At 63.4% G+C, this 53,984-nt stretch carries 54 protein-coding genes (1 of these 54 cut by a window edge); 28 read left to right on the forward strand and 26 right to left on the reverse strand.

Features of this window, described 5'->3' with window-relative positions:
- A protein-coding gene (locus AC1RRE_RS01385) for an SDR family oxidoreductase (protein WP_492979255.1) crosses the window boundary here: on the reverse strand, nt 1-565 show its 5' portion. The gene continues 311 nt to the left of window position 1, outside the view; only the first 565 of its 876 coding nucleotides appear in the window; its start codon is at nt 563-565; its stop codon lies beyond the left edge, outside the window.
- A gap of 180 nt (nt 566-745) precedes the next feature.
- Between AC1RRE_RS01385 and AC1RRE_RS01390 the strand changes: the two genes are divergently transcribed.
- Entirely contained in the window at nt 746-1,036 is a 291-nt protein-coding gene (locus tag AC1RRE_RS01390) for an SCP2 sterol-binding domain-containing protein (RefSeq protein WP_492979256.1), read from the forward strand.
- Between the two features lie 43 nt (nt 1,037-1,079).
- Here the strand turns inward: AC1RRE_RS01390 and AC1RRE_RS01395 are convergent, their stop codons facing one another.
- The gene (locus AC1RRE_RS01395) at nt 1,080-1,871 is read right to left on the reverse strand and encodes an FTR1 family iron permease (RefSeq protein WP_492979257.1); all 792 of its coding nucleotides are present in this window, start codon (nt 1,869-1,871) and stop codon (nt 1,080-1,082) included.
- A gap of 273 nt (nt 1,872-2,144) precedes the next feature.
- Between AC1RRE_RS01395 and fabI the strand changes: the two genes are divergently transcribed.
- Together fabI and aroC are read left to right on the forward strand one after the other, a co-directional pair.
- A complete protein-coding gene (fabI, locus tag AC1RRE_RS01400) occupies nt 2,145-2,984 on the forward strand; it encodes an enoyl-ACP reductase FabI (protein WP_492979258.1) in 840 nt (279 codons plus the stop codon).
- Nucleotides 2,985-2,993: 9 nt separating this feature from the next.
- The gene (gene aroC / locus AC1RRE_RS01405; protein WP_492979259.1) at nt 2,994-4,103 is read left to right on the forward strand and encodes a chorismate synthase; all 1,110 of its coding nucleotides are present in this window, start codon (nt 2,994-2,996) and stop codon (nt 4,101-4,103) included.
- Here the strand turns inward: aroC and AC1RRE_RS01410 are convergent, their stop codons facing one another.
- Nucleotides 4,104-4,523: a four-helix bundle copper-binding protein gene (locus tag AC1RRE_RS01410; RefSeq protein WP_492979260.1), complete on the reverse strand. Its 420-nt coding sequence runs from the start codon at nt 4,521-4,523 to the stop codon at nt 4,104-4,106.
- A 102-nt stretch (nt 4,524-4,625) separates the two neighbouring features.
- Between AC1RRE_RS01410 and AC1RRE_RS01415 the strand changes: the two genes are divergently transcribed.
- The 3 genes from AC1RRE_RS01415 to AC1RRE_RS01425 are packed head-to-tail and all read left to right on the forward strand — an operon-like array spanning nt 4,626 to nt 7,321.
- Nucleotides 4,626-5,237: a peroxidase-related enzyme gene (locus AC1RRE_RS01415; RefSeq protein WP_492979261.1), complete on the forward strand. Its 612-nt coding sequence runs from the start codon at nt 4,626-4,628 to the stop codon at nt 5,235-5,237.
- A gap of 51 nt (nt 5,238-5,288) precedes the next feature.
- Nucleotides 5,289-6,032: a phosphatase PAP2 family protein gene (locus AC1RRE_RS01420; RefSeq protein WP_492979262.1), complete on the forward strand. Its 744-nt coding sequence runs from the start codon at nt 5,289-5,291 to the stop codon at nt 6,030-6,032.
- 50 nt (nt 6,033-6,082) lie between these two features.
- A complete protein-coding gene (locus AC1RRE_RS01425) occupies nt 6,083-7,321 on the forward strand; it encodes an EAL domain-containing response regulator (RefSeq protein ID WP_492979264.1) in 1,239 nt (412 codons plus the stop codon).
- Between the two features lie 512 nt (nt 7,322-7,833).
- Here the strand turns inward: AC1RRE_RS01425 and AC1RRE_RS01430 are convergent.
- The 5 genes from AC1RRE_RS01430 to AC1RRE_RS01450 form a co-directional block, all read right to left on the reverse strand.
- Nucleotides 7,834-9,171 carry a hemolysin family protein gene (locus AC1RRE_RS01430; RefSeq protein WP_492979265.1) on the reverse strand — a complete coding sequence of 446 codons (1,338 nt, stop codon included), beginning with the start codon at nt 9,169-9,171 and terminating at the stop codon, nt 7,834-7,836.
- Between the two features lie 185 nt (nt 9,172-9,356).
- A complete protein-coding gene (locus tag AC1RRE_RS01435; RefSeq protein WP_492979266.1) occupies nt 9,357-9,683 on the reverse strand; it encodes a hypothetical protein in 327 nt (108 codons plus the stop codon).
- 249 nt (nt 9,684-9,932) lie between these two features.
- Entirely contained in the window at nt 9,933-11,012 is a 1,080-nt protein-coding gene (locus AC1RRE_RS01440; protein ID WP_492979267.1) for a metal-dependent hydrolase, read from the reverse strand.
- 12 nt (nt 11,013-11,024) lie between these two features.
- The gene (locus AC1RRE_RS01445; protein ID WP_492979268.1) at nt 11,025-11,678 is read right to left on the reverse strand and encodes a DUF938 domain-containing protein; all 654 of its coding nucleotides are present in this window, start codon (nt 11,676-11,678) and stop codon (nt 11,025-11,027) included.
- A 90-nt stretch (nt 11,679-11,768) separates the two neighbouring features.
- On the reverse strand, nt 11,769-12,065 hold the full coding sequence (locus AC1RRE_RS01450) for a hypothetical protein (protein ID WP_492979269.1): 297 nt from the start codon (nt 12,063-12,065) through the stop codon (nt 11,769-11,771).
- Between the two features lie 374 nt (nt 12,066-12,439).
- Here AC1RRE_RS01450 and AC1RRE_RS01455 point away from each other — a divergent pair, with 374 nt between their 5' ends.
- A complete protein-coding gene (locus AC1RRE_RS01455) occupies nt 12,440-12,721 on the forward strand; it encodes a hypothetical protein (RefSeq protein WP_492979270.1) in 282 nt (93 codons plus the stop codon).
- A gap of 2 nt (nt 12,722-12,723) precedes the next feature.
- On the opposite strand, the gene AC1RRE_RS01460 is transcribed toward AC1RRE_RS01455, so the two are convergent.
- The 4 genes from AC1RRE_RS01460 to AC1RRE_RS01475 all read right to left on the reverse strand — a co-directional run bounded on the left by AC1RRE_RS01460 (nt 12,724) and on the right by AC1RRE_RS01475 (nt 14,131).
- Entirely contained in the window at nt 12,724-13,014 is a 291-nt protein-coding gene (locus tag AC1RRE_RS01460) for a hypothetical protein (protein ID WP_492979271.1), read from the reverse strand.
- 184 nt (nt 13,015-13,198) lie between these two features.
- A complete protein-coding gene (locus AC1RRE_RS01465; protein WP_492979272.1) occupies nt 13,199-13,555 on the reverse strand; it encodes a hypothetical protein in 357 nt (118 codons plus the stop codon).
- Between the two features lie 104 nt (nt 13,556-13,659).
- On the reverse strand, nt 13,660-13,902 hold the full coding sequence (locus tag AC1RRE_RS01470) for a hypothetical protein (protein ID WP_492979273.1): 243 nt from the start codon (nt 13,900-13,902) through the stop codon (nt 13,660-13,662).
- Between the two features lies 1 nt (nt 13,903).
- Nucleotides 13,904-14,131, reverse strand: coding sequence for a hypothetical protein (locus AC1RRE_RS01475; RefSeq protein WP_492979274.1), 228 nt, complete (start codon nt 14,129-14,131; stop codon nt 13,904-13,906).
- 585 nt (nt 14,132-14,716) lie between these two features.
- On the opposite strand from AC1RRE_RS01475, the gene AC1RRE_RS01480 reads away from it, so the two are divergent.
- The 7 genes from AC1RRE_RS01480 to AC1RRE_RS01510 all read left to right on the forward strand — a co-directional run bounded on the left by AC1RRE_RS01480 (nt 14,717) and on the right by AC1RRE_RS01510 (nt 21,235).
- Entirely contained in the window at nt 14,717-15,556 is an 840-nt protein-coding gene (locus AC1RRE_RS01480; RefSeq protein WP_492979275.1) for an ABC transporter ATP-binding protein, read from the forward strand.
- A complete protein-coding gene (locus tag AC1RRE_RS01485; protein WP_492979276.1) occupies nt 15,553-16,350 on the forward strand; it encodes an ABC transporter permease in 798 nt (265 codons plus the stop codon). Before AC1RRE_RS01480 ends, AC1RRE_RS01485 begins: the two co-directional genes overlap by 4 nt.
- A 16-nt stretch (nt 16,351-16,366) precedes the next feature.
- Nucleotides 16,367-17,386, forward strand: a complete 1,020-nt coding sequence (locus AC1RRE_RS01490) for an ABC transporter substrate-binding protein (RefSeq protein ID WP_492979277.1) — start codon at nt 16,367-16,369, stop codon at nt 17,384-17,386.
- Nucleotides 17,387-17,498: 112 nt separating this feature from the next.
- Entirely contained in the window at nt 17,499-18,077 is a 579-nt protein-coding gene (locus AC1RRE_RS01495; protein WP_492979278.1) for a PAS domain-containing protein, read from the forward strand.
- Nucleotides 18,078-18,095: 18 nt separating this feature from the next.
- Nucleotides 18,096-18,695, forward strand: a complete 600-nt coding sequence (locus AC1RRE_RS01500) for a PAS domain-containing protein (protein ID WP_492979279.1) — start codon at nt 18,096-18,098, stop codon at nt 18,693-18,695.
- Nucleotides 18,695-19,114: a hypothetical protein gene (locus tag AC1RRE_RS01505; RefSeq protein WP_492979280.1), complete on the forward strand. Its 420-nt coding sequence runs from the start codon at nt 18,695-18,697 to the stop codon at nt 19,112-19,114. Before AC1RRE_RS01500 ends, AC1RRE_RS01505 begins: the two co-directional genes overlap by 1 nt.
- 264 nt (nt 19,115-19,378) lie before the next feature.
- Nucleotides 19,379-21,235, forward strand: coding sequence for a glycosyltransferase family 39 protein (locus AC1RRE_RS01510; RefSeq protein ID WP_492979281.1), 1,857 nt, complete (start codon nt 19,379-19,381; stop codon nt 21,233-21,235).
- Here the strand turns inward: AC1RRE_RS01510 and AC1RRE_RS01515 are convergent.
- Complete coding sequence (locus AC1RRE_RS01515) at nt 21,232-23,037, reverse strand: ABC-F family ATP-binding cassette domain-containing protein (protein WP_492979282.1); 1,806 nt, start codon at nt 23,035-23,037, stop codon at nt 21,232-21,234. The two genes, AC1RRE_RS01510 and AC1RRE_RS01515, sit on opposite strands and share 4 nt — an antisense overlap.
- Before the next feature lie 111 nt (nt 23,038-23,148).
- Between AC1RRE_RS01515 and AC1RRE_RS01520 the strand changes: the two genes are divergently transcribed.
- Both AC1RRE_RS01520 and AC1RRE_RS01525 read left to right on the forward strand, forming a co-directional pair.
- The gene (locus tag AC1RRE_RS01520; protein ID WP_492979283.1) at nt 23,149-23,748 is read left to right on the forward strand and encodes a TetR/AcrR family transcriptional regulator; all 600 of its coding nucleotides are present in this window, start codon (nt 23,149-23,151) and stop codon (nt 23,746-23,748) included.
- Nucleotides 23,749-23,771: 23 nt separating this feature from the next.
- A complete protein-coding gene (locus AC1RRE_RS01525; protein ID WP_492979284.1) occupies nt 23,772-24,173 on the forward strand; it encodes an MAPEG family protein in 402 nt (133 codons plus the stop codon).
- A gap of 12 nt (nt 24,174-24,185) precedes the next feature.
- On the opposite strand, the gene AC1RRE_RS01530 is transcribed toward AC1RRE_RS01525, so the two are convergent.
- Entirely contained in the window at nt 24,186-24,497 is a 312-nt protein-coding gene (locus AC1RRE_RS01530) for a hypothetical protein (RefSeq protein ID WP_492979285.1), read from the reverse strand.
- A 68-nt stretch (nt 24,498-24,565) separates the two neighbouring features.
- Here AC1RRE_RS01530 and AC1RRE_RS01535 point away from each other — a divergent pair, with 68 nt between their 5' ends.
- Nucleotides 24,566-25,504, forward strand: coding sequence for a PLP-dependent cysteine synthase family protein (locus tag AC1RRE_RS01535; RefSeq protein WP_492979286.1), 939 nt, complete (start codon nt 24,566-24,568; stop codon nt 25,502-25,504).
- A gap of 112 nt (nt 25,505-25,616) precedes the next feature.
- Here AC1RRE_RS01535 and gltB read toward each other — a convergent pair whose 3' ends face one another.
- The 3 genes from gltB to AC1RRE_RS01550 all read right to left on the reverse strand — a co-directional run bounded on the left by gltB (nt 25,617) and on the right by AC1RRE_RS01550 (nt 33,075).
- Nucleotides 25,617-30,155: a glutamate synthase large subunit gene (gltB, locus tag AC1RRE_RS01540; RefSeq protein WP_492979287.1), complete on the reverse strand. Its 4,539-nt coding sequence runs from the start codon at nt 30,153-30,155 to the stop codon at nt 25,617-25,619.
- Between the two features lie 12 nt (nt 30,156-30,167).
- Complete coding sequence (locus AC1RRE_RS01545) at nt 30,168-31,613, reverse strand: NAD(P)-dependent oxidoreductase (protein WP_492979288.1); 1,446 nt, start codon at nt 31,611-31,613, stop codon at nt 30,168-30,170.
- Nucleotides 31,614-31,920: 307 nt separating this feature from the next.
- Nucleotides 31,921-33,075 (reverse strand): acyltransferase family protein, encoded by a 1,155-nt coding sequence (locus AC1RRE_RS01550; RefSeq protein ID WP_492979289.1) that lies wholly within the window; start codon nt 33,073-33,075, stop codon nt 31,921-31,923.
- Nucleotides 33,076-33,163: 88 nt separating this feature from the next.
- Between AC1RRE_RS01550 and AC1RRE_RS01555 the strand changes: the two genes are divergently transcribed.
- A complete protein-coding gene (locus AC1RRE_RS01555; RefSeq protein ID WP_492979290.1) occupies nt 33,164-34,006 on the forward strand; it encodes a LytTR family DNA-binding domain-containing protein in 843 nt (280 codons plus the stop codon).
- Here AC1RRE_RS01555 and AC1RRE_RS01560 read toward each other — a convergent pair.
- Nucleotides 34,003-34,968 carry a complex I NDUFA9 subunit family protein gene (locus AC1RRE_RS01560; RefSeq protein WP_492979291.1) on the reverse strand — a complete coding sequence of 322 codons (966 nt, stop codon included), beginning with the start codon at nt 34,966-34,968 and terminating at the stop codon, nt 34,003-34,005. The genes AC1RRE_RS01555 and AC1RRE_RS01560 overlap by 4 nt on opposite strands.
- A 116-nt stretch (nt 34,969-35,084) precedes the next feature.
- On the opposite strand from AC1RRE_RS01560, the gene AC1RRE_RS01565 reads away from it, so the two are divergent.
- Nucleotides 35,085-35,276, forward strand: a complete 192-nt coding sequence (locus AC1RRE_RS01565; RefSeq protein WP_492979292.1) for a superinfection immunity protein — start codon at nt 35,085-35,087, stop codon at nt 35,274-35,276.
- 10 nt (nt 35,277-35,286) lie between these two features.
- Here the strand turns inward: AC1RRE_RS01565 and AC1RRE_RS01570 are convergent, their stop codons facing one another.
- Both AC1RRE_RS01570 and AC1RRE_RS01575 read right to left on the reverse strand, forming a co-directional pair.
- Nucleotides 35,287-35,745: a hypothetical protein gene (locus AC1RRE_RS01570; protein WP_492979293.1), complete on the reverse strand. Its 459-nt coding sequence runs from the start codon at nt 35,743-35,745 to the stop codon at nt 35,287-35,289.
- Nucleotides 35,746-35,809: 64 nt separating this feature from the next.
- Nucleotides 35,810-37,219: a sodium:proton antiporter gene (locus AC1RRE_RS01575; RefSeq protein WP_492979294.1), complete on the reverse strand. Its 1,410-nt coding sequence runs from the start codon at nt 37,217-37,219 to the stop codon at nt 35,810-35,812.
- Between the two features lie 144 nt (nt 37,220-37,363).
- Between AC1RRE_RS01575 and AC1RRE_RS01580 the strand changes: the two genes are divergently transcribed.
- The 6 genes from AC1RRE_RS01580 to AC1RRE_RS01605 all read left to right on the forward strand — a co-directional run bounded on the left by AC1RRE_RS01580 (nt 37,364) and on the right by AC1RRE_RS01605 (nt 42,781).
- Nucleotides 37,364-38,176: a DeoR/GlpR family DNA-binding transcription regulator gene (locus AC1RRE_RS01580; protein ID WP_492979295.1), complete on the forward strand. Its 813-nt coding sequence runs from the start codon at nt 37,364-37,366 to the stop codon at nt 38,174-38,176.
- Nucleotides 38,177-38,178: 2 nt separating this feature from the next.
- Entirely contained in the window at nt 38,179-39,186 is a 1,008-nt protein-coding gene (locus AC1RRE_RS01585) for an extracellular solute-binding protein (RefSeq protein WP_492979296.1), read from the forward strand.
- Between the two features lie 61 nt (nt 39,187-39,247).
- Entirely contained in the window at nt 39,248-40,066 is an 819-nt protein-coding gene (locus AC1RRE_RS01590) for an ABC transporter permease (protein ID WP_492979298.1), read from the forward strand.
- Between the two features lie 18 nt (nt 40,067-40,084).
- Nucleotides 40,085-40,897, forward strand: coding sequence for an ABC transporter permease (locus AC1RRE_RS01595; protein WP_492979299.1), 813 nt, complete (start codon nt 40,085-40,087; stop codon nt 40,895-40,897).
- The gene (locus AC1RRE_RS01600; RefSeq protein ID WP_492979300.1) at nt 40,890-41,936 is read left to right on the forward strand and encodes an ABC transporter ATP-binding protein; all 1,047 of its coding nucleotides are present in this window, start codon (nt 40,890-40,892) and stop codon (nt 41,934-41,936) included. Before AC1RRE_RS01595 ends, AC1RRE_RS01600 begins: the two co-directional genes overlap by 8 nt.
- Nucleotides 41,937-41,956: 20 nt before the next feature.
- Nucleotides 41,957-42,781 (forward strand): phosphodiesterase, encoded by an 825-nt coding sequence (locus tag AC1RRE_RS01605; RefSeq protein WP_492979301.1) that lies wholly within the window; start codon nt 41,957-41,959, stop codon nt 42,779-42,781.
- Between the two features lie 4 nt (nt 42,782-42,785).
- Here the strand turns inward: AC1RRE_RS01605 and AC1RRE_RS01610 are convergent, their stop codons facing one another.
- Nucleotides 42,786-44,234, reverse strand: a complete 1,449-nt coding sequence (locus AC1RRE_RS01610) for a CYTH and CHAD domain-containing protein (RefSeq protein WP_492979302.1) — start codon at nt 44,232-44,234, stop codon at nt 42,786-42,788.
- A 303-nt stretch (nt 44,235-44,537) separates the two neighbouring features.
- Between AC1RRE_RS01610 and AC1RRE_RS01615 the strand changes: the two genes are divergently transcribed.
- Together AC1RRE_RS01615 and AC1RRE_RS01620 are read left to right on the forward strand one after the other, a co-directional pair.
- Nucleotides 44,538-46,268, forward strand: a complete 1,731-nt coding sequence (locus tag AC1RRE_RS01615; protein WP_492979303.1) for a GNAT family N-acetyltransferase — start codon at nt 44,538-44,540, stop codon at nt 46,266-46,268.
- A gap of 86 nt (nt 46,269-46,354) precedes the next feature.
- A complete protein-coding gene (locus AC1RRE_RS01620; RefSeq protein ID WP_492979304.1) occupies nt 46,355-46,873 on the forward strand; it encodes a GAF domain-containing protein in 519 nt (172 codons plus the stop codon).
- Here AC1RRE_RS01620 and AC1RRE_RS01625 read toward each other — a convergent pair.
- Entirely contained in the window at nt 46,870-48,777 is a 1,908-nt protein-coding gene (locus tag AC1RRE_RS01625; protein WP_492979305.1) for a hybrid sensor histidine kinase/response regulator, read from the reverse strand. The genes AC1RRE_RS01620 and AC1RRE_RS01625 overlap by 4 nt on opposite strands.
- 150 nt (nt 48,778-48,927) lie before the next feature.
- Between AC1RRE_RS01625 and AC1RRE_RS01630 the strand changes: the two genes are divergently transcribed.
- The gene (locus AC1RRE_RS01630; protein WP_492979306.1) at nt 48,928-49,317 is read left to right on the forward strand and encodes a response regulator; all 390 of its coding nucleotides are present in this window, start codon (nt 48,928-48,930) and stop codon (nt 49,315-49,317) included.
- A 1-nt stretch (nt 49,318) separates the two neighbouring features.
- Here AC1RRE_RS01630 and AC1RRE_RS01635 read toward each other — a convergent pair whose 3' ends face one another.
- The 4 genes from AC1RRE_RS01635 to AC1RRE_RS01650 all read right to left on the reverse strand — a co-directional run bounded on the left by AC1RRE_RS01635 (nt 49,319) and on the right by AC1RRE_RS01650 (nt 53,964).
- On the reverse strand, nt 49,319-49,732 hold the full coding sequence (locus tag AC1RRE_RS01635; protein WP_492979307.1) for an MAPEG family protein: 414 nt from the start codon (nt 49,730-49,732) through the stop codon (nt 49,319-49,321).
- Between the two features lie 15 nt (nt 49,733-49,747).
- Nucleotides 49,748-51,913, reverse strand: coding sequence for a methylmalonyl-CoA mutase (scpA, locus tag AC1RRE_RS01640; protein ID WP_492979308.1), 2,166 nt, complete (start codon nt 51,911-51,913; stop codon nt 49,748-49,750).
- A 408-nt stretch (nt 51,914-52,321) separates the two neighbouring features.
- The gene (locus AC1RRE_RS01645; RefSeq protein WP_492979309.1) at nt 52,322-53,416 is read right to left on the reverse strand and encodes a hypothetical protein; all 1,095 of its coding nucleotides are present in this window, start codon (nt 53,414-53,416) and stop codon (nt 52,322-52,324) included.
- Between the two features lie 5 nt (nt 53,417-53,421).
- Nucleotides 53,422-53,964: an ImmA/IrrE family metallo-endopeptidase gene (locus AC1RRE_RS01650; protein WP_492979310.1), complete on the reverse strand. Its 543-nt coding sequence runs from the start codon at nt 53,962-53,964 to the stop codon at nt 53,422-53,424.
- Nucleotides 53,965-53,984 lie beyond the last annotated feature (20 nt).

Genomic DNA, 53,984 nt, shown 5'->3' on the forward strand with positions numbered 1-53,984 from the left:
GCACACCGCTCATGCCCCATTCGCAGGCCGCCGTCTCGGTGAAGTTCACCATGCCGGCGCGTGCCGCACCCGAATGACCCATATTGGGCATGCCCATCCACATATCGGCGACGATGTTGACGATGCTGCCGCCGTGATCGGCCATCCATTGCGTGTAGCATTCCCGCGCCATCAGGAAGCCGCCGGTGAGGTTGTTGCGCACCACGGCATCCCAGCCCTTCTGCGAGGTCTGGGCCAGCGGTGCCGGAAACTGACCGCCGGCATTGTTGACCAGGCCGTCGATGCGGCCGAACTGTTTCAGCGCCAGCGTGACCGTCTCGGCGACGGCAGCTTCCTCGCGGATGTCGCAGCTGAAGCAGGCGACTTTCACATGGCCGCCATTGTCCGTACGCAGCTCTTCCGATACCGCCTGCAGCTTTTCAATCTTGCGGCCGATCAGCACCAGCGTGGCGCCGAGCCGCGCCAGTTCATGCGCGGTGCAACGGCCAATGCCGGAGCCGCCGCCGGTGACCAGGATGACCTGGCCGGCGAACAAATCATCGCGGAAGACCGACTGATACGGCATCGGATGTTTCGCTCCCTGATGCGGTCTTTTGAAGAGAAACCGTCATCTGTTTTTCGTTATGAAGAGACGCTACTTGACGCTAACGTAAGCGTCAATATAGGGTGCGAAAAACCCGCATGGCACCTGACGTTACGTCAATTCCGCCGCGCAACTATCGATATACAACCGGGAGCCTTCGCCATGTCGCTCGAACAGATCACCCAGCAGATGACCCAGCGTGTGAAGCCCGGTGCGCTCGATGCCACCGTGAAGTTCGATTTCGGCGATGACGGTCAGATCTTTGTCGACGGCAATGCCGGCACCGTGAGCAACGAAGATGCCGAGGCAGATTGCACCATCACCATCTCGATGGACAATTTCGTCGCGCTGTCGAGCGGCGATCTCGATCCCACCACCGCCTTCATGATGGGCAAGCTCAAGGTCAAGGGCAGCATGGGCGTGGCGATGAAACTGCAGTCCATCCTGGGCTGAGCCCACCACAGACCGTCATGCCGCGCCAGCGCGGCATGACCGGTTACGCCAGCTTGTCGGGGCTGCCGGTCCTGCTGCCCGGCGTCAGCCAGAGCACGGCGCCCGCGCCCAGAATCAGCAGCAATTGCAGGCCCAGCGACTGCAGGCTGGGGTTGACGCCGAGGCTGATCAGCCAATCAGGCAACATCACCTGATCTGATGGCAGCCAGCCGGCGACCTGGAATTCGTCGATCGCCTCGCCGACAAACCGCAAGCCCAGCACAAACAGGAAAATCGAAGTGACGGCAAACAGCGGTCGCAGCGGCAGCCGCATGGCCATGCGCGTCATCGCCCAGTAGCAGACGGCCAGCGCGATCACCGCCAGCGTACCGCCTATCACCACGGCGGGCATCGCGCCCACTTCATCATCGGTGGCGGCATAGAGGAACAGGATGGTCTCGGCGCCCTCGCGCAGGACGGACAGAAACGCGATCGTGCCCAGCATCAGCGAACTGTCGCCCGCCAGTGCGCTGCTCACCTTCTGCTCAAGATGCTGCTGCCAGACCCGCAGGTTGCGGAACCGCCAGAGCCAGGCGCTGACATGGAACAGCAGCACGGCAACGCAGAGCATGATGACGGCTTCAGTCAGGTCATCGATATTGGCGAAGACTTCCTCGAAGACCCAGGCGACGCCCAGGCTGGCGATCAGCGCCAGGCCGACGCCCCAGGCCAGCGCCTGCAGCCGGTGGCTTTCGCCCGCCCGGATCAGGAAGGCGGCGAGCGCCGCAACCACGAGCAGGGCTTCTAGCCCTTCGCGGAGCACAATCAGGAAAGTGAGAAGGGTCAGGCTGAACATTGGCTGGGGCGGCCGGAAAACCAGATTTCGGGGAAGTATAAGTGTTAAACGTGTGAAACCCATCCTTTATCCAAGAGAACCCCAGCTTCTTTGCGCCTTCCGTACACGGCCCCCCAAATTTCTGCCAAGTCCTTGTTTAAAAACAGGTTATCCGCCTTGGCGCAGGGACTCAACTGGAGTAGTCTCCCCGACCAGAATGCGTGCCCGGCCGCCCTTTTTTACAGGACGGCCCCGGCCGTCCGGCCCAAATAAAGCTGATTACCGAGGGGATTCATGTCCAATCCGCAACCGCTCATGCAGGGCAAGCGTGGCCTGATCATGGGCGTCGCCAACGACCGTTCGCTGGCCTGGGGCATCGCCACGGCGCTGCACAATCATGGTGCCGAACTGGCGTTCACCTACCAGGGCGAGGCGCTGGAAAAGCGCGTGAAGCCGCTGGCCGCCACCATCGGCGCCCAGCATGTGCTGGAATGCGATGTCACCAATCCCGCCTCGATCGACAGCACCTTCGCCGCCCTTGAAAAGGCCTGGGGCAAGCTGGACTTCCTGGTTCATGCCATCGGCTTCTCCGACAAGAACGAGCTGAAGGGTCGCTATATCGACACCAGCTTCGATAACTTCGCGCTGACCATGAATGTCAGCTGCTACAGCTTCACCGCCGTGATGCAGCGCGCGGAAAAGCTGATGACTGACGGCGGTTCGGCGCTGACGCTGACCTATTACGGCGCGGAGCGCGTCATGCCGCATTACAACGTGATGGGCGTGGCCAAGGCCGCCCTTGAAGCATCCGTCCGTTATCTCGCCGCCGATCTCGGTCGCAAGAATATCCGCGTCAATGCCATCTCGGCCGGTCCGATCAAGACCCTGGCTGCCAGCGGCATCGGCGACTTCCGCGCCATCCTGCGCTGGAACGAACTGAATGCGCCGCTGCGCCGCAACGTCACCATCGAACAGGTCGGCGGCGCTGGCCTGTATCTGCTGAGCGAACTCGGCTCGGGCGTGACGGGCGAAACCCATCATGTCGACAGCGGTTATCACAGCGTCGGCATGGTGGCGGTGGATCAGGCGGCGCAGGTCGCCGATCTGCTGCTGTCGCTCAAGAAAGACGCGTAAGCAGGCCTCATGTCGGATAACAGCTTCGGTCGGCTCTTCCGCGTCACCACCTGGGGCGAAAGCCACGGGCCGGCGCTGGGCTGCATCATCGACGGTGCGCCGCCGCGCATCGCGCTGACCGAAGCCGACATCCAGGATTGGATGGACAAGCGCAAGCCGGGCACCTCGCGCTTCGTCACCCAGCGCCGCGAACCGGATACCGTGAAGATTCTGTCCGGGACATTTGAAGGCCAGACCACCGGCACGCCGATCTCGCTGTTCATCGACAATGTCGACCAGCGCAGCAAGGACTACGGCGAGATCATGGACAAATTCCGTCCAGGACATGCCGACTACACTTACTGGAGCAAATACGGCATCCGCGATTATCGCGGCGGCGGGCGCAGCTCGGCGCGCGAGACCGCGGCCCGTGTGGCTGCCGGTGCGGTGGCGCGTCAGGTGCTCAAGACGCTGATCGGTCCGCAGGTGCAGATTCGCGGCGCGCTGGTGCAGATCGGCGAGAAGAAGATCGACGGCTCGACCTGGAGCTGGGACAGCGTGACGCAGAATCCCTTCTGGTGCCCCGATCCGAAAGTGGCGCTGGAATGGGAAGACTATCTCGATGAAATCCGCAAGGCGGGCTCGTCGGTCGGCGCCGTGGTGGAAGTCCGCGCCAGCGGCATTCCCGCTGGCCTGGGCGAACCGATCTACGGCAAGCTCGATGCCGACCTCGCCGCCGCCATGATGAGCATCAATGCGGTGAAGGGCGTGGAGATCGGCGCGGGCTTTGCCGCCGCAGCCCTGTCAGGTGAGGCCAATGCAGACGAGATGCGCCTGAAGGATGGCAAGGCTGAATTCCAGTCGAACCAGGCCGGCGGCATCCTTGGCGGCATTTCGACCGGCCAGGAACTCGTCGTGCGCTTCGCCGTGAAGCCGACCTCATCCATCCTGTCGCCTCGTGCGACGGTTGATCGCTTCGGCACCGAGACCGAGATCGCCACCAAGGGCCGTCACGATCCCTGCGTCGGCATCCGCGCGGTGCCGGTCGGTGAAGCCATGCTGGCGCTCACGCTGGCCGACCACCTGCTGCGCCATCGCGGTCAGGTCGGTGACTTCAAGTCCGGCTTCGACAAGCGGTAATCACTGGATCGTGCGGGACGCTCCGCCCAGCGCGGTGCGGCACAACTCCTCGCAATAACGGCAGGCATCGGCGCAAATCGCGCAATGCTCGTGCATCTCGGCATGCTCTTCGCATTCATTGGCGCAGACGCGGCAGGCTTCTGCGCAGGCCGCCAGCATCAGCCGCAACGTGGTGATGTTGTTGCCGGTGCGGCGCGTCGCCACCTTGCCGGTGGTGTCGCAGAGATCGGCGCAATCCATGTCGAGCCGGATGCACAGCTTCAGGTGATCGGCGTCATCCTCGGCCAGGCAGGCATCGGCGCAGGCGATGCAGGTCTGGGCGCAGTCGAAACAAGCTTCGATGCAGTCGATCAGCGCGGCATCGGCATCGACGTCGTTTTCGACCTGCGGATGGGTCTGGATCATCATCTGGGCATGCATGGCACTCTCCCCGGCTGTGACTGATGGGGGACCAACCCCCGCCAGGGCCCTTTGTTCCGGCGGCGCTTCGCCCTAATCTCTGGATACGCAACGGAGGAAACCATGGCCAAGACCGCCCAGAAGAAGACCGCGCCGAGCAAGGCAGCCCCCAAGCCGCATGCCCTGAAGATTCCGGTGCCGGCGCGCAACAAGCTTGATCCGGCCACGCAAGCCTATTTCGCCAAATGCGACGAGAAGATCGGCTTCGTGCCCAACGTGCTGCTCAGCTACAGCTTCGATCAGAAGAAGCTGCGCGGCTTCACCGAAATGTATAACGAGCTGATGCTGGGCGAGAGCGGTCTGACCAAGCTGGAGCGCGAGATGATCGCGGTGGTGGTCAGCAGCATCAACCACTGCTTCTATTGCCTCACCGCCCATGGCGCCGCCGTGCGCCAGATTTCCGGCGACCCGAAGCTGGGCGAGTTGATGGTGATGAACTATCGCGCCGCCGACCTGAAGCCGAAGATTCGCGCCGCACTGGATTTCGCCGCCAAGCTGACCGAGACGCCGGCCAAGATCGTCGAAGCCGATTGCGAAGCGCTGCGCAAGGCCGGCTGGAGCGACAAGGACATCTGGGACATCGCCTCGACGGCCAGCTTCTTCAACATGAGCAACCGCATGGCTGCCGCCATCGACATGCAGCCAAACGACGAGTATCACGCGGCATTCCGCTGAAAATTACGCGCCGCCGCGGATTTTTCTGCTGAGCGGCGCGTTACTCTCGTCATGATCCTGCGCTTCCTCACCGCCTTCATCGCCCTGCTCCGCCGCACCGAGCTGCAGTTGCTGCTCGTCTTCGGCTTCATCACCGCGATGCTCATGGTCTTCGCCGAGCTGAGTGACGACGTCCTGGAAGGCGACACCCACGATCTCGACCGCGCGCTGCTGCTCTCTTTACGCAATCCGGCCGATCTGTCTGATCCGCTCGGGCCGCCATGGGTCGAGGAAATGGTGCGTGACGTGACGGCATTCGGCAGCACCGGGCCACTGGTCTTCATCGGGCTGGCGGCACTGGGCTGGCTGCTGATGCTGCGCAAATACCGCACCGGCCTGTTCCTGGTGGTGGCGCTGGGCGGCGGACAGCTTCTGTCGCGAGTCTTGAAATTCGGCTTCGACCGCCCGCGGCCCGATCTCGTGCCGCATGGCATGCATGTCTATACCGAAAGCTTCCCCAGTGGCCATGCCATGATGGCCGCCGTCACCTATCTCACGCTCGCCGCCCTGCTGGCGCGCAGCGTGACCCCGCGGCGCCTGCAGCTGTTCCTGATCGGCCTGGCCATCGTGATCACCGTGCTGGTGGGGCTGAGCCGCGTCTATCTCGGCGTGCACTGGCCCAGCGACGTGCTGGGCGGATGGATCGCCGGCAGCGCCTGGGCTGCGCTCTGCTGGATGCTGGCGCGTATCCTGCAGCGGCGCGGTGAAATCGAGCAGCCGAGCCCGCCCGGAAAGACCGGCGATAACGCCGCTTGACCTGCCCCAGCGGCAAGCCGAGAGTGGGCCAACCCTGATTCGAGGCCCGCTTGTCCTCTCCCGAGTCCATTACCGATGCCGCGAAGATGCTGGATGTCACCCGCCTGCATGTGCTGGTGGTCGATGACCTGAAACTGATGCGCGACATGGCCACGGCCATGCTGCGCACCGCCGGCATCAGCAGCATCGAAACGGCCGAGCATGGCACCGAGGCGCTGGCCGCGCTGGATGTCATGGGCAAGGCCGGCATCCCGTGCGACCTGATCCTGCTCGATCTCAACATGCCGGTGATGGATGGCATCGAGATGCTGCGGCATCTGGCCGACCGTGGTTTCCCCGGTCAGATCGCGCTGTTCAGCGGCGAGGCCAGCCGTGTGCTGCGCACGGCCGAGGCGCTGGCGCGCGCCCATCGCCTCAACATTCTCGGCGTGTTGGAAAAACCGCTGACGCGCGGCAGCATCACGGCCCTGCTCAGCCGCATGCGCGAAGGCGATGCGCGCATTCCCGGCCGGCCCGATGCGCCATTCACCGAGGAAGAGCTGCTGGATGCGATCCGGCTGGGCCAGATCGAGATCGCCGTGCAGCCGAAAGTGCGCATGGATACGCGCCAGCCGGTCGGCGTGGAATCGCTGGCGCGCTGGCGTCATCCGCAGCGTGGCATGATCGGCGCCGGACAGTTCATTCCGCTGGCCGAGAACGGCATCGCCGCCGAGCCGCTGTTCTACAGCATCCTGGCGCAGGCGTTGCGCGCGGCCGCACGCTGGCGCGCCGACGGGCTGCGTTTGCAGATGGCGGTGAATCTCTCGACCGCCAATCTCACCAAGCTTGATCTGCCGCAGCGTATCGAGGCCGCCGCCGCCGAGAACGGCCTGCAGCCCGCCGACATCATGCTGGAAGTCACCGAGAGCCGGCTCATTGAAGATCAGACAGCGGCGCTGGAGGTGCTGACGCGCCTGCGGCTGAAGGGCTTCAACCTGGCGATCGACGATTTCGGCACCGGCTACTCCTCGCTGGAGCAGTTGCAGCGCTTCCCCTTCGAAGAGATGAAGATCGACCGCCAGTTCGTGGCGCTGGCCTCGGAAGACAACGCCGCCCGCGCCATCGTCTCGTCCAGCGTCCGTCTGGCCAAGAAACTGGGGATGATCACGGTGGCCGAGGGGATCGAGACCCAGAGCGACTGGGACTGCGCCGCCGCCGAGGGCTGCGACATCGGCCAGGGCTATTTCGTCTCCCTGCCGCTGCTGCCCGAGGACCTGCCGAAATGGATTGGCAGCTGGCTCAGCCGCTGATTCGGGCGCTGATTCGGGCGCTGATTCGGGCGGCTGTCATAACCTGCCCATAAACTGATCAAAAATCAGACTGCCTGTGTTCCGGGCGCAACAGTCTGAAAGTATTCGCTGTTGCACAATAAGATGTGAGCTAACAATCTGTCGTGTACAGAGCGCTTCTGACTCACAAAGTTATGCAACTCATTGAAATCATGGTGCGACATTCTGTACCGCATTTTCCTCTTGCACTGCACCCGCCTCCGCGATACATATTGCAACGCAACAAGCTTCCGGTTTGTTGCATGCCCTTCTCGGGCGTTTCCTCCCTAGACTTGGGCCGCATTTCGATGCGGCCCCTTTTTTTGCCCGACATGAACCGCGGAGACGGCTGTGTATAACTTGCGCAGTCAACCGGATGGATGACGGCCTATCCGGCTACGGATGGTAACGCGGTCGAACAGTCCCGGTTCCGCCCCGCTTCGTTGCCCGGATCAATCCGCTGAAAATGTGATCATGGGCGGCTGATGCCGCCATCAGGAGTCATGGGCGGCTGACGCCGCCGGCGGCGGCACGGCCAGCACCTTGTCGATGCGGCGGCCATCCATGTCCATGACCTCGAAGCGCCAGCCTTCCCATTCCACCATGTCGCCGGCCTCGGGCAGGCGGCCGAAGCGCGCGAGCAGGAAACCCGCCACCGTGTGGTGATCGTCTTCCTCGGGCAGGTTCAGCTTCAGCCGCTCGGCCATGTCCTCGCGCGCCAGCAGGCCATCGAGCAGCCAGGAGCCATCGGCGCGCTGCACCAGGCCGGGCGCCACCTCGCCATCGCCGAGCGCGAAATTGCCGGCGATGTTTTCGAGAATGTCATTGGCAGTGACCACGCCTTCCAGGCTGCCGAACTCGTCGACCACGAAGGCCATGCCGCTTGGCGATTTCTGCAGCAACGCCAGCGCATCGAGCAGGTCGGCGCTTTCATGCAGCGCCGGCACCGGCCGCACCAATGAATTGATGCTCTGCCGCGCCAGCTCGTCACGGCCGCCATCGAGCAGGATGTTCAGCACGTCCTTGACGCTGACGCTGCCCAGCGGCTCGTCGATCGAACCGCGCGCCGCCGGCAACAGCAGATGCGTGGTTTCGCGCAGGCGCAGCAGCAGCTCTTCATGTGCTTCCGACAGATCGAGCCAGTCCAGATCATGGCGCGGCGTCATCACGCTGCGCACCGTGCGGTCGCCCAGCTTCATCACCGCGGCGATCATCAGGCGTTCGGCCGGCTCCACCGTGCCGGCGGATTCCGCTTCCGCCACCAGATGGCGGATTTCTTCCTCGGTCACCGCGTCGTTATTCGTGCGCCCGCCGCCGATGAGGCGCAGCAGCAGCTGCGACGACACATCGAGCAGCGAGACGATGGGGCTGAAGATCGTGGCCACCGCGCTGAGCAGCGGGGCGACGGCGGCGGCAATCGCTTCCGGGTTCTTCAGCGCCAGCTGCTTGGGCACCAGTTCGCCGATGATCAGCGACAGATAGGTGACGGCGCCGACAACCACGCCGAATGCGGCCGGATTAGCGATCGCCATCTCGATGCCGAAGCGTTCGACCAGCCAGACCGAAAGCCGCTCGGCCAGCGTCGCACCCGAATAGGCGCCGGCGAAAATGCCGACCAGGGTGATGCCGGTCTGCACGGCGGAGAGGAAGCGGCCGGGTTCGGCGGCCAGACGCAAGGCGATGCGCGCGCCGCCGCTGCCGCGCTTCTTCTTGCGCGCCATCGCCTCCAGGCGCGGCTTGCGCGCCGAGACGACGGCGAGTTCCGACATGGCGAGCAGGCCGTTCAGCAGGATCAGCGCAACGATCAGCAGCAGTTCAAGCGCGAGCGACATGAACGCCCTGCTGTCGGGTATACGGGAATTTTATGAAAGCGGCGGCGACAACACAGAAACTGCGGCGGCCGGCTTGGGGCGTGACGCCCACGCTAGGTCGGTCTGGCATAGCGCGGGCAATATAGGGGATGTGCTGCGGCCCGGCTAGGCCCCTGATAGGGCAGAACCGGGCCGCGGGAACGGGGTTAATGCTTGACGGCGACGACCTTCTTGCGTGAGGCGCGCTTGGGCTTCGGTGGCGCCGGTGGCTTGCCGATCGCCAGGATGGCGGCGCGCTGCTCCACAGCCTGAGCCTCGGCCTCGCGCTCAAGTTCACTCGGTTCGCCATCGCTCTGGGCTGCTTCCTTGGCCATGCGCATCGCGCGCAGACGCTCCACCTTGTCGGCGGTGGCCTTGTACTGCTTTTCCTGTTCCTTCATCGCCTGTTCGGCGGCGCGTTCGCGCTCGGAAACTTTCTGGAAACGCTGTTCGGCGCGATTGCGCGCCTCCTCACTGGTGGGACGGGTGGACATCGGCTGCTCCCTGGAGACTCTAATATGAAAAATCTGTCCGGACTGATCATCGTCATGATGAACCGGCAGCGGATCGTGCATCCGCGTTCGGGGACAGGGTGGGAAGTGGCAGGACCGCCGGCCAAATGGCCTGTACAGGGGACCTGTAGCGGGTCCTGAAATCGGGCGTATGCAAAACGCAGCGGCGCCCGGATGGTTCCCGACTGATATGGTGTCGATGCGGCCCGAATTCAAGCCGGATTCATGACTTCAGCGGCCAGTCAGGCCGCCCCAGGTCTGTTCGAATGCGGCTTTGGTGATCGGCGGCCGCTCCGACAACAGGGTCGGTTCACCCAGAATCCTGGTCTGCGCATCGACGCGGAAGCGCAGGCCCCAGTAGCCCAGCACACTGTCGCCCGGCATGCCATAGCGGTAATCGCGCGCCTCGATCACCAGGCCGCCCGGATTATCGGCAGCCGCATCGGGCAACAGACGCCAGTGCAGCTTGCCGTCAGCGAACCAGCGGAACACGGTTGCCGCTTTGGTGGCCTGCACGGCAACCAGCGCATCATTGCGATCAGGCCGCGGCACGCGCTGCCAGGCGATCGGCTGCGTCGTGAAGGGCGAGGCAAAGCCGATCAGGATTTCATCGGGCATATCGGCGACGATGCGCCGCCACCAGGGCTGCAGCAGCAGCGGATAGGCATCGATGCGCGCCGCCGTTGCCTGGTTCGGCTGCTGCAGGCGCAGTTCATCGCGGGCGCGCTGCTCCATATGCAGGCCGATGCCCCAGGCCATGGTGGTGTACAGGCCGACATAGACCAGCGCGATCTGCGCCGCGCGCTGCGCCGCCTCGGCTTTCTCGCGTGTGATCAGGCTGAACAGGAAGACGACCAGCAGCGGCAGCGTATACAGCGGATCGATGATCGGCATCGCGTTGATGGCGAAGCGCACCGTGCTGAACGGCGCCAGAAGCTGCGTGCCGTAGGATGTGAACAGGTCGATCAGCGGATGCGTGACGGCACTGAGCGCACCCAGCCACATCCAACTGCGACGGCGCGTGCGGTCGTCGATCACGTCGAGCGGCTTGCGGCGCAGCTTTTCCGCCTTCCAGATCATCCAGCCGATGGCCGCGCCATAGACGAGCGTAGCGGGAAAGGAATGGCTGATGGCGCGATGGTATTGCCAGGCATCGGTCACCGCGGCCGGTCCAAACAGACCCGACAGCACATCGAGATCGGGCAGCGTGCCGATCAGGCCGCCGGCCGCGATGGCGCGACGACCGAGACTGCTGCGGAATCCTGCACCGGCAACGACGCCACCGAACAGAAGCTGCGTGACGCTATCCATGCTGCAGACCGCTCATGTTTTCCGGAAGATGACAGTGAGGTTGTTGGCCGGCATCGGCACGACGGCATCAAGGCCAAAGCCGCAACGTCGCGCCAGCGGCAGCACCTCGGTATCGAGGCAGCGCACGCCCCAGCGCGGATCGCGCCGTTTCAGGTCGTCGTCGAAGGCGGCATTCGATGGTGCGGTATGCGCGCCATCGCGACGGAACGGACCGTAGAGCAGCAGCGGCGCGCCGCTGGCCATGATTGTCCCGGCGCCTGCAAACAATGCCTTGGCCGCAATCCAGGGCGCGATATGAATCATGTTGCAGCAGAGCAATGCATCGCAAGCCTTGATCGGCCAGGGCTGCGTCACATCCAGATGCAATGCGGGGCGGATGTTGGCGGTGGCGGCGCCCATGGTCGCTGTCGCGTCTTGCGCATGGGCATCGATGCCGGGCAGCGCATCGGCGCTGTAGTCGCTCGGCTGCCAGACGAGCGGCCTGAGCTGCGGCGCCATCCAGGCGGCATGCTCGCCGCTGCCGCTGGCGATCTCCAGCAGCAGGCCGCCACTCGTCATCACATCAGGCAGCGCATCGCGCAGCACGGCCAGGATGGCCTCGCGGTTGCGCAAGGTCGCCGGTGCATGGCGCCGCGGATCAGAATCAGGGGAAGGAATCCCGTTCATGCGGGGGCACAGTATGGCGCGTCCGGGCGAAAGGAAACCGGCGGGAGAACCCGCCGGCCTTCACGATCCGCGGATCAGGCCCCTGCGGGATTAAAGTTCGGCTGCTTCGGCGTCCTGCAAGGCGGCCTTGGGCTTCGCCTTGTGCGAGCGCTTGGCGGCTGCCGGTTCGGCAACGCGTTCCGCCTTCAGGCGATCCGCCGCATCGCGTTCCATGGCCTCGCGGGCCAGACGCAGGTCGCGCAGACGCGAAACCTTGTCCTGGGTGGCCTGCCGCATGGCTTCCTGCTGGCGTTCCGTTTCTGCCGCGAGCTGCTCGCGCAGACGCACCTTTTCCTGCCGCACTTCCGCCCGCAGCCGCGCCTCATCGGCCATAGTCTGTTTTGTCACTGAGAACTCCTGTCCGGCCGCGCCGCCGATGCCGCGCGATACCGCTGGCCCATCATAGAGCATCCGACCCCAAAAGCGGCGTTATTTACGGCCTTTGGACGCCTGAATCCGTCGTTTTGGCGATGATTCTCCGCCGAATCTTGCGTGATGGGCCACACAGATCGGCATAGCCGCGATTGACGGCCATGCTGCCTTGGGCTTAAATCCCGGCCATGACCTCGCGCGCCTACCAGTATTATTGGTTTATGATCCCCCATAAGGGCGGCGCGCTGGTTATTGTCTGAACCACTGCAGCCGCCAGGTCGGCGGCTTTGCATGTTCAAACGGGTCTCCGGCCTTACGGCCGCATCCACACAGGATGAACGGAGACCGTCATGTCGATCCAAACCTCTATTGAAACCGTAACCGGCCTTGAGCCGGCTCTCCCCGCATTGCGCCTGCAGAGATCGCATCTGGCCGAAGGCGTTTCGCTGTCCGAACTGCTGGTGCTCGGCGGCCTGGCCGCCAATCGCGACGATGCGCGCCGCCTGATCGCACGCGAGGAAGTGCGCATCGAGGGTCGCGTCATCGACAATGCGATGGAGCGCGTGCGACTGACCGATGGCACGCTGCGCCTGACGGCTGCCGGCAGCCAGATCCTGTTGCAGGCGGTGTGAGATCAGCCTTCTGCGGCCACGATATCTGCGGGTGCGTCGACAGCCGCCTTGGGCTTGCGCGGCCGTTTCGGCTTCGCGGCTTTCTCGGCCTTGCGCAGGGCTGCGGCTTCGCGCTCCACAGCCTCATGGGCAAGACGCAGTTCGCGCAGGCGCGCCATCTTGGCGACGCTGGCACTGCGCGCTTCCTGCTGGAATTTTTCCGACTCCGCCGCGGCCTTCTGAAGCTGGCGCTGGCGCTCCTGATGCGCGGACGAGCGCTGCAGCGTTTCGGCTGCGGTAAGACCTGCTGTCATGGGAAGAGACCTTCTGCGGTGCGCCCAAGAAGACACCTTGGGAAAAGGCGCAGCGGGCCGCGCGCGCACCATATAACATTCCAGCGGTCAGCGGTGAGTTATTCCGCCGACCGCCAAAACGGTGATCACCCCCGAAAAACGCCGATCTGGCGCAGTTTCAGGGCCAAACTCGCAACGCTGCCGGTTACGGCATGGTCAGTTGCTGGGCGCAGGCGCTGGCCACACCGGCCTCGGCCTTGTCGCGGCCCGGCATGACGGCGAATTTCTCCGCCAGGTCACTGCGCGAGACCCAGGTCAGGCTTGCGGTATCGGGTGTGTCCTTGCGGGCATTGAAGGCGCAGATTCTGGCCTGCTGTTCAACGGCGCTGGCGGTGCTCTGACGTTCGGCATAGCCGCGCGTGACCTGCCAGCCCATGTAATTCGATAACAGCGGTCCGGCAATCAGGCCGACAGCCAGCATGATCGCCGGCAGCTTGTAGGTTTCCCACTGATCGCCGAGACGATCTTGCCAGCTTGGCTTTCGGTCGAGGGCAATGGTCATGATGAATCTCCTGCACCGCCATGCCGCAGCGGCTGGTACGAGAAATGGCATCGCCGGCACTGCGATGCGGCTTATAAAAACGGCTTTATGAAAAATCAGCGGTATTAGAGATGCCGCATCGGAACGGCGAGCGCCTGCAACTGCAGCCGGAACGTGGCCGCAGTCAGACCGGCGCTGCGCAGCATGGCCTGCATGGCTTCGTCGGCCAGCAAAACATGGAGCGGCAAGTCACCGGTCAGACTGTCTTCGGCCAACACCCGCCCAACTGATACGCGACAGGGGGCCAAAGAAACCGGGGCGCCGCCGCCATGGGTTACCAGAAACGGCGCCAGCCCCGGATGGGTCACGTTACTTGCTGCCCTGCTGGGCCGGCGTGGACTTGTCGGCATCCGGCTGGATGGTCTTCTTGTCATCGGACTTGTCGGTCTGGCCCGGCTGATTGCTCGGGTTCTTCTGACCCTGGTCGTGCTGACCCGGCTTCTGCTGATCCGGCTGGGCCTGGTTCTGGGTCTGGTTGGCGTCCGCGACCTTCTTGTCCAGGGCGGCGAGATTGTTTTGCGGTTGAGTCTGCGTCATGGGGATCACGCTTTCTATCGGCAAGAATTTGCCATGACCGATAGATGGTGATTACTTTGAATATTTCCAGTTTTAAATAATAATTGATTGGTTTTATTATTATTTTATTGGCGTTTTACATACTCAACGCCATGCATTCCATGAGTATTATTTATTATTACTTTCAGACTGCGGATGAACATTTGACCTTTACAAGCGGACCTTGACTATATAGTGGAATGTACCATCTATGTTCTGGTTTGCCATCTGAATACATATGTACTCTATCAATCGGGATTTGACGAAATTCGACGGCTACAACACCGGATTTGACGGCTACAGCATCAGTTTCGACGGATAAGCAATCAAGAAGCGCGGATAAGGGGTGAATAAGGACGGATAGGCTCCGAATAAGAGCGGATTAGGATCGGATAAGCCGAAATAACGCAGGTGCATGTCGCCGATCCGTGTTCGGCGCTTTACCTCGCGGCCCACGGCTTTGTATCGTGCCCGACCAGCCGGATTTCATAAGCCGGCCAATAGATTGATTTCCTGGGAGGGAAACAGGCGTTGTCGTCAGCAGCCGTTGCTTCTGAGTCCTCTTATATGTCGTCCGCTGCGGGCCGCGCAGCCGACGTGCAGCTGTCGCAGCTGGCCATCACCTTCCAGCTCAGCACTGGCGAACAGCATAAGGCTGTCACCGCCATCGACCTCTCGGTCGCGCCGGGCGAATTCGTCGCCATCGTCGGGCCGACGGGCTGCGGCAAGTCCACGCTGCTCAATGCCGCCGCCGGCCTGCTGAAGCCATCGGCCGGCACGGTGCGGATTCAGGGCGAAGCGCTGAGCGGCCTGAATGCCAAGGCCGGCTATCTGTTCCAGTCCGATGCGCTGATGCCGTGGAAGACGGCGATCGACAATGTCGCGGTGGCGCTGGAGCCGCAGGGCGTGCCGCGCGCGGAAGCGCTGGTGCGTGCAAAAGACTGGCTTGGCCGCGTCGGCCTGAAAACATTCGCGCAGCGCTATCCGCATATGCTGTCGGGTGGTCAAAGAAAACGTGTCGCGCTGGCGCAGATGCTGATCCGCGATCCGCAGATCCTGCTGATGGACGAACCCTTCGGCCCGCTGGATGCGCAGACGCGCCAGATCATGGGCAACCTGCTGCTTGATCTGTGGGCCGCCAACAAGAAGGCCGTGATGTTCGTCACCCATGACCTGGAAGAGGCCATCGCCCTTGCCGATCGCGTGGTGGTGATGTCAGCCGGTCCCGCTGCACGTATCGTCGGTGATTTCAGGATCACGCTGCCGCGTCCGCGCGACATCGCCGAAATCCGCACCGAAGCCGCCTTCCACGAGATTCACAAGGCGATCTGGTCTTCCTTGCGCGGCGAAGTGCAGAAGGCCTATGCCCAGGAAGAAGAACGCGCCCGCCTGGAGGATGGCCAATGAACCGCGTCACGCTCATCGCGCTACAGGTTCTAGTCGGCCTCGCCTTCCTGGTGCTGTGGCATCTGCTGACCACCGTACCGATGGCCAACGGCAAGCCGCTGTTCGCGCCCTTCTTCTTCTCCACGCCGCTGGATGTGCTGGTGCGCACCTGGAAGGATATTTCCGGCGGCACGCTGTGGCGTCACCTCGGCATTACGATGCTGGAAACCATTCTCGCCTTTGGTATCGGCGCCGGCGCCGGCATCGTGGTGGGCTTCGCCTTTGCCCGTCGCGAGCTGCTCGCCGCCGTCTTCGATCCTTACGTGAAGGCCGCCAACGCCCTGCCCCGCGTGGTGCTGGCGCCGATCTTCGCGCTGTGGTTCGGCCTCGGCATCTGGTCGAAAGTGGCGCTGGGCTTCACGCTGGTCTTCTTCATCGTCTTCTTCAACGTCTATCAGGGCGTGAAGGAAGTCAGCCCCACCGTGCTGGCCAATGCCCGCATGCTGGGCATGAATGAACGCCAGTTGCTGCGCCATGTCTATTGGCCGGCGGCGCTGACCTGGATGTTCTCGTCGCTGCACACCTCGGTCGGTTTCGCCCTGATCGGCGCGGTAGTGGGCGAGTATCTCGGCTCATCGGCCGGGCTGGGCTACAAGATCCACGAAGCCGAAAGCGTGTTCGACGTGACCGGCGTGTTTTCCGGCATGCTGATCCTGACGATCGTCGTGATCATACTGGATGCCATTGTCACGCGTATCGAAAACCGGCTGCTGGTCTGGCGGCCCGACACGGCGGCGAAGACCGCTCAATCATAATCAGGAGGAGACGACCATGAAGATCAAGATTGCACTCGCAGCCTTCACCGCACTGGGGCTGATGACCGGCGCGGCCGCGGGCGATGCCCTAGCGCAGGTGGAAAAGCGCAAACTGGAACTCGGCGTTGGTGGCAAGCCGCTGCTGTATTACCTGCCGCTCACCATCGCGGAGACCCAGGGCTACTTCAAGGCCGAGGGCCTTGACGTCACCATCAACGACTTCGGTGGCGGCGCCAAGTCGCTGCAGGCGATCCAGGGCGGCAGCGTCGATGTCGTCACCGGCGCCTATGAGCACACGATCCGCATGCAGGTAAAAAACGAGCCGCTGCAGGCCGTGATCGAACTCGGCCGCTTCCCCGGCATCGTGCTGATGGTGAAGAACGAGCTGAAGGACAAGGTGAAGTCCCCGGCCGACCTCAAAGGCATGAAGATCGGCGTCACCGCGCCGGGTTCGTCGACCAACTTCTTCGTCAACTACCTGATCGCCAAGGCCGGCGGCAATCCGAAGGACACCGCCTATATCGGCGTCGGCGGCGGCGCGGGCGCCGTGGCCGCGATGATGAAGGGCGAGATCGACGGCATGTCGAACCTTGATCCGGTCATATCCAAACTGGAAGCCGAGAAGCTGGGCTTCGTGCTGGCCGACAGCCGCACCGAAGCCGGCACCAAGGCGATCTTCGGCGGCTCCAATCCGGCGGCCGTGCTGTACCTGAAGCCCGAGTTCATCGAGAAGAACCCCAAGACCACACAGGCGCTGGTCAACGCCTTCGTCAAGGCGCTCGACTTCATCGCCAAGGCGAAACCCGAGGATATCGCGGGGGCCGTGCCCGAGGCCTATTACCTGGGCGACAAGCCGCTATACCTGCAGGCGGTGAAGGCCTCGATGGAAACCTACTCGCGCACCGGCATCATCGCGGCCGATGGCATGAAGAGCGCCCACGACATGCTGAAGCAGTTCGATCCCGAAATCGCCAACGCCAATGTCGACCTGAGCAAGACCTTCACCGACAAGTTCGTGAAAGCTGCGAAGAAGTAAGCGTCATATTCGCGTAACAGTCGCGCGTTTCGACGCGCCACTTTTCGACGGCCGGGGCGAAAAACCCCGGCCGTTTTCTTTTTTTACGGACGATCCGGGGTATACTCCGGCCATGGAATTTCTTGAGGCCCTCACCGACCTGCATGCGGAAAGCCGCCGCTTTCTCAGCTTATGGGAAACCTGGCGTGCCGGCCGACGACTGCCCGAACGCGGCGACATCGACTGGGCGGCACTCGGACAGTTGCGTGACAGCGCCATGCTGGTCGAGGTGCGCGGCCGCGACAGCATCCGCATCGTCTATGGCGGCGAACGGATCGCGCAATACTGCGGATTCGATCCCACCGGCTACAATTACCTCGACTTCACCATGCCGGAAAACCGCAGCTGGCGCGCCCATCTGACCATGGCGCAGCTGGCCCAACCCTGCGGCTACATGCTGTATTACACGCTGCGCTTCGGCGATGGCCGCATCCTGCCGCTGGAATGCATCGGTGCGCCGCTCAATCTGGACGGCCGCGAGGAAACCGGGCTGATCCTGTCCTGCGCCGTGCCGCTGGTGAATATGACACCGGTCGGCCCCGCCGATCCCGACACCTACATGATCGGCGAGGGGATGCGCTTTATCGATATCGGCTTCGGCGTTCCGAAAATGATCCCGGCCGCGATCCAGCATGGCGCGCCGCTGCAGTAGGGGTTTATACTTTCCGCAATGGCGCCTTCGGACCCCTTTCTCGACACCCTGCCCACGCCGCTGTCGGCGCGCGCGCGGCAGTTCTTCGCCGTGTGGCAACGCTGGCGTCAGAACCGCAGGCTACCCGAGCGCAGCGACATCGACCTCGACGATCTGGGTGAACTGGCCACCACCTGCCTGCTGCTCGATATCCGCAGCCCCGACCTGATCCGCATCGACCAGGTCGGCGTGCAGATCACGGCGAAGATGGGCTTCGACCTCAGCGGCATGAACTATCTCGACCTGACCAGCCGCGAGAACCGCGCTTGGCGCGCGCATCTGACGGTGGCGCAGGCCGCCCAGCCCTGCGGCGTGGTGATCTATTACTGGCTGCGTTTCCCTGACGGGAATGTGCTGCCGGTGGAATTTTGCGGCGCGCCGCTGCTGGACACCGGTGCGACGGACTCCAACCTGATCCTGTGCTGCGCCACCGGTCTGATTGATCCGATGACCTATAGCGGTCAGCCGGTCGACCCGGACTCGTATGAAGAAGGTGAAGGCATGCGCTTCATCGATATCGGCTACGGCATCCCGCCGCTGGAGCCGGCCAAGCGCCAGGATGCGCGTCCGGTTCAGTGATGGCCGACGAAGAGCGAGAAGCGCCGCCCGGCGTGGGGCCGCATGAGCTACGCGAGCTGGAGCTTATGCTCGCCGGCAAGAAGCCGGCCGCCATGTTCAGCGAGGTCATCCAATGTCGCGACATTCTGCCTGAGGATGACTTCGCGCCCCATGTAGCGGCCGGCCGTATCATTAAGCGTGAATATTACTGGGATGACTCTGTGTACGGTCATTCGATCGTCGAAATTTATTACGCCCTGCCCGGCGAAGAATGGCGGATCGATGCGCTGCGTGAACTGGATCTGGTTGTCCGCAACAAGCTGCGCCCGTGGACAAATGAAGATGAATTTTCTACCGGCAGATTGTTAGGTTATACCGATATAGAGGTCCAAGCGTTTCTGGATTGGACGTCAAGAAATAGGAATCATAGCGCGGAATAGGCTCATTGAAATCCTCCACACACGAAGATGCATTCATCGCGACATGAGGCGCGATGTGGCTACGGCGTTCCGTCAGGAGGGATCGGCTTTGTTATCCGTCAGCAACAGGGCCGACAGGCATAGCGCTTTCGGCTATCGGGCCAGACAAAGGAACAGGTGTCTGGTCGAACTGATAGGCAGGGTTGAAAAGTACATTTTAATACAAATAATTAAATAACCGCAGGAATCGCTTTTCCTTCCCGTGAAGACCTTCCGGGGGAGACGATGCCGGGACTTCAGCACATCAGACAATACGGCCCGCTGGCGGCCATTCTGCTGCTGGGCGCGAGCCTGCGCCTGTGGAACCTGCAGCAGAACGGGCTGGGCACGGAATATTATGCCGCCGGCGTGCACAGCATGCTGGGCAGCCTGCATCACTTCTTCTATCTGAGTTTTGATCCCGCCGGTTTCGTCTCGCTCGACAAGCCGCCGCTGGCCTTCTGGCTGCAGGCGATCAGCGCCTGGCTCTTCGGCTTCAGCGGCTGGAGCCTGCTGCTGCCGCAGGTGATCGAGGGCCTGTGCGCGATTGCATTGCTGCATCATCTGGTGGCGCAACGCTTCGGCCACATGGCAGGACTGATCGCAGCACTCTGCCTGGCGCTGACGCCGGTCAGCGTCGCCGTCGATCGCTCGGGTAATACAGATAGCGCACTGGTGCTGCTGGTGCTGCTGGCCGCCTGGGCGCTGCTGCGCGCCATCGAGACGCACCGCCTGCGCTGGCTGCTGCTCTGCGCTGTCTTCGGCGGGCTGGCCTTCAATACCAAGATGCTGGCCGCTTTCGTGCTGCTGCCGGCTTTCGGGCTGATCTGGTGGCTGGGCACCACGATGCCGCTGCAGCAAAGAATCAAACAGCTGGCCCTGACCGCCATGGTGCTGGTCAGCGTCAGCCTGAGCTGGGCCATCGCCTTCGATCTGACGCCATCCGCCCACCGGCCCTATGCCGGCAGCAGCGAACACAATTCCATGCTGGAGCTGACCGTCATCCATAACGGGCTGGATCGCTTCCGCCCGCGTCCGCCGCTGCGCGTCACCAATACCAGCCAGCCGGCGCCGCAATTCTATGACGCCGTGCCGGTCGGACCGCTGCGGCTGGCTGACCGGCATCTGGCAGCCCAGGTGCTGTGGCTGCTGCCCTTGGCCGTCATCGGTCTCGTTGCCGCCTGGCGACGCGGCGATCACAAAACCGATCTGCTGCTCTGGGGCTTGTGGCTGCTGAGTTATGGCGTCGTGTTCAGTGCAGCCGGCGGCATCTTCCACGCCTATTACCTGGTGGCGCTCAGTCCGGCACTCGCAGCCCTGGCCGGCATCGGCGCCGTCGCGCTGTGGCCGCAGCGGCGCTGGCTGTTCGGCATGCTGGTGCTCTGCATCGCATGGCAGGCCTATATCGCGGCCGGCAGTCTGGGTGAGGCCGATGCCGCCGATCCGGCCTTCTGGCTGATGGTTCTGCCCGGCATCACCGTTTTCGTCGCCGTCCTGATGCCGCATCGTGTGAGCGCCGCCGCCGCGCTGACCATGCTGCTGCTCAATCCGCTGCTGTGGAGTGCGAGCACGGCAGCCACGCGCGGCTATGCCATGCTGCCGGCCGCCGACCTCGATCATCTCACCGGCCGCAGCAATGCCGATACCACGCGCCGCTGGCGCCGGCTCGCCGCCGAGACCGCCTCGCCCATGGCCGATCCCAGGCTGACGGCTTTCCTGCGCGCCAATCACGACGCCGAGCGCTTCGCGCTGGTGACCACCAGCACACGGCTGGCGGCACCGCTGATCCTGCAGGGTCTGCCGGTGATGGCTTATGGCGGCTTCAACGGCAGTGACCCGATTCTGACGCTGGAGGATTTCGCGCGCCGCGTGGACGCAAAGGACCTGCGCTTCGTGATGCTGAGCACCGGGCTTCCCACCGGCACCGGACAGGTGCAGCTGGATGCCAATGATCCGCGCCGGCAGTTTGCCGCCTGGGTGCGGCAGCATGGCAAGGCTGTGCATCCGCGATTCTGGCGCAGCACCCGTTTTAGCGAAGGCGAGGAACGCGCCGGGCTTTACGATCTGCGGCCCGACGCAGGGCCGCTGCAGGCCGGATCCTAGCTGCCGAGTTCCTCGCGCAGCATTTCCAGTTCCAGCCACTGGTCTTCGGCCTTGGCCAGATCGGCGGTGGCGTGCTCCAGCGCCTTGGTGGAGGCCTGGAACTTGGTCTGGTCGCGCGAGAACAGCTTGGGGTCGTCAAGGATGCGCTGCTGTTTGGCGATCTCTGCCTGTAGTGACGCTATGGTCTTTGGCAGGGACTCCAGCGCGTGCTTTTCCTTGAAGCTGAGCTTGCGCTTGGAGGCTGCGCGCGGTGCGGACTCCGATTTCCCTGTTTCCACGCGGGCGGCCTTGGCCGCAGCCGCCCTGGCCTGCACGCCGGCGCCACGCTGCGCCACCATGTCGGAATAGCCGCCGGCATAGACCTGCCAGCGGCCTTCGCCCTCGGCGACCAGCACGGACGTCGCGACGCGGTCGATGAAATCGCGGTCATGGCTGACCAGCAGCACAGTGCCGGGATAATCGGCCAGCATCTCTTGCAGAAGATCCAGTGTTTCCAGATCGAGATCGTTGGTCGGCTCGTCGAGCACCAGCACGTTGGACGGCTTGGACAGCGCGCGCGCCAGCATCAGGCGGCCGCGTTCACCACCCGACAGCACGCGCAGCGGCGAGCGCGCCTGTTCCGGCGTGAACAGGAAATCCTTCATGTAGCTCATCACATGACGCGGCTGGCCGTTCAGCGTCACCTTGTCGCTGCCGCCGGCGAGCGCGTATTGCAGCGTCATTTCCGGATCGAGCGTTTCGCGCTTCTGGTCCAACGTCACCAGCGCGATATTCTCGCCCAGGCGCACGCTGCCGGAATCAGCCTCCAGCTTGCCAGTCAGGATATTGAGCAGCGTCGTCTTGCCGGCGCCGTTCGGCCCGATGATGCCAAAGCGGTCGCCGCGCTGGAGTTTCACCGAGACATCCTGCAGCACCACCAGATCGCCATAGGCTTTCGAGATGCCCTTGGCTTCGGCAATCAGCTTCGACGAGGTCTCGGCCTCGGAGACATTCAGCGTGACATTGCCGGTCACCTTGCGCTGGTCGCGGCGCTCGGTCTTCAGATCCTGCAGGGCGCGCATGCGGCCCATGTTGCGCTTGCGGCGGCCCGACACGCCATGACGCACCCAGTCGAGTTCGGCCACGATCTTGCGATCCAGCTTGTGGCGCTCGGTCTCTTCCTGCTCCAGCAGCTGGTCGCGCCAGTCTTCAAACGCCGCGAAGCTCTGCTCCATGCGGCGTGTGCTGCCGCGATCAAGCCAGACGGTGGCGCGCGTGAGATTGCTCAGGAATCGCCGGTCATGGCTGATCAGCACCAGCGCCGAGCGTATGGTCTTCAATTCGCCTTCCAGCCATTCGATGGCCGGCAGATCGAGATGGTTGGTCGGCTCATCGAGCAGCAGAATATCGGGCTCGGGCGCCAGCATGCGGGCCAGCGCCGCGCGCCGTGCCTCGCCGCCCGAGAGCCGCGACGGGTCTTCGGTGCCGTCCAGACCCAGCGCACCCAGCAGGGACAGCGCGCGATAATGATCGTCGCCCGGATTGAGGCCGTCCTCGACATAGGACAGCACATCCTTGAAGCCGCTGAGATCGGGTTCCTGCGGCAGATAGCGCATGGTGACGCCGTTCTGGATGATGCGGTCGCCGCGATCGGCCTGCATCATCCCGGCCACCACCTTCAGCAAGGTCGACTTGCCCGAGCCGTTGCGGCCGACCAGGCAGAGCCGGTCGCCGGCACCCACCGAGAGGTCAGCGGATTCCAGCAACGGCGTGCCGCCGAAGGTGAGGTGAATATCGCGAAGCGTGAGAAGCGGGGGCGCCATGGAATTCCTATCTGGCGCAGGGTGTATCAACCCGGTCCCGCTGACGGAAGGGCCGGCCCCGGAGTATAAAATCATTCTTGACTGATCGTTCCGGAATTGCTAGAAAACCGCATGGCACGGCGAAAATCCTTCGATGCGCAGGAAGCCCTGGTGCGGGCGATGGAGTTATTCTGGGAACAGGGTTACGCCGCGACCTCGATGGACCAGCTGGTCACCGCCATGGGGATCAGCCGCCAGAGCCTGTACGACACCTTCGGCGACAAGCATCAGCTCTTCCTCGCCGCCATGGATGCCTATTGCGCCATGCTGGAAGACGCGATGCTGGGCCCGCTGAAAATGCCCGATGCCGGCCTGCAGGCACTGCACGATACCGCGCTGGGCATCGTGGATTTCGTGCTGCAGTTCCCCAAGCGCCGCGCCTGCCTGATGGCCAACACCACACTGGAACTGGCGCCGCATGACGCAGCCGTCGCGGTGAAGGTGCAGCAGCATATCGCCAATATGGAAGACGCCTTCCGCAACGCGCTGGTCAATGCCGTGACGCGCGGCGAGATCGCGAAAGATTCAGATGTGAACGCACTGGCCCGCTATCTGGTGGGCCTGGCCCATGGCCTGATGGTGCTGGCGAAAAGCGGTTCGAGCCGCGAGGTGCTGACAGAGATGGTGCAGACCGGCGCCGCCGTGCTGCGGCCGATCATGCAGCCCGCTTAAAGATTCAACCGAGGAGACGACCGATGACCCCTGCCATGACGACTGACATGACCATGCTGATCGCCAGCGCCGTGCTGACCGTGCTGCTGGCCCTGCCTTACACCATGGGCTTCATCTTCACCCGCGGCCTCTATGTAATGGTCGGCAATCGCGAGGACTTCCCCGCGGGCAAGGGCTGGATGGGCCGCGCCCATCGCGCGCATCTGAACATGGTGGAGAATCTGGTGCCGTTTGCCGCCCTGGTGCTGGCTGCCGCCATCGTCGGCAAGGCCGGCGCCTGGACCGCGCTGGGCGCGCAGGTCTTCTTCTACAGCCGCATCCTGCATGCGGTGGTCTATATCCTGGGCGTGCCGTGGATGCGCACCATCGCCTGGTTCGGCGGCGTGATCGGCATGGCGCTGGTGCTGTACGGGATCGTTGTCTAAGGCAGCGCGGGCCTAGTCGAGCTTCACGCGACAGGTATTGCCGAAAACAATCGTGCTGTTCTTGGCCGGCACCGACTGGCGGCAGCGCATGGCGCCGGTGGTGTTGTCGTAGATCTCGACCAGGACGCCATCGGGCTTGCGCGGCACATGGCAATCGCGGTCGCCCGGCTGCAGGCGCGGCCTGGAATAGGTGGGCGGCGTGCCGCCGGCCTTGATGTCGATCGGCACGCTGCTCTCGTTCACCACGCAGAAGGCGTGGGCGGACGCGGATACCATGAGGATGGCACCGGAGAGAACGGCGGCAGCGCAGGCGGCACGGAACATGATCCAGACCTCACGAAAAAGCAGGCTGGCAGCCTGCCATGACGCCGGTTACCGGAGCGTGAAAACCCATGACCATTCTTGACACCATCGGCGGCACGCGGCTGGTGCCGCTGCGCCATATTGTGCCGGAAAACAGCGCCCGCATTCTGGTCAAGCTGGAATACGAGAACCCGACCGGCAGCATGAAGGACCGCATGGCGCTGTCCATGGTCGAGGCGGCCGAAGCCGACGGCCGGCTGAAACCGGGCGGTGCGGTGGTGGAATATACCGGCGGCAGCACCGGCGTCTCGCTGGCCTTTGTCTGCGCCGCCAAACGCATTCCACTGGAACTGGTCACCTCCGACGTCTTCTCGAAGGAAAAACGCGACCATATGGCGGCACTCGGCGCGAAGCTGACCCTGGTGCGCAGCGACACCGGCGGCACCACGAAAGCGCTGACGCTGGAGATGATCGAGACCGCGCGGCAAATTGCGGCAGCAACGCCCGGCAGCTACTGGACCGACCAGTTCAACAATACCGACGTCCTGCCCGGCTATGCGCGCATGGCTGATGAAATCTGGCAGCAGACCCAGGCGCAGACGGGGCGCAAGGTCGATACCTTCGTGCAGAGCGTCGGCACGGCAGGGTCTTTCCGCGGCATCACGACGCGCCTGCGCGCGCTGAACCCGGCGCTACAGGCAGTGGCGGTGGAGCCGGCGGAATCCGCCGTGCTGTCGGGCGGTCCGAGCGGCAGTCACAAGATCGAAGGCACCGGGCCCGGCTTCGTGCCGCCGCAATGGAAGCCCGATCTTGCCAGCGAGATCGTTCAGGTCTCCAGCGCCGATGCGATGGGGATGGCGCGGCGGCTGGCGCGGGAAGAAGGCATCTTCGCCGGCACATCCACGGGTGCAAATGTACTGGCAGCACTGGCAGAAGCAGCCCGGCTCGGCCCGGGCAAGACCGTCGTCACGCTCGCCGTCGACAGCGGCATGAAATACCTGAGCACGGCGCTATATGCGCAGACTTAAGTCGTCATAGCCGGACACGCAAAAACGCCGCCGGGATTGCTCCCGACGGCGTTTCCGCTTCCCTGGGCTCCGGCCGGTTTGGGCAGACCGGATACCAGAAGACTGTACTCCGTTAGGCGCGCTTGGCGGCTTCTGCAGCCACCGGCACGAGCGGATGCTCGAGACGGTTGACCATTTCCTTCGGGCAGATCTGCCAGAACTTGGTCTTGGCGATGTCCCAGTCGCTGAACAGGTTGCTGGCGAAGACCGACTGGGTCTCGCGGATATGCTCATCGATCAGGCCGCGCAGCACGCCTTCCCAGTAGCTCGACGCGATGCGCTGGTAGACCACGCTTTCATCGTTGATGGCGATGGGCAGCTGGTCCTCGGCATCGTAGACGAAGGCCATGCCGCCGGTCATGCCGGCGCCGAAGTTGTCGCCCACCTTGCCCAGCACGACCACACGACCGCCGGTCATGTATTCGCAGCCGTTCGAGCCGCAGCCCTCGATCACCGTGGTGGCGCCGGAGTTGCGCACGCAGAAGCGCTCGCCCGCCTGGCCAGCGGCAAACAACTTGCCGCTGGTCGCGCCGTACAGCACCGTGTTGCCGATGATGGTGTTCTCGTTGGTCTTGGGCATCAGCGGCGAAGCCGGCGACGGCCGCACCACGATGGTGCCACCTGACAGGCCCTTGCCGACATAGTCATTGGCATCGCCGAAGACTTCCAGCTTCAGGCCCTGCACGGCAAAGGCGCCGAAGGACTGACCGGCCGAACCGGTGAGGCGCACGGTGATATGGCCGGGCTTCAGGCCCGTCATGCCGAACTTGCGCACCAGATGCGAGCTGAGCCGCGTGCCGATGGCACGATGGGTATTCTGGATGTTGTAGGCGAGCTGCATCTTTTCGCCATGCGTGAAGACGGGTGCAGCATCGACCAGCATCTGGGCATCCAGCGTATCCGGCACCTCGTTGCGGCCTTCCAGCGTGCAGTAGCGCGCATGCTCGCCACTGTCGGCCTGGGCCAGGATCGGGTTGAGATCCAGATCGTCGAGATGCGCGCCGCCGCGGCTGACCTGCATCAGCAGGTCGGTGCGGCCGATGATCTCGTCCAGCGACTTCACGCCGAGGTCGGCGAGAATCTCGCGCACCTCTTCAGCGATGAAGCTGAACAGGTTGATCACCTTTTCCGGCGTGCCGGTGAACTTCTGGCGCAGAGCGTCATTCTGCGTGCAGACGCCGACCGGGCAGGTGTTGGAATGGCACTGGCGCACCATGATGCAGCCCATCGCCACCAGCGCCGCCGTGCCGATGCCATACTCTTCCGCACCCAGCATGGCCGCGATGACGATGTCGCGGCCCGACTTCAGGCCACCGTCGGTGCGCAGCTTCACGCGATGCCGCAGCTTGTTCAGCGTCAGCACCTGGTTGACTTCCGACAGGCCCATTTCCCAGGGCGTGCCGGCATATTTCACGCTCGTCTGCGGCGACGCGCCGGTGCCGCCGACATGGCCCGACACCAGGATAACGTCGGCCTTCGCCTTGGCCACGCCGGCCGCGATCGTGCCGATGCCGGCTTCCGACACCAGCTTCACGGCGACCTGGGCTTCCGGATTGATCTGCTTCAGGTCGTAGATCAGCTGCGCCAGATCCTCGATCGAATAGATGTCGTGATGCGGCGGCGGCGAGATCAGCATCACGCCCGGCGTCGACATGCGGCGCTTGGCGATCAGCTCGGTGACCTTGAAACCGGGCAGCTGGCCGCCCTCGCCGGGCTTGGCGCCCTGCGCGACCTTGATTTCCAGCTCGCGGCAGTTGTTCAGATACTCGGCGGTAACGCCAAAACGACCAGACGCCACCTGCTTGATCGCCGAGTTCGCGTTGTCGCCATTGGGACGCGGCTTGAAATTCTCGGGTGCTTCACCGCCTTCACCGGAATCCGACTTGGCGCCGATGCGGTTCATCGCGATAGTCAGCGTCTCATGGGCTTCCGGGCCCAGCGCGCCGAGCGACATGCCCGGCGTGATGAAGCGCTTGCGGATTTCGGTGACCGATTCCACCTGCTCGATCGGAATCGCGCTGCTGGCCGGCTTGATCTCCAGCAGGTCGCGCACCGAGATCGGCGGCAGTTCGCGCAGGCCCGCCGTGTACTTCTTGAACAGCGTGTAATTCTCACCGCCCACGGCTTCCTGCATCATGTGGATCAGGTTGGCTTCCCAGGCATGGGCCTCGCCGCCGCGACGGTAGCGATAGATGCCGCCGACGGGCAGCGCCGTCACATCCTGGTTGTAGGCCTTGGCATGCAGGCCCAGAACCATCTTCTGGATACCGATCAGGCCGATGCCGGAAATGCGCGACGGCATGCCGGGGAAGAGATCGGCCACCATCGAACGCGACAGGCCCAGCGCCTCGAAGTTATAGCCGCCGCGATAGGAGCTGATCACCGAGATGCCCATCTTGGACATCACCTTGAGCAGGCCGCCATCGACCGCATCCTTGAAGCGATTGACGGCTTCTTCCGCCGTCAGCTTGCCGAGCAGGCCGCGGTTGACGCGGTCGACCAGGCAGGCTTCGGCCAGGTAGGCGTTGACGCTGGTGGCGCCGACGCCGATCAGCACGGCGAAATAATGTACATCCAGGCATTCGCCCGAACGCACGGTCAGCGACGTGAAGGTGCGCAGGCCCTGACGGACCAGATGGCTGTGCACGGCGCCCGTGGCCAGGATCATCGGGATCGCGGCGCGGTTCGCGTTCATGCCCTCGTCGGTCAGCACGATATGGGCGGCACCGCCGCGCACAGCATTCTCGGCCTCGGCGCGGATGCGCTTCAGCGCGTCGCGCAGGCCGCCTTCGCCGGCATTGACCGGGAAGGTGCAGTCGATCTTGGCCGTGGTCTTCTCGGCATACTTCAGCACGCGGGCCAGATCGGCATTCGACAGGCAGGGGCTTTCCAGCAGCAGGATGGCGACCTGCTTGGCATCCTCGTCCAGCACGTTGGTGAGGTTGCCCATGCGGGTGCGCAGGCTCATCACGCGCTTTTCACGAAGTGAGTCGATCGGCGGATTGGTGACTTGGCTGAACTGCTGGCGGAAGAAGTGATGCAGGCCGCGATACTGTTCCGACAGCACGGCGATCGGCGTGTCGTCGCCCATGGAGCCGATGGCTTCCTTGGCGTCCTCGCCCATCGGATGCAGGATCAGCTCCATGTCCTCCAGCGTCAGGCCGAAGGCCAGCTGGTGGCGGCGCAGCTCGTCCTTGGTGAAGCTCTTGGCCACCGGGGCGGCGTCCTTGATCTTCTCCAGCGTGGTGATGTTCTTGACCCACTCGCCGTACGGATGCTCGCCGGCCAGCTTGTCCTTGATCTCGCGGTCGAGATAGAGGCGACCCTTCTTCAGGTCGATGGCGATCATGTCGCCCGGACCGACGCGGCCCTTCTTGACGACATTCTGCTCCGGCACCGGCACCATGCCGGTTTCCGAACCGACAATGAGAAGATTGTCGGTGGTGATGGTGTAGCGGATCGGGCGCAGGCCGTTGCGGTCCAGGCCGGCGACAGCCCAGCGGCCATCGGTGGCGCAGAGCGCGGCCGGGCCGTCCCAAGGCTCCATGATCGAGTTGCAATAGGCGTAGAGATCGCGATGCGCCTGCGGCATCAGCGGCTTGTTCGAGGTCGGCTCCGGAATCAGGATGGTCTTCACCATCGGGGCCGTACGCCCGGCGCGCACCAGCACCTCGAACACCGAGTCGAGCGCAGCAGAATCGGACGAGCCGGACTGCACGATCGGCTTGATGTCGTCGGAGAAATCACCGAAGGCCTCGGAGGCCATCTTGATCTCGTGGCTCTTCATCCAGTTGACGTTGCCGCGCAGCGTGTTGATCTCGCCGTTATGGGCGAGCATGCGGAACGGCTGGGCCAGACGCCAGGTCGGGAAGGTGTTGGTCGAATAGCGCTGGTGATAGATGGCGAAGGTGGAGACGAAACGCTCGTCCTGCAGATCGGGATAGAAGTAGTCGATCTGTTCGGCGAGGAACATGCCCTTGTAGATCACCGAGCGGCAGCTCAGCGAGCAGATGTAGAAGTCGCTGATATGCGCGTTCAGCACCTGCTTCTCGATGCGGCGACGGATCAGGAAGAGGTCGCGCTCGAACGCACCGTCATCCTTGTTCAGGCGGTTCTCGATCAGCACCTGCTCGATTTCGGGGCGCGTCGCATTGGCCTTTTCGCCGATGATGGTGGCGTCGACCGGCACCTGGCGCCAGCCGTAGATACCGTAACCGAAGTCGAGAATGGCCGTTTCGACGATGGTACGGCAGGTTTCCTGCGCCGACAGATCGGTCTTGGGCAGGAAAACCATGCCCAGGCCGAGCTTGCCCTCGCCCGGCTCGAAGCCCGAGCGGCGCACATGCTCGCGGAAGAAATCCTGCGGAATCTGCACATGGATGCCGGCGCCGTCGCCGGTCTTGCCATCGGCATCCACCGCGCCGCGATGCCACAGCGCCTTCAGCGCCGTGATGCCGGCGGCGACGACGCTGCGATGCGGCTGGCCATCCAGCGAAGCAATGAGCCCGACGCCGCAGGCGTCATGCTCTTCCTCGGGCCGGTACATGCCGGTCTCCGACAGATGCTTGGTCTCGTCCTGCCATTGCTCGACGTAGCTCTTTTCGATGCTCATGGGTGGACTCCCTTACTCTGCGGCGGCAGCAGACGGCTGCGCCTTGGCCTGAATGTATTGATGGATCGCATCGGCGCAGTCGCGACCGTCGCGGATCGCCCAGACGACGAGGCTGGCGCCGCGCACGATGTCGCCGGCGGCGAACACGCCCGGCATGCTGGTCATCTTGCTGCGGGCCGAAATCTTCACGGTGCCCCAACGCGTGACTTCCAGGTTCGGCGCCTTGAAGTCCTGCGGCAGATTTTCCGGATCGAAGCCCAGCGCCTTGATCACGATATCGGCGGGCTGGTCGAAATCCGCGCCCTCGATCTCGACCGGCATCTGGCGGCCCGAACCATCGGCCGGGCCGAGCTTCATACGGCCGGCATGCACGGCGGTGACATTGCCTTCACCACGGAAGCTCTTGGGCAGCGACAGCCAGGCGAATTCCACGCCCTCTTCCTCGGCATTCTTCACTTCGCGCATCGAGCCCGGCATGTTGGCCTTGTCGCGGCGATAGAAGCAGTGCACGGCGGTCGCGCCCTGGCGGATCGCGGTGCGCACGCAGTCCATGGCGGTGTCGCCGCCGCCGATGACGACGACGCGCTTGCCCTTGGCATCCAGCTTGCCGTTCTCGTAATCAGCAACCTTGTCACCCAGGCCATGCTTGTTGCTGGCGGTGAGATAGGTCATGGCCGGCACGATGTTGCCCAGGCCCGAACCCGGCGCCTGCATGTCGCGCGAGGCATAGACGCCAGTGGCGATCAGCACGGCGTCATGCTTCTTGCGCAGGTCGTCCAGCGTGGCATCGCGGCCGACTTCGAAGTTGAGATGGAATTTCACGCCGGCATCGGCGAACAGCTTCGAGCGGCGCTCGACCACGCTCTTCTCGAGCTTGAAGTTCGGGATGCCATAGATCAGCAGGCCGCCGGGGCGGTCGTAACGATCATAGACATGCACCTGATAGCCGAGACGGCGCAGCTTGTCGGCGGCAGCGAGACCAGCAGGGCCGGCGCCGATGATGCCGATGCTCTGCGGGCGTTCGCCGTTCGCGGGATGCGGAGCCTGCACCCAGCCTTCCTCGAAGGCCTTCTCGGTGATGTATTTCTCGATCGAACCGATGGTGACGGTGCCGTGGCCCGACTGCTCGATCACACAGTTGCCTTCGCACAGGCGATCCTGCGGGCAGATGCGGCCGCAGACTTCGGGGAAGGTGTTGGTCGCCTGGCTGATCTCGTAGGCCTCTTCGAGGCGGCCTTCGGCGGTCATGCGCAGCCAGTCGGGGATGTTGTTGTGCAGCGGGCAATGCACCTGACAGAACGGCACGCCGCATTGCGAGCAGCGCGAGGCCTGCTCGTCGGCCTTGGTGGCGGCGAATTCGCGATAGATCTCGTCGAAGTCATGGGCGCGTTCGGTGGCCGCGCGCTTCTCAGGCATTGCCTGGGCGGTCTGCACGAACTTCAGCATCTTCTCGGCCATCACAAACGCTCCAACAACACCCTGGGGGCAGGGACTTCAGACTTCAGGGATGCCCCGGTGACGGGTTTGAGACGTCAGAATGGACGCGAAACACCGATACACTGGGGCGGAGCGCAACTTTTATTGCGGGAGGCCTTGGCGATCAAGCAAAAAATGTTCGATAGGACAGCTTTGATGACCTTTTCAATTGTTGCGCCAGGGTTTTGTCGGCCTGCGAATGGCTTTTAGCTGTGGATGACTCTGAATTAGGTCCGTTTTGAGACTTTAATTTATTTAAGCTATTGAATTATATAGTGGAAAGAATCGGCTAAAAAGCCGGCAGTTTTTCGGGCCCGGACCGGTCTGGGGGTTTGAGCCCGACCAGGGGACGCAGCCAAGCCGCACGGCGCAGCAGTTCATACCCGCCCCAGCAGGCCGCGACGGTGACCGCCAGCAGGATCAGCCCCTCGCCCCAGGCCGGCAGACCGAGCGGGGTCAGGTGATGGCCGGCCACCACGATCACGGTCTGGTGCAGGATGTAGACGGGAAAGATCGCCTCGGTGAGATAGCGGCGCACAGGACCGTCATGATTGAGCCACCGCCGCGCGAAACCGAGCAACGCGATGATCCACATCCACTGATCGGCCGCCCAGACCATCGCACGCCAGCCGCCCCCGACCTTGAACCAGACCAGACCCGCATAGGCGAGCAGTGCCAGCGCAAAGGCCGGCCAGCGCAGGCGATCGATGCTGCACCAGATCGCCTCGTCCCTGGCGATGCCGTAGCCGATAAGAAACAGCGCCAGATACATGGCATGCAGATACCAGTCGCCGACCAGCGCATGGCTCTCGCCGAACAGCGGCCGCAGCCACAGCCGCAGCAGGCCGAACAGCAGCGGCGGCACGAGCAGTAGCGCGAAGGGATTGCGCAGCATCGCGGCAGCACCCTGCAACGGCAAGCAATGCAGGAGTGGTCGCAGCGCGATCACCAGCATGGTGTAGACCCAGAGGTAGACGACGAACCACAGGTGATTCCAGGTCGGCACGAGCAGCGGTTTCCCGCCCGGCCGCCAACCGTCATACATCGTGATGTATTTGCCATAGAAGTCGATCCAGCCGCCGGCATAGCCGAGCTTCTCGACGATCTCGTAATAGGTCTGCGGCGGCACGATCACCAGCATGCCGAAGAGCACCGGCAGCAGCAGGCGCAGGCTGCGGCTTCGCGCCATCGCACCACGATTGATCCTGTCGGCCATGAAGCGCGTGGCGCAGCCGGCGATCAGGAACAGCAGCGCCAGCCGCCAGGGATTGGTCAGCAGCATTAGCGGCTGCAAGCCAAGCGGATCTCCCGGACCGGCATGGGCGCTTTTCACATGCCAGTCCCAGGAGACGAAAAACATGCCGATGTGGTATAGGATCAGCAGTCCGAAGGCGGCGATGCGCAGCCAGTCGAGATCGTAGCGACGCTCACTCATGTCCGACATGGAATCCCCACTCCGTCACGGTCCTGAACCGTCTGTGCCAGCCGCCACTGGCGCCGCCAATGCCGGCGGGACGAGCGGCGGGTCAGCTGTGACGAGCGGCAATACCGCGGAATACATCGGCTTTTCGAAACGCCTGTGGATCGGCTATGCCGCTGCCCTGCTGCTGGCCGCCGGACTGGGCGCATCCTCCTTCTGGATCGAGGACACCCGCAACGGCATCGCCCTGCCGGTCTGGTGCTATGCCGTTACCGAGCTGACCAGTGTGGTCATGCTGTTTGTCCTGACGCCCCTGCTGCTGCGCTGGACTGCCCGGCTCGATCCCGGCCGCATCGGTTGGCCGCGCACCATCGCCGGACATCTGTCCGGTTTTGCGGTTGGCAGCGCCGCGCATATCGGCGGCATGGCAGCCTTGCGATATCTGGTCTTCCCGCTGTTCGGCCAGACCTACCGCTTCGGCCGCGAAGGCCAGCTTGGCCTGCAACTGCTCTATGAAATCCGCAAGGATGCGGTGATCTATCTCGGCATGGTGGTGCTGGTCTGGCTGCTGGCCGCCGCACGCCGGCGCGGCATCGTCACCTTCATCGCAGTCCCCGCACCCGTGCCTGCACCGATGTCAGAGGGGCGCATCGAGGTGCGCGACGGCACGAAACGCGTCTGGCTCGACCCGGCAGAAATCCTGTGGGCGGAAGCAGCGGGCAATTATGTCGAGCTGCATCTGAAAGAGAAAAGCTGGCTGCAACGGCAGACGCTGGCCGCGCTGGAAACCGATCTGGCGGCGCAGGGTTTCGTGCGCATCCATCGCTCGCGGCTGGTAAACCGGCGCCATGTGCGCGGCACCAGCAGCAATGACAGCGGCGACTTCACCGTGGACTTGAGCGACGGCCGGCAGATTGCCGGCGGTCGCCGCTGGAGAGAAGCCTTGAAGCTTTAGGAGAAGCGCGGCTCGAACTTGCCGCCGCCGCGACGGTAGCGATAGAGATAGGTCTCGATCATGCCTTCCACCGGCGTCGGCTGGTCGATGCCGAGATCCTTCAGGCCCTTCGCGCCTTCACCCACCACATTGTCGGCTTTCAGCAGTTCGATCTGGTCGCGCGTGATCGGCGGCGCGAAGATCGGCTGCAGTTCCAGCGCAAAGGCCAGCGGCTTCAGCAGCGCGCCGGGCATCGGCACCAGCAGGCGCTTCTTGTGGATGGTATCGAGGGTGAGCTGCATGATCTCTTTCATGCTGTAGGTCTTCGGCCCGCCGAGTTCGTAGGTCTGGCCGACTGCCGCGTCATCGGTGAGCGCGCGCACGATGGCTTCGGCCACATCGGCGGCATAGACCGGCTGCAGCTTCGTATGGCCGCCATCGACCAGCGGCAGGACAGGCGCCATGGCCGCCATTGCGGCAAAGCGGTTGAAGAAATCGTCTTCCGGACCGAACACGACGCTGGGACGGATGATGGTGGCGTTGGGCATGCGGCGACGCACGCCGGCCTCGCCCGCCGCTTTGCTCTTGGCATAGTCAGACGTGCTGTCGGCATTGGCGCCGATGGCCGAGACCTGCACCATCTTCTTCACACCGGCTTCGGCGGCGGCAGCGGCCACGAGTTCAGCGCCGCGACCCTGCACCACGTCGAATTTCTGCGCGCCGCGCTGGAACAGGATGCCGACGCAGTTGATCACCGCATCGGAGCCGCGCACCGCGGCCTGCACCGAGGGGGCAACACGAATATTGGCCTGCACGATTTCGATCTGGCCGACCGCGCCCATGGGCTTGAGAAACAGGCCTTCTTCGGGACGGCGGATCGCCACCTTCACGCGCGCGCCCTGCTGGGCCAGCTTCTGGACGACATAGCGGCCGATGAAACCGGACCCGCCGAAAACGGTGACAAGCTGGTTGCGCAGCGACATGAGGCTGTTTCCTCTGCGAAAGGACTGATCTGGGCGGGACTATAGCGATTTTGCCGTCCCAGCCAATGGCTTTGCCCCGGGTTTGCAACGTCGCAGGCAAGCCCTATCCTGCCCTCATGGGTGCCGGATTCCCCACCGTCGTCATGGGGCTGCTGATCGCAGCCGTGTATTTCCTGCCCAGCCTGCTGGCTTGGCGGCGGCAGCATCCGTGGCGACAGAAAATCCTGGCTGCCAACCTGGTGGTCGGCTGGACCGTGATTGGCTGGGCGATCTGTCTGGGGCTAGCGTTGCGCAGGCCCAGCACTTGAGAGTGACCGCTTAGCGGCCGAGCCGCCGCGCATTCGCGGCCGCCGTGCGATAGACCGGCGCCATCGCAGCTGTGCCCGAGGCAGCAAGCGCCGTGCCCAGCGCCATTGACTGATCCTGCCAACGCGGCCAGGCCGCCTGCATCATCGCCACCTGTGCACGCCAGACGACATCGATGCTGGGTGCCACGGCCATCGCCTGCATGCCGCGCGCCAGGCTGAAGGATTCCGCCAGCCCGAAACTGCCGAGCCCGATCGCCATGCGCAGTGCATGCTGCATCAGAACCGCGCCTGCCAGCGTGGCCGCGCTCACCTTCTCGCTGACCATGCGCCCGGCTTCGCCATGGTCGCCGCCGGCCGCCAGCATCAGGCGCCGGGCGATCACCTCGCCGGCGACCATGCCCAGCGTAGCGGTTTTCGCGGCATTCCGCCGGCCCGTGCTCAGGGCGCGACGGTGGGTTTGCTGTTTCATCGGGTTTCCTTGTGCGAAGCCGCAACAGTGACCTGACAGCAACTCGCGGGCCGGGCTTTAGTGCCTAGAAAAACCAGAGCAGGGTGATCAGCGCGAACGGCCCCAGCAGCAGTGGGAAGGACCACGCCATGTAGCCGAAGAAGCCGGGCATGCGGATGCCGGCCTGTTCGGCAATGGCCTTGACCATGAAGTTCGGTGCATTGCCGATATAGGTGAGCGCGCCCATGTAGACCGCGCCCATCGAGATCGCCAGCAATGTACTGGCCAGTGGCCCCATCAGCGTCGGTGCATCACCACCGGCCATGTAGAAGAAGACCAGATAGGTCGGCGCGTTATCGAGAAACGCAGAGAGCAACCCGGTCAGCCAGAAATACATCTCGTCGCGCGGCACGCCATCGGCATCGGTGCTGAGCGCGATCAGGCCCTGCAGGCTGCCTTCAGGGCCGGCGCGCAGGATGGCGATCACCGGCACGATGGTGAGAAAGATGCCGGCAAACAGCTTGGCCACTTCGGCGATCGGCTCCCAGCTGAATCCGTTGGCGCTGCGGCTGTCTTTGCTGGTGACCAGCAGCGACAGCCCGGCCAGCGCCAGCAGGATCACGTCGCGCGCCAGATTCTGCGCCTCGACTGTCACGCCGAAAACACTCAGGTTCCATGCGGGTTTCCAGGCACCCGACAGCAGGACCGCGCCGACCACGCCGCCGAGCAGCAGCAGGTTGATCGCGCCCTCCATGCCGAAGTCCCTGGTATCGGGCGTCGGGTCGCGCGTCACGCCTTCCTTCACATAGTAATGGCGGTCGATCAGATAGAAGGCGCCCAGCAGGATGGCGCTGAGCAGCAGGGTGGGCAGCAGCATCGCCTTCAGCGTCCAGAAGAAATCGACGCCGTTGAGGAACCCCAGGAACAGCGGCGGATCCCCCAGTGGCGTCAGCGCGCCACCGACATTGGCGACCAGGAAGATGAAGAACACCACCACATGCACATTATGTTGGCGGGTGTCGTTGGCGCGGATCAGCGGCCGGATCAGCAGCATGGCCGCACCGGTGGTGCCCATGATGCTGGCGAGCAGCGTGCCGAGCGCCAGCAGGCCGGTGTTGAGCGCCGGACTGCCATGCAGGTTGCCGGTGATGCGCACGCCGCCGGCAATGGTGAACAGCGCCAGCAGCAGGATGGTGAAGGGCAGGTATTCCAGCAGGGCCACATCGACCACGACATGCGCGGCCGCACCGATGCCCTCACGCAGGCCGAACGGCACCAGGAAGGCCAGCGCCCAGGCGCCCGCGATCTTGCCGTAGTGATGGTGCCAGAAGGCCGGCGCGACCAGCGGCAAGAGCGCAATGGACAGCAGCATGCCGGCGAACGGCAGACCCCAGAAGAGATCGAGGGTTGCACCGTCGATGCCGGCGGCACGCACCGGTGCAGCAACCAGCAGGAGGGCAACCGGAAGCAGATAGAGGGGGCGGAAGGAGGTCATGCCCCAAGCTGCCACCTCTTCGCACTGCAAAACAATGTTCATTTGACGTAAGCCAAATTTTCATGTGAATGTCATTTTAACGAAATAAACGGCTTGCATGTTCATTCGCGCATGACAGGCCGTATGGGACAGGAAACGACCAGCATGGGCGCCGACCTTTCGGCCGACGACCGCGCGCGCGCCATCATCGAGCTGGTGCGCCGCGACGGGTACCAGACCATTGATGCGCTGGCGGCGCAGTTCGACAAGACCCCGCAGACCATCCGGCGCGACGTCAACCTGCTCTGCGACCGCGGCCTTTTGCGCCGGAAACACGGCGGCGTCGAGCTGCCACCCGAGGGCGAGAACCTCGCCTATCCTGCCCGCCAGGTGCTGAACTACCAGGCCAAGCGCCGCATCGGCGAGCTGGTGGCGCAGCATGTGCCCGAGGGCGCGTCGCTGTTCTTCGGCATCGGCACCACACCCGAGCAATGCGCGTTGGCGCTGGTCGATCACCTGAACCTGCGCGCCATGACCAACAACGTGAACGTGGCGATGGCGCTGGCGCGCAATCCCGCCTGCGAGATCACGCTGGCCGGCGGGCGCATGCGCAATCTCGATCGCGACGTGATCGCCGGCGAGGCGCACGGCTTCTTCAGCCGCTACTCCGCCGATATCGGCATTTTCGGCGCCGCCGGCGTGGCCGAGGATGGCACGTTGCTCGATTTCAGCCCCGATGAAGTGCACATGCGCCAGAGCCTGGTGCAGCATTGCCGCCAGCGTTTCCTGGTGCTGGATCATTCGAAATTCGGCCGCAACGCCACGGTGCGCGGCGGCCATATCACCGAGGCGCACGCGGTATTCACCGACCGCCCGGTTCCCGCCGCCATCGCCGACCAGTTGCGCGATGCCGGCGTCCGTCTCGTCGTCTGGTCCGACGACATCGCCACCACTGCATCTATAAACGGGAGAGGCTGATCATGTTTAAACGTATCCTGCTTGCCACCACCTTGATGATTGGTGCGCTTGGCATCGCCGACGCAAACGCACAGCAGCGCGCGGTCTGCTACAACTGCCCGCCGGAATGGGCCGACTGGGCCTCGCAGCTCAAGGCCGTGCAGAGCAAGCTCGGCATCACCATGCCGCCGGACAACAAGAATACCGGGCAGTCGATTGCCGCGATGATCGCCGAGAAGAACAACCCGGTGACCGACATGGTCTATATGGGCGGCAGCTCCTCGGACCAGGCCAAGAATGCCGACATCATCACCCCCTACAAGCCGGCGGGTTATGACAAGATTCCGGCCAACCTGAAGGATGCGGACGGCTACTGGTTCACCATCCACTCCGGCACGCTCGGCCTGTTCGTCAACAAGCAGGCGCTGGGCAAGAAGCCGGTGCCGCAGAGCTGGGCCGACCTGCTGAAGCCCGAATACAAGGGCATGGTCGGTTATCTTGATCCCACCTCGGCCGCCGTCGGCCAGGTCGGCGTGATGGCGGTGAACCTCGCCGTCGGCGGCACCTACGACAACCTCGATCCGGCGATCAAGTATTTCAAGGCGCTGGTGAAGAACGACGCCATCGTGCCGAAGCAGACCGCCTATGCCCGCGTCATCTCGGGCGAAATCCCGATCATGATCGACTACGACTTCAACGCCTATCGCGGCAAGTATACCGACAAGGCGCCGATCGAGTTCGTCATCCCGCAGGAAGGCACTGTCGTCTTCCCCTATGTGATGGGCCTGGCCAAGAACGGCCCGAACCCGGACAACGGCAAGAAGGTGCTCGACTTCCTGCTCTCGGCCGACAGCCAGACCATGTGGGGCAACGCCTATCTGCGTCCGGTCTTCCCCGAGTATCTCTCGGCGGATGCCAAGGCGAAATTCCTGCCCGACGCCGATTATGCCCGCGCCAAGCCCGTCGACCTGAAGAAACTGGCGACCGCGACGCCCTCGATCGTCGAGCGCTACAACAAGGAAGTGAACTGAGTGCCACGGGCGGCCCGTCATTGGGCCGCCCGTCTCTTCCTGCGGAGGAAATAATTAAAAAATGCAACGCGAAACGCGACGCCTGATTCTGTTGCTGCTGCCGGCCGGCATATTCTTTGCGGCCTTTTTCCTGATTCCGATGGCCGAGCTGTTCCTGATCGGCGGCAGCGGCAAGGATGGCTGGGCCGCCTATGCCGCCATCATCACCAACACGAATTACTTCAACAGCCTGCTGGCCACCATGATGGTCGCCGCGCTGACCACCGTCGTGACGCTGATCATCAGCGGCATCTCCGGCGTGTTCCTGCAGCGCCACAAGTTTCCCGGCAATGCCGCGCTGGTCGCCATGCTGACCTTCCCGCTTGCCTTTCCCGGCGTCGTCATCGGCTTCATGGTGATCATGCTGGCCGGTCGCCAGGGCCTGATCGGGCAGGTGAGCAATGCGCTGTTCGACGAGAAGATCGTCTTCGCCTATTCGCTGAGCGGCCTGTTCCTCGGCTATGTCTATTTCTCGATTCCGCGCACCATCCTCACCGTGATGGCGGCCGCCGAGAAGCTCGATCCCAAGCTTGAGGAAGCCGCGCGCTCGCTTGGCGCCTCGCCCTTCCGTGTCGTCACCGACGTGATCATCCCGGGCCTGAAGCCTGCCTTCATCTCGGCCGGTGCGATCTGCTTCGCCACCGCCGTCGGTGCGTTCGGCACGGCGTTCACACTGGCGGCGCGCATCAATGTCCTGCCGATGGTGATCTATACCGAGTTCACGCTGTCGGCCAACATCGCCATGGCGGCGGCGCTCAGCTTCGTGCTCGGCGCCATCACCTGGATCGTGCTGGCGCTGGCGCGCACCGCCGCCGGCGGCACCGTCGCGGCAGCCGGCTAAGAGGGGCAGGGTAAGATCATGCACAAGAAAACCCTCTTCCTGCTGCAGCTCGGTTTCACCCTGCTGGTCTGCGCCTTCTTGATCGTGCCGGTCTTCCTCTCGATCATGGCCGGCCTGACCGTGAACTACATCGTCGGCATCGAAAGCGGGCTGACGCTGCGCTGGGTGATGGAAGTCTGGAACGGCTATCGCAACACCATCTTCCTCTCCATCGGCATCTCGCTGGCCTGTCTTGTCGTGACGCTGATCCTCGGCATCCCGACGGCTTACGTACTGGCGCGCCGTCAGAGCGCGCTCAGCCGCGCCATCGAGGAACTGCTGGTGATGCCGGTCGCCGTGCCGGGGCTGGCGACAGCGCTGGCGCTGATCGTCACCTATGGCGGCCTGTCGGGCTTCCGCACCAGCTGGATGTTCATCCTGGTCGGCCATGTGCTGTTCACCCTGCCCTTCATGGTGCGCAGCGTGCTGGCCGTGCTGATGGCGATTGACCTCAAGACCCTCGAAGAAGGCGCGTCTTCACTCGGCGCGGGTTTCTTCGCCCGCTTCCGCGACATCGTGCTGCCCAATTGCCGCGCTGGCATTCTCGCCGGTTCGCTGATGGTGGTGACGCTGTCGATGGGCGAGTTCAATATGACCTGGCTGCTGCACACGCCCTTCACCAAGACGCTGCCTGTTGGTCTGGCCGATGCCTATGCCTCTTTGCGCCTGGAGATCGGCAGTGCCTATACGCTGGTCTTCTTCCTGATGATCATGCCGCTGCTGCTGGCCCTGCAGGCCTTTGCGCAGCCGCGCCTGAAAAAGTTTGTTGCCGAGGACGATACCCATGAGTGATGCCTTCATCCCGATGTCGATCGCGCTGACCAATTGCGCGAAGACCTTTGCCGACGGCACGCGCGCGCTGGAGCCGCTCGATCTGTCCATCAATGCCGGCGAAACCGTCGTCTTTCTCGGGCCATCGGGCTGCGGCAAGACCACCACGCTGCGCATCATTGCCGGTCTGGAAGAGCCCGATGCCGGCGGCAAGGTGCTGTTCGATGGCAAGGATGTGACCAACACGCCGATCGAGCAGCGCAACGTCGGCATGGTATTCCAGTCCTACGCACTCTTCCCCAACATGTCGGTGGCCGAGAATATCGGCTATGGCCTCAAGATCCGCAAAATGCCGGTTGAACAGATCCGCACCCGCGTGGGCGAGATGCTGGGGATGATGCAGATCGAGAAGCTGGCCAACCGCAAGATCGACCAGCTTTCCGGCGGCCAGCGCCAGCGTGTGGCGCTCGCCCGTGCGCTCGCCGTGCGGCCGCGTGCGCTGCTGCTGGATGAACCGCTGACCGCGCTGGATGCCAAGCTGCGCGACACGCTGCGGCTGGAGATCGACACCCTGCTGCGCTCGCTCAAGATCACCGCCATCTATGTGACGCATGATCAGGCCGAGGCGATGGCGCTGGGCGACCGCATCGTGGTCATGGAGCATGGCCGCGTCGCCCAGATCGGTGCACCGCGCGACATCTACCAGAAGCCGGCCACGCGCTTTGTCGCCGATTTCATCGGCACCATGAACCGGCTGAACGGCGCCGCGCGCAATGGCGTCTTCACCTGCCGCGCCGGCGACATGGCCTGGGCCGACGCCCCGGCCAATGTCACCGAAATCCTGTTCCGCCCCGAAGACATCCGCATCGCAGAGGCCGGCGAGCAGACCGGTCTGCGCGGCACCATCGCGGCGGCCTTCTTCCTCGGCGACCGCACGCGGCTGTTCGTCGATGCCGGCGAGCCGCAGCCGCTGGTGGTGGAAAGCACGGCGCGCCGCGATTTCACCCATGGCGAACAGGTTGGCCTCGCCATCGACCCGCGCGGTATACTGGTTCTGTAAGCGTAAAGGAGCAGCGCCCCATGCTGATCGCCCAGATTACCGACACCCATATCAAGCTGCCGGGCAAGCTGGCCTACCGGAAGGTCGATACAGCGGTGATGCTGGAGCGCTGTGTCGCGCATCTGGCCACGCTGAAGCAGCAGCCCGACCTGATCCTGCTGACCGGTGACCTCGTCGATCTCGGCCGGCCCGAGGAATACGACCATCTGAAATCCATTCTCAGCCCCATCCGGCAGCGCATCATCGCCATTCCCGGCAACCATGACGAACGCGACGCCATGCGCGATGCCTTCGCCGCCGACGGCTATCTGCCGCGCGAGCGTGGCAGCTTCCTGCAGTTCGTGATCGAGGACGACTATCCGCTGCGCATCATCGGGCTGGATACCGTGATCCCCGGCCAGGGCGGTGGCGAGCTGTGCGACAAGCGGCTGGCCTGGCTGGACGAGACACTTGGCAAAAAGCCCGATGTGCCGACGCTGGTGATGATGCATCACCCGCCCTTCATCACCGGCATCGGCCATATGGACAAGATCGGCCTGAAGGGGTCGGACGGCTTTGAAAAGGTGGTCGCAAAATATCCACAGATCAAACTGATCCTCTGCGGCCATCTGCATCGCGTGATCCGCGCCGATGTCGGCGGCCGCACGGCGCTGACCTGCCCCAGTCCGGCGCATCAGGTGGCGCTGGATATCGATGACGAGGCGCCCAGCCGTTTCACCATGGAGCCACCGGGCTACATGCTGCACTGGTGGCATGACGAAAAGCTGGTCAGCCACACGGTGGCAATCGGCGATTACGACGGGCCGCATCCCTTCCACGGTCCTGACGGCAAGCTGATCGACTGAGCCTTCAGTCTTCGAGCGCGTCTTTCCAGAACGGCTTGATGCCATCCAGGGTTTTCCAGGCCGCGCCCAGATGCGCGAGCTGCAGCTGCTGCCGCCCGGCGAACCAGGCGGCGATGGCGGCAGCGGCCGGATCGTGCGACGGCGGTGGCAGGATGTTGCTGATCAGCGTGGTGCCGACAGCCGCATCGTTCAGGGCGCCGAGGCAATCCTGCAGTTGCGCCAGCGCGCCGATGAAGCGCCGGCTTTCCTTGCGGCCAAAGGCGCCGCGGAAATATTCGGCGGCATAGCGCAGCTTCTTGGCGCGGATGCGCAGCTCGTGCAGCGCCTCGGTATCCAGCGCGTCATGCTGCTTGCCCAGTTTGCGCAGCTTCCTGCGGCGCTTCTGCAGTACGCCGGCGGCAAAGCGCGGCACCGGCAGGGCAGCGATGTCCGCGGCCTTTACCGCGCCGCCATCCAGCACCGCATCGAGGAAGGTCTCGAAGCTGAGCCGGAAAGCGGCCAGCCGCGGCGCCAGCAGCGCCGATTGCAGTGCTTCCTGCGCGGCCGCGCGGCGGTCTTCCAGCACAGTAGCCAGATGCTGCAATCCTTTGGGCGCATCGGACATGGCCCGCAGCGGCACCAGCGTCTCAACGATGAACACGTCCAGATCGCGCTTGCGGCCCAGCGGGCCATTCAGCCAGCGCAGGTCTTCCAGCAGCGGCGACAGCCGGTCGCCATTCAGCATGTCGGCGAAGAGCCCGATGGCCGAGCGCAGGCGGCGCAACGCCACCCGCATCTGATGCACGCCTTCGATATCGCGGTCACGCAGCACCGGTGCGATATTGGCATCGAACTGCGCCAGGCACTGGCGCGCGATGCCGACAAAAGCGGCTGCGGTATCCGAATCTTCGTTCAGCGCGATCTCGAAGACAGCGGCGCGCAGCGCCGGCGGTTCGACCACGCCCAGATCGGCGGCCGCCTGCACCAGCGGCGCGGCGCCGGTCCAGCGCAGGCCGAGATCGAGACTGAGTTCGGCGGCAAAAGAATTCAGCGCATCGGCGGCGGAATCGGCGGCACCCTGCAGCACCAGCGCGTCATAACTCACTGTCTGCTTGCCGCGCTGCAGTTCAATCGTATGGCTCTGCACATCCAGGGTCTGGCCGTTGCGGTCGAGACTGATCGACTGTCCGGTCAGCTTGCCCTCGGCCAGCAGCTGCAGGTCGCCATCCACCGCCGGCGCATCGGGCTGCGCCTGGCCGGAAACCGGCAGCATCACATGCCGCATGCCGGCGCGATCCTCGGTGCCGAGGCAGAGCCAGCCGGCGGCAGCGAAGCGACGATCGACGGTATCAAGAAGGCGAAGCTGGGACTGGATGCGGCGAATGGTGCGCCCGGCAAGCAGCGGATGCTGGCGGAGGGTTTTCAGCGAGCCCGGGACCAGGCCGAGACGCAGCAGCGCGGGCAATTCGCTCATGGCGGCGGACTCTATGGAGCGGCTCCGAAATGGTCAATGAACTCAGTCGTTTACGATTGTTACAGTTCTGCGTAACGGAGCATGTCACGCCGCCTCAATTCTGCCCCTTTTGCCGGCTTAACTCCGTTCCAGGCGGCAATTTTCGCAGCCTGCCGGGCCGTCCGGCATTATGGTCTTCCCCCGGACCCGCCGGACGGCCCTCCATTTCCCCAATCCTTCCCATGGTTTGCCTCTGATCCGTGCGACGCACGGAATTCGCCTCTGCCTGTGTCGTTTCTTCCGGGCACAGCAAAGAGCATTCCCATGAGCAAAGCCAAATCCCCCAAAGCCGCCGCCAAGACCGGTGCCCGGCCGCTGCAGCAGGCCGCGCCGCGCAAACGCCAGGGCGCGAAAAACGGCCAAGGCACGAAAAACGGATCGCCGTCCCTTTCGGCAGTCGAGAAGCCGCGCCTGGTCCTGCGCAATGCCACGCCGCATGACATCCCCGGCATCCGCGCGCTGAGCGACAAGGTCTACGGCGCCACCGAAGGCGCCTATACCACCGCGCAGCTGCGCGGCCATCAGCATCATTTCCCCGATGGGCAGTTCGTCGCCGTCTATGACGACGCCATCGTCGGCTATTGCGCCACCTTCCGCATCGCCGAGAAGCTGGCGCTGAAGCCGCATGACTGGGAAGGCATCACCGGCCGCGGCTATGCCGCGCGCCATGATGCGCATGGCGACTGGCTCTATGGCCTGGAGGTCTGCGTCGATCCGGACTATCGCGGCCTGCGGCTTGGCCAGCGCCTGTACAATGCGCGCAAGCAGCTCTGCCAGCATCTGCATCTGAAAGGCATCGTCTTCGGCGGCCGCATGCCGGGGCTGAACCGGCGCTGGATGCAGCTGCGCTCGCCCGACAAGTATCTGGAGCTGGTGCAGAGCGGCCGTCTGCGCGATCCGGTCATCAATTTCCAGATGCGCAACAACTTCGAGCCGCTGGGCGTGCTGCGCGCCTATATGGACAACGACCATGAATCGCGCGGCTTCGCCACGCATATGGTCTGGCGCAACCCGGAATTCGGCGACGCCATTCACGACACACCGGACAAGCCGCCGCTGCGCGCCCGCGCCGCGCGCGTCGCCGCCGTGCAGTACCAGCAGCGCCAGATTTCATCCTTCGAGGATTTCGCCAAGCAGGTCGAGTATTTCGTCGATGTGGTGGCGGATTACAAAGCCGACTTCGTGCTGTTCCCCGAGCTGGTGACCCTGCAGCTGCTGTCCATCGAGAACCGCAACGCGCCGGCCGCCGAGGCGGTCGCGGCGCTGACGCGCTATACCGAACGCGTGAAGGCGTTGTTCAGCGAACTGGCGGTCAGCTACAACATCAACATCATCGGCGGTTCGCATCCGACCCGCGATCCGGTCGATGGTCATGTCTACAACATCTGCTATGTCTGCCTGCGCGACGGCGCGGTGCATGAACAGCGCAAGATTCATCCCACGCCGAACGAGCGCTACTGGTGGAACATCACCGGCGCCGACAGCTCCAACGTGATCGAGACCGACTTCGGTCCGATCGGCGTGATGATCTGCTACGATGCCGAATTCCCCGAACTCGCCCGCCACCTGACCGACCAGGGCGCGCAGATCCTGTTCATCCCCTTCTGCACCGACGAACGGCAGAGCTATCAGCGCGTGCGCTTCTGCGCGCAGGCGCGCGCCATCGAGAACCAGTGCTATGTCGTGATGGCGGGCAACGTGGGCAACCTGCCCAGCGTGGAGAACATGGACATCCAGTATGCGCAGAGCTGCGTGCTGACGCCCTGCGACTTCGCCTTCGCCCGCGACGGCATCGCCGCCGACACCACGCCGAATGTCGAGATGGTTGCCATCGCCGACGTGCATCTCGACAGCCTGGCGGCGGCGCGGCAGAGCGGCACGGTGCAGAATCTGAAGGACCGCCGCTTCGACCTCTACAACGTCACCTGGAAAGAGGTGCCGGGCGGCGGCCTGCGGGAGACCGGGCCGAATGGCCGGCGCGAGGCTGCCGAATAGGGCGGTTTACAGGCTTAAAGTGGTGACTTTTTTTGCTGTTCGCCCTAGATTTGTGGCCAGTTCATCCGTAACCGGATTGGCCGACGATGCACTATACCCGCGCCGCGCTCCAGAACAGGGCGCCGCTTCCCATCCTGGGTGATGCCGAACCCCAGGAGCTTTTCCAGGCGGTCTGCAGGGACATCATCGAGGGACTGGGCTGCACCCGGGCCAGCATCTGGCGCTTCAACCTTTCCGCTGACGCCATTCACTGCCGCTCTCTCTATGACCAGCGCGGCCGGCAGTTTCCGGATGACACGGTGCTGACCGCGACCGGCGTGCCGCTCTATTTCGAGATGATGCGGAAAGAACGCCTGCTGGTGATCCCCGATTATGCGCAGCATCCGGCCACCCGCAATCTGGGCGCACCCTATGCGCAGTCGACCGGCATCCGCGCGCTGATCGATGCGCTGGTGACCGATGCCGATGGCGAACCACTGGCCATCATCTCGGCCGAGCAAGACCGCCCGCGCGACTGGCGCGAGGCCGATATCCTGCAGCTCTACCAGATCACCGAACTGGCGACGCCGAGCCTGCGGCAACTCGGCCGCCTGCCCATCCTCTAGCTCTTCGGCACCAGCAGTTTCTTGATCGCCTCGGCCAGGTCGGCCTTGCGCACCGGCTTGGACAGCATCTGCGTCACATGTTCGAAGCGCGTGCCTTCCAGCCGCTGGCTGTCGACCGAGCCCGACATAAACAGCACCGGCATCTTCGGATTGTCGGTGACCAGCTTTTCCGCCAGCGCCAGTCCGTCCATGTCGCCCGGCATCTGCATGTCGGTCAGCACCAGGTCGATGGGCAGGCCGCGCCGCAATTCGGCCAGGGCCTCCTGCGCACTGGAGGCCGGCAGCACGGCGAAGCCGAGATTGCCCAGCAGCGCGGTGATCGTCGCCCGCACATCGGGATTGTCCTCGACGCAGAGGATCAGCTTGCGCTCGGGTTCGTTCTCGGGTCGCCGCGCCGACAGCCGCTCGCCTTCCAGGGCCGGTAGGTAGATGCGGAATTCGGTGCCGTTGCCCGGCTGGCTCTCGACTTCCAGATAGCCGCCCGACTGCACGACGAAGCCATAGACCTGGCTGAGCCCCAGGCCGCTGCCCTTGCCGATCTCCTTGGTGGTGTAGAAAGGCTCGAAGACGCGCGCCATCACTTCCGGCGTCATGCCTGAGCCGGTGTCGCGCATCGACAGCATCACATAGGTGCCGACCGGCGCGATGCGCGTGGGCATGACGCGCGGCTCGTCCAGGTAGGTCACCCCCGTGCGGATGGTCAGCGTGCCCTTGGCACTGGCGCCCAGCATCGCATCGCGCGCATTCAGCGCCATGTTCAGCAGCGCATTCTCGAGCTGGCCCGGATCGACCTCGACCATGTAGACATCCAGCGCCAGTCCGGCCTGGATGGTGATGGCATCGCCCAACGTGCGGCGCAGGATATCAAGCGTGCTATCGATCAGTTCGTTCACGTCGAGACGGATCGGATTGAGTTTCTGCTGGCGGCTGAACGCTAGCAGCCGTTTGGTCAGATCGGCGCCGCTGATCGCGTTGCGCAGCGCCTGATCGACCAGCCGCCGCCCTTCCATGTCGGTGATGCGGTCGCCCAGCAGTTCCAGGTTGCCGACGATCACGGCGAGCAGGTTGTTGAAGTCATGCGCCACGCCGCCGGTGAGCTGGCCCAGCGCTTCCATCTTCTGTGCCTGCCGCAGCTGGTCGCGCAGCTCGTCGGCCTGACGCCGCTCGGTCATGTCGCGCGTGATGTTGACATAGCCGGTGAGTGTGCCCTGCTCGTCGAGGATCGGCGTGATCGCCACGGTGACCCAGAAACGGCGGCCATCCTTGCGCACCCGCCACTCCTCGTTGACGTAGCGGCCTTTCTTGCGCGCGCGCTTCAGGGCCGCCGCCGGCACGCCGGCCGCCACGTCGCTTTCGGTATAGAATATGTCGCGGGTGCGGCCGATCACCTCGTCGGGCGTACGGCCGGTGAGATTCACCGCGCCCTCGTTCCAGTTCAGGATGCGGCCATCGGCATCCATCATGAAGATCGCGTAATCGGGAATGCTGTCGACCAGCATGCGGAAGCGCGCCTCGCTTTCGCGCTCGGCCGCCAGCACCCGGCGATACTTGCTGATATCGTGGATGACGCCGACATAGCGGGTCTGCCCATCGCCGCCATATTCGCCAACCGCCAGTTCAAACGGGAAGACGCTGCCGTCCTTGCGCCGGCCCAGCACCTCGCGGCCGATGCCGATGATGCGGCGCTCGCCGGTGGTGTGGTAATGCCGCAGATAGCTGTCATGCGCCGAATGATCGGGCTCGGGCATCAGCATCGAGACATTGCGGCCCAGCACCTCGACGGCGGTGTAGCCGAACAGGCGCTCGCAGGCGGGGTTGAACAGGGTTATGCGGCCATCGGCCTCAATGAGGATCAGGCCGTCGATGGCGGTATCGACCACGGCCTGAAGAAGATCGCTGTTCATGCCCTGTGCCCGTAGCAGGATTAATTAAGGGGGCTTTGCAATCTTTAATATGTCTTTCCACCCCGATATTCGCCGCTAGAATGGTGCCAAGCGCAGGGCTTTGCAACGCCATTTTCGCCCCTCGGGGCGAAGGCTGTGGAGGACCGAGAAATGGCCCGCATTCTCATCATCGATGACAATCCGGAATTCCGGGCCATCCTGCGCACGCATCTGGAGACCCGCGGTCATGCCATCACGCAGGCCGGCGATGGCGACCAGGGCCTCAATATCCTGGAGGCCGGTGAAATCGACATCGTGCTGACCGACATCCTGATGCCGCAGCGCGACGGGGTTGAAGTGTTGCGCACGGTGAAGAAGCGTTGGCCCGGACTGCCGGTGATCGCGATCTCGGGCGGCGGCTGGATCGGCGCGCAGGAACTGCTCGGCATGGCCGAGCGGCTGGGCGCGGATCAGGTGCTGACCAAGCCGGTGCGGCGCGACGATCTGCTGAAGGCGGTCGACACCGCGCTGCAGAGCATCGAGGCCCGCAAGCGCGGCTAGATCACAGGTAGCGCTGCAGCACCACGAGCAGCAGCCAGACCGACGTCACCGCCAGCGGCACGAAGGTGAAGCAGATGCCGAGCACGCGCAGCGGCGCGCGTTCGTTGCCGCGCTGAGTCGCCACGCCGATGGCATGCACGATGCGGCCGATGAAGATCATCGCACCGAGCGCATGCAGCGCCCAGACCGGTGCCTGGCGCGACAGTTCCAGCATGAACAGCAGGATCAGCAGCAGCGGCACATATTCGACGAAGTTGCCATGCACGCGGATGGCGCGCTGCAGGTCGTCATGCCCGCCATCGCCGATCTTCACATGATGACGGCCGCGCAGGATGATGACGCGGAAGGACAGTGCCAGCAGCAGCAGGCCGCAGAGCGCGGCGTAGAGTGGCGTGACGGCAAACGGGGGAAGCATGGCGGACCCTGGTTGTTACTCAGCAGCCTTAACGTGCTGCTGGCGGATCAGTTTCACGATCTCGGCGGCCGCCTGCGGAATGTTGGTGCCCGGGCCGTAGATGCCGGCGACGCCGGCCTGGCGCAGGAAGTCGTAATCCTGCGGCGGGATCACGCCGCCGGTGATCACGAGAATGTCGCCCGCGCCATTCTTGCGCAGCGCCTCGATCAGTTGCGGCACCAGCGTCTTGTGGCCGGCCGCTTGGCTGGAGATGCCGACGACATGGACGTCATTCTCGATGGCGTCCTTGGCGGCTTCCTCGGGCGTCTGGAACAGCGGACCGACATCGACGTCGAAGCCGAGATCGGCAAAGGCCGTCGCGATCACCTTGGCGCCGCGATCATGGCCATCCTGCCCGAGCTTCACGACGAGCATGCGCGGCCGGCGGCCTTCCTCGGCGGCGAATGCGTCGATCTCTTTCTGGATCATCTTGAAGCCCTCGTCATTCGCGTAGGCCGCACCATAGACGCCGGCAATCGAGCGCACGGTCGCCTTGTGGCGCGTGAACACGCGTTCCATCGCATCCGACATCTCGCCCACGGTGACGCGCGCGCGCGCAGCCTGTACGCAGAGTTCCAGCAGATTCGCGTTGCCGGCCGCGCCTTCCTCAAGCGCCTTGATCGCGGCTTCCGCCCCGGCCTTGTCGCGGGTGTTGCGGATGGTCTTCAGACGCGCCACCTGGCTGTCGCGCACCTTGGTGTTGTCGACTTCCATGGTTTCCGGCTTGTCATCCTTCGCCGGGCGATACTTGTTGACGCCGACGATGACATCCTCGCCGCGATCGACGCGGGCCTGCCGGCGCGCGGCAGCCTCCTCGATCTTCAGCTTGGGCATGCCGCTTTCGACTGCCTTGGTCATGCCGCCCATGGCTTCCACTTCGTCGATCAGCGCGGTGGCATGGGTGACCAGCGCGTGGGTCAGCGCTTCCACGTAATACGAGCCGGCGAGCGGATCGACCACCTTGGTGACGTAGCTCTCTTCAGCGATGATCAGCTGGGTGTTGCGCGCAATTCTAGCTGAGAATTCCGTCGGCAGCGCGATGGCTTCATCCAGCGCATTGGTGTGCAGCGACTGGGTGCCGCCAAGCACGGCGGCCATCGCCTCGATCGCGGTACGCACCACGTTGTTGTAGGGGTCCTGCTCGGTGAGCGAGACGCCCGAGGTCTGGCAATGCGTACGCAGCATCAGCGACCCGGTCTTCTTCGGGTTGAACTCCTTCATGATCTTCGTCCACATGAAGCGCGCGGCGCGCAGCTTGGCGATCTCCATGAAGAAGTTCATGCCGATGGCGAAGAAGAAACTCAGGCGGCCGGCGAAGGCATCGACATCAAGGCCGCTGGCAATGGCGGTGCGCACATATTCCTTGCCGTCGGCCAGCGTGAAGGCCAGCTCCTGCACGGCGGTCGCACCCGCTTCCTGCATGTGATAGCCGGAGATCGAGATCGAATTGAACTTCGGCATCTTGGCGGCGGTGAAGCCGATGATGTCGGCAATGATGCGCATGCTGGGCGCGGGCGGATAGATATAGGTGTTGCGCACCATGAACTCTTTCAGGATGTCGTTCTGGATCGTTCCTGAAAGCTGTTCGGGCTTCACGCCCTGTTCCTCGCCCGCCACGATGTAGCAGGCCAGCACCGGCAGCACGGCGCCGTTCATGGTCATCGACACGCTCATCTTGTCGAGCGGGATGCCGTCGAACAGGATCTTCATGTCCTCGACGGAGTCGATCGCCACGCCGGCCTTGCCGACATCGCCGACGACGCGCGGATGATCAGAGTCATAGCCGCGATGCGTGGCGAGATCGAAGGCGACAGAGACGCCCTGCTGGCCGGCGGCGAGATTCTTGCGATAGAAGGCGTTGGATTCTTCGGCCGTGGAGAAGCCGGCATACTGGCGGATGGTCCAGGGCCGGTTGGTGTACATGGTGCCGCGCACGCCGCGCGTGAAGGGCTCGAAGCCCGGCAGCGAGTTGACGGTTTCCATGCCTTCGAGATCGGCGGCGGTATAGAGCGGCTTGACCGCGATGCCTTCCGGGGTCTGCCAGACCGCATCGGTCAGCGGCTTCTCGCCCAGCTCTTTCTGCGCGAGCTTGGCCCAGGCCTCGGGCCAGGAAGTCTCCTTGGGAATCTCTTTGCTGGTCATCGTCTCTCGTATCCACCCGTCCACAGACTCAAATGCTGCGGTGCAGCAGCCAGTATGAAGCGGGCGTCCCGATGCTGTCAAAGTGCTGTCGCGTCAGTCTAACACGGCTTGCGCGTCCACGTTGCGCCAACCGGCTGCCAATGACGGCCAGGCCGGGCCAGCGGGATGCCAAACTGAGCCAGATCGAGCCAATCTGAGCCAAACGCGTCCTATTTTGGCCAATCTCGTCCAATTTTAGCCAACGCAGACCAGCGAAAAGCCGGCTAAGCCCTTGATCTGCTGGGCCAAGCCATTGAAATCCGGTGGCCGGGCCGGGGGTTGGCGGAAATCTGCAACTGCAATTAGAGTATTGCGACAAGTGCACGACCTGAACGCTTCTGCAAATTGCTGAGTACGCAACTAGCTGCTTTACGAATTCGCCTTCGACATATTTGAAGAGTTACCCGCGTCAGACTCAATCGATGCAGGTGTAGGCATACTTTCTACCAACTGGTCCGCCGTGATAGTCGCATCATCACTAGGATCTGCGTTGGATGCTTGTGAGTACAATTGCTGCTCATTTTTTTCAGCCTCAGCTTTTCGAATAGCCTCAGCAATGTGAGAAGGCGGCACTTGACTAAAGAGTTCACTACCTTCCGCTTTAAGGAATGGCATTTCCATCCAATGTGACGACTCAATATAACTCGTGCAAAAATCCACTACCACTTCGGATGAAACTTCGGGCTGGCATTGCAGTAGCGCGGCTTCACGGCGATTGGTTTCGCGCAATTTGAGATTATCTTCTATATCCAGCCAAACCACCGGATATGATTCACCGCCCAGCACCCCTTTGAAATCCTCTCTGCCATCGTAGCCAAAAATTAGAGGATACGACCGTTTCTCAGCTTGAGCCGAAGCGATGATAAGTGCCAACTCGACAGAAAGCGCCAACCTACGACGAGATGCGGCTTTTCCCAATCGAAAGCCCGCATCCATCGAAGGGCCGATAAAATCTTGAACTTCTGGTTTTTTGCTCGTGCGGGCGCGCTGTGTGCCTCCATCGGGAGTTTGATATGGATCGTGAAGGCCATCTAAATCGATAATGGCGTTGCGCGCGTCAAAATCAGCGACCCAAGCGCATCCCTTTAAATCCAAGCCTTTTGAAACGGCTCGCACAACACGACGGGTATGATAAATAGCATCTATAAAGCAACCAATAATAACTGCGGCTGAATGCCGATCTTCAATTGTGATCCGATAAATTAGTTCATCACCCAAAGCTTTCCACAATTGAAGAGATGGTGCACTAAGATGACTGGCGGCAATGGTTTGGCGAAATTTTTCATTGAAACTATCATAAAATTTCCGAATTGCCGTAAACCACCCGCCTTCTTCTCCAGCGCTACCTGCTAGGCTACGCGAGAATTTGAATGCGGTGGAACCAGAGACATCCACACTGAGAAACATTTCCAGGCGGTAGCTATCCTTCGCCCTCTGCTCAGCGATTTCATCATCTGATGGCATTATTTTTATTCTAGACCTAGGCTCTTTGCTCGATTCTCGGCTGCGAGAGTCGATACCAAGAAAACACGAGCCACATCTTCTAGATCACCGCCAACTTCAGTCCAAGCGGTGCGAAAATGATCAGATGGCATAATAAGAGCGGCCGAAAACCAATTGGCTTCCCACTCGGCCCTACGCTCTGCTTCTGTCGCGTCTGAAGCTAAATAACGCTGGGCACGCATTTCAACCTTGCTCTCACCAGCATGCTGTTTTTGAAGCATGGGATAATGAAGGAGCAAATGCCCTAGCTCATGACCGATAGTAAAGCGATCACGCGTTGGACTGGTGTCATTAGGAACATAGATGTCGAAGTCATTAGGTGCGCGCACATAAATGCTTTCTGCACCCGCTTTAAAAAAATCGCGGTACAACACATCTCCACCCAGCTTCTCAACTAGGTCGATGATGGAATCACCGGGATGAAACCCGATGCGTTGAGCGTAGTGCTCTGCGGCGTCCTGGATTGCAGTCTTGGTAGCGCGGCAAGGCACAGGGGCATAGACAGGCATGGGGTGTACCTTCGATGACT

The sequence above is a fragment of the Ferrovibrio sp. GW821-FHT12D07 genome (assembly GCF_058807275.1).

What these genes read in the sequence shown, in the direction of transcription:
- AC1RRE_RS01390 (WP_492979256.1), top strand. Translation starts at nt 746, where the DNA reads ATGTCGCTCGAACAGATCACCCAGCAGATGACCCAGCGTGTGAAGCCC.
- AC1RRE_RS01395 (WP_492979257.1), bottom strand. Translation starts at nt 1,871, where the DNA reads ATGTTCAGCCTGACCCTTCTCACTTTCCTGATTGTGCTCCGCGAAGGG.
- fabI (WP_492979258.1), top strand. Translation starts at nt 2,145, where the DNA reads ATGTCCAATCCGCAACCGCTCATGCAGGGCAAGCGTGGCCTGATCATG.
- aroC (WP_492979259.1), top strand. Translation starts at nt 2,994, where the DNA reads ATGTCGGATAACAGCTTCGGTCGGCTCTTCCGCGTCACCACCTGGGGC.
- AC1RRE_RS01410 (WP_492979260.1), bottom strand. Translation starts at nt 4,523, where the DNA reads ATGCATGCCCAGATGATGATCCAGACCCATCCGCAGGTCGAAAACGAC.
- AC1RRE_RS01415 (WP_492979261.1), top strand. Translation starts at nt 4,626, where the DNA reads ATGGCCAAGACCGCCCAGAAGAAGACCGCGCCGAGCAAGGCAGCCCCC.
- AC1RRE_RS01420 (WP_492979262.1), top strand. Translation starts at nt 5,289, where the DNA reads ATGATCCTGCGCTTCCTCACCGCCTTCATCGCCCTGCTCCGCCGCACC.
- AC1RRE_RS01430 (WP_492979265.1), bottom strand. Translation starts at nt 9,171, where the DNA reads ATGTCGCTCGCGCTTGAACTGCTGCTGATCGTTGCGCTGATCCTGCTG.
- AC1RRE_RS01435 (WP_492979266.1), bottom strand. Translation starts at nt 9,683, where the DNA reads ATGTCCACCCGTCCCACCAGTGAGGAGGCGCGCAATCGCGCCGAACAG.
- AC1RRE_RS01440 (WP_492979267.1), bottom strand. Translation starts at nt 11,012, where the DNA reads ATGGATAGCGTCACGCAGCTTCTGTTCGGTGGCGTCGTTGCCGGTGCA.
- AC1RRE_RS01445 (WP_492979268.1), bottom strand. Translation starts at nt 11,678, where the DNA reads ATGAACGGGATTCCTTCCCCTGATTCTGATCCGCGGCGCCATGCACCG.
- AC1RRE_RS01455 (WP_492979270.1), top strand. Translation starts at nt 12,440, where the DNA reads ATGTCGATCCAAACCTCTATTGAAACCGTAACCGGCCTTGAGCCGGCT.
- AC1RRE_RS01460 (WP_492979271.1), bottom strand. Translation starts at nt 13,014, where the DNA reads ATGACAGCAGGTCTTACCGCAGCCGAAACGCTGCAGCGCTCGTCCGCG.
- AC1RRE_RS01465 (WP_492979272.1), bottom strand. Translation starts at nt 13,555, where the DNA reads ATGACCATTGCCCTCGACCGAAAGCCAAGCTGGCAAGATCGTCTCGGC.
- AC1RRE_RS01475 (WP_492979274.1), bottom strand. Translation starts at nt 14,131, where the DNA reads ATGACGCAGACTCAACCGCAAAACAATCTCGCCGCCCTGGACAAGAAG.
- AC1RRE_RS01480 (WP_492979275.1), top strand. Translation starts at nt 14,717, where the DNA reads ATGTCGTCCGCTGCGGGCCGCGCAGCCGACGTGCAGCTGTCGCAGCTG.
- AC1RRE_RS01485 (WP_492979276.1), top strand. Translation starts at nt 15,553, where the DNA reads ATGAACCGCGTCACGCTCATCGCGCTACAGGTTCTAGTCGGCCTCGCC.
- AC1RRE_RS01490 (WP_492979277.1), top strand. Translation starts at nt 16,367, where the DNA reads ATGAAGATCAAGATTGCACTCGCAGCCTTCACCGCACTGGGGCTGATG.
- AC1RRE_RS01495 (WP_492979278.1), top strand. Translation starts at nt 17,499, where the DNA reads ATGGAATTTCTTGAGGCCCTCACCGACCTGCATGCGGAAAGCCGCCGC.
- AC1RRE_RS01500 (WP_492979279.1), top strand. Translation starts at nt 18,096, where the DNA reads ATGGCGCCTTCGGACCCCTTTCTCGACACCCTGCCCACGCCGCTGTCG.
- AC1RRE_RS01505 (WP_492979280.1), top strand. Translation starts at nt 18,695, where the DNA reads ATGGCCGACGAAGAGCGAGAAGCGCCGCCCGGCGTGGGGCCGCATGAG.
- AC1RRE_RS01510 (WP_492979281.1), top strand. Translation starts at nt 19,379, where the DNA reads ATGCCGGGACTTCAGCACATCAGACAATACGGCCCGCTGGCGGCCATT.
- AC1RRE_RS01515 (WP_492979282.1), bottom strand. Translation starts at nt 23,037, where the DNA reads ATGGCGCCCCCGCTTCTCACGCTTCGCGATATTCACCTCACCTTCGGC.
- AC1RRE_RS01520 (WP_492979283.1), top strand. Translation starts at nt 23,149, where the DNA reads ATGGCACGGCGAAAATCCTTCGATGCGCAGGAAGCCCTGGTGCGGGCG.
- AC1RRE_RS01525 (WP_492979284.1), top strand. Translation starts at nt 23,772, where the DNA reads ATGACCCCTGCCATGACGACTGACATGACCATGCTGATCGCCAGCGCC.
- AC1RRE_RS01530 (WP_492979285.1), bottom strand. Translation starts at nt 24,497, where the DNA reads ATGTTCCGTGCCGCCTGCGCTGCCGCCGTTCTCTCCGGTGCCATCCTC.
- AC1RRE_RS01535 (WP_492979286.1), top strand. Translation starts at nt 24,566, where the DNA reads ATGACCATTCTTGACACCATCGGCGGCACGCGGCTGGTGCCGCTGCGC.
- gltB (WP_492979287.1), bottom strand. Translation starts at nt 30,155, where the DNA reads ATGAGCATCGAAAAGAGCTACGTCGAGCAATGGCAGGACGAGACCAAG.
- AC1RRE_RS01545 (WP_492979288.1), bottom strand. Translation starts at nt 31,613, where the DNA reads ATGGCCGAGAAGATGCTGAAGTTCGTGCAGACCGCCCAGGCAATGCCT.
- AC1RRE_RS01550 (WP_492979289.1), bottom strand. Translation starts at nt 33,075, where the DNA reads ATGTCGGACATGAGTGAGCGTCGCTACGATCTCGACTGGCTGCGCATC.
- AC1RRE_RS01560 (WP_492979291.1), bottom strand. Translation starts at nt 34,968, where the DNA reads ATGTCGCTGCGCAACCAGCTTGTCACCGTTTTCGGCGGGTCCGGTTTC.
- AC1RRE_RS01565 (WP_492979292.1), top strand. Translation starts at nt 35,085, where the DNA reads ATGGGTGCCGGATTCCCCACCGTCGTCATGGGGCTGCTGATCGCAGCC.
- AC1RRE_RS01570 (WP_492979293.1), bottom strand. Translation starts at nt 35,745, where the DNA reads ATGAAACAGCAAACCCACCGTCGCGCCCTGAGCACGGGCCGGCGGAAT.
- AC1RRE_RS01575 (WP_492979294.1), bottom strand. Translation starts at nt 37,219, where the DNA reads ATGACCTCCTTCCGCCCCCTCTATCTGCTTCCGGTTGCCCTCCTGCTG.
- AC1RRE_RS01580 (WP_492979295.1), top strand. Translation starts at nt 37,364, where the DNA reads ATGGGCGCCGACCTTTCGGCCGACGACCGCGCGCGCGCCATCATCGAG.
- AC1RRE_RS01585 (WP_492979296.1), top strand. Translation starts at nt 38,179, where the DNA reads ATGTTTAAACGTATCCTGCTTGCCACCACCTTGATGATTGGTGCGCTT.
- AC1RRE_RS01590 (WP_492979298.1), top strand. Translation starts at nt 39,248, where the DNA reads ATGCAACGCGAAACGCGACGCCTGATTCTGTTGCTGCTGCCGGCCGGC.
- AC1RRE_RS01595 (WP_492979299.1), top strand. Translation starts at nt 40,085, where the DNA reads ATGCACAAGAAAACCCTCTTCCTGCTGCAGCTCGGTTTCACCCTGCTG.
- AC1RRE_RS01600 (WP_492979300.1), top strand. Translation starts at nt 40,890, where the DNA reads ATGAGTGATGCCTTCATCCCGATGTCGATCGCGCTGACCAATTGCGCG.
- AC1RRE_RS01605 (WP_492979301.1), top strand. Translation starts at nt 41,957, where the DNA reads ATGCTGATCGCCCAGATTACCGACACCCATATCAAGCTGCCGGGCAAG.
- AC1RRE_RS01610 (WP_492979302.1), bottom strand. Translation starts at nt 44,234, where the DNA reads ATGAGCGAATTGCCCGCGCTGCTGCGTCTCGGCCTGGTCCCGGGCTCG.
- AC1RRE_RS01615 (WP_492979303.1), top strand. Translation starts at nt 44,538, where the DNA reads ATGAGCAAAGCCAAATCCCCCAAAGCCGCCGCCAAGACCGGTGCCCGG.
- AC1RRE_RS01620 (WP_492979304.1), top strand. Translation starts at nt 46,355, where the DNA reads ATGCACTATACCCGCGCCGCGCTCCAGAACAGGGCGCCGCTTCCCATC.
- AC1RRE_RS01625 (WP_492979305.1), bottom strand. Translation starts at nt 48,777, where the DNA reads ATGAACAGCGATCTTCTTCAGGCCGTGGTCGATACCGCCATCGACGGC.
- AC1RRE_RS01630 (WP_492979306.1), top strand. Translation starts at nt 48,928, where the DNA reads ATGGCCCGCATTCTCATCATCGATGACAATCCGGAATTCCGGGCCATC.
- AC1RRE_RS01635 (WP_492979307.1), bottom strand. Translation starts at nt 49,732, where the DNA reads ATGCTTCCCCCGTTTGCCGTCACGCCACTCTACGCCGCGCTCTGCGGC.
- scpA (WP_492979308.1), bottom strand. Translation starts at nt 51,913, where the DNA reads ATGACCAGCAAAGAGATTCCCAAGGAGACTTCCTGGCCCGAGGCCTGG.
- AC1RRE_RS01645 (WP_492979309.1), bottom strand. Translation starts at nt 53,416, where the DNA reads ATGCCATCAGATGATGAAATCGCTGAGCAGAGGGCGAAGGATAGCTAC.
- AC1RRE_RS01650 (WP_492979310.1), bottom strand. Translation starts at nt 53,964, where the DNA reads ATGCCTGTCTATGCCCCTGTGCCTTGCCGCGCTACCAAGACTGCAATC.